The following is a 57,671-nucleotide window of genomic DNA, read 5'->3' as shown; positions in this document are numbered from 1 at the left end:
TGCGCTCAAGGGGAAGGAATCAGTTCCCGTAAACGAGCGTGCCGAAATCCGATTGCCGCGCCTGCCGCTCGCTTCGCGCGGCGCGGGCGTTGGCTCCCACCTTCCTGCTTGGAGAAGGTTGGGGAAGGAGCGTTCGGGTGCTGTTGGGAAACGGACCGTTTCGAGAGTGACCGCGCATCAGCCGCGGCTACACGGCCCGCACTCAGGTGAAGCCCGTGTCTTCGACCGCGAAGACCGGCACCGCGACGAGTGCGAACTCGTCGCGTTGGGTGCCGGCGTTGGGGCGTTGGAACGGCATCGTGACGAGAATTCCGGCGACGAGGCTTCGGCGCTCTGTTCGGAATAGGATACGCCTCGGGCGCCGGGGCCGCAACGGTTCGCGCGGCCTTGTTACCGTCGAGCCGTCCGCAAGGAGAACCCGTCATGAGTCGCATGTGCTTCGCCGTCGCGCTGCTCGCACTTGCGGGGCCGACCGCCAGCGCTCAGAAGCCCGAGTGGGACGCCAAATACATCAAGATGGAGGTTCCGAAAGAGGTCACCGCGGATCAGGTGTTCGTCGCGAAGGTGACGATGCGCAACACCGGCACCCAGACGTGGAAAGAGGCGCGCGACGTCGTCCCGAGTTCGTTGCACTCGGCCGAGCCCGCGGACAACCTCACCTGGGGGACCAACTTCTTCATCCAGGGACAGGGCGTGGTCGTGGCGCCGGGGCAGGACATCACGTACGCGTCGTACCTGCGCGCGCCGAGCGAGCCCGGTAAGCACAACTTTCAGTGGCGCGTGCACGGCCCGCAGGGGGCGGTCGGCGAGACCACGCCCAAGCTCGAAATCACGGTGCTGAAGCGCCCGGACGCGAAGGACGAGGCGCTGGCCGCGCGGGGGCCGGACGCGGGCGGCAAGCGCCCGCTCACGTTCGACGACTTCGAATACCTCGGGTCGTTCAAGCTGCCGGAGACGGTCGGGAAGGGCGGGGCCGCATTCTCCGAGAGCGGGCTCGCGCTCCGCACCCTGAAGGACGGCTCCCGGCGGCTGTTCATGAACTACACCCACCCCGAAACCGTGATGTTCGAGACGGACATCCCGGACCCGGTCAAGTTCGAGAAGGGCGACGCCGCGCCGCTCAAGACCGCGGCCGTGAAAAAAGAGTGGGGCCATCTCACGAGCAAAGACAAGAAGCAAGGGGCGAACGGCGGGTTCGTCTGGGACGACGAGCGGCAGGTGATGTACTGGACGTACTACCACGGGTACTGGACCGGGGGCGATCTGCCCGTTCTGAACGCGTCGAAGCTGAGCGAAGACGGCACGGTAGCGCCGGCCGGTTCGTGGACGCTGCCGCGGCAGAAGTGGTTCTGGGGCGGGGCGACGCGGCTGCCGAAGTCGTTCGCCGACACGTACACGGGCGGGGCCACCCTCGGCGTCGGGTTCGGGGGGTATTACAGCATCGCCGAGCCGTGCAGCCGCGGGCCGGCGCTCGGTGCCGTTGCGAAGCCCGACCCCGCCAAGGGGCAGGCCGACGTGGTGCCGCTGCTCGGGTACGCACCAACTGTGCCCGCCCCGCGCCCGGGCGACTACTTCAACGCGAACTGTGCGTTCTGGAGCGACCAGCCGACGAGCCGCGCGGCGGGCGCCTGGACCTACTGCGACCACTGCCGGGCGGGGGTGCTGATCGACCTTGCCGACAAACAGGGCTACATCGCGTTCGCGAAGCTGGGCACCGGCCGGCTCGGGTACGACTACGGGCACATCGGCAACGCGGGCGAGGCCCAGTACTGGTACTTCTACGATTCCCGCTCATTAGGCGAGACCGCGAAGGGCACGCGGCCGGTCGGTGTGACCGGCCCGTATCTGGTGCGAGCCGACGTCGGGATGGTCGGGACGGCGTTCGGCGCGTGCTTCGAAGAGGAGACACGCACGCTGTACGTGATGCGCGGGGGCGCGTACCAAGTGGGGCGCGAGATGCACCCGCTGGTTCACGCGTACCGGGTGAAGAAGTGACCGGCGCCGGACCGGCCCCCCGCACGGGCGGGCCGGTCAAGAAGATGGTGATGCGATGCGGAGCAGAACCGGGGCCGCTACCCGGGTTCACAACAGGAGACGGTCGGATGAATCGGTTCCTTTTGCTCGGTGCGGTTCTGGCGGGGGCGTGCGCGTCCGCCTCGGGAGCCGATCCCTCCCCGGAGTTCGCCGTCATCGGGATGGACGCCCAGGTCCGCACCGACCCGCCCAAACTCGCGCCGAGCGGTAAACGCGCTCCGTATGGCGGTCGTGTTACGGTGCTCGAAGAGAAAACGGTTGACGGGAAGGTTTACGCGAAGGTGCAGCAGAGCGGCGGTGCGAAAACGGTGTACGGCTGGACCGCGAAAACGAACCTCGGCAGCCCGAAGGAGTTCGACCCCGCGATGGCGCCGGGTGACGAGGTCGATACCGAACCGCTCAAGGGCCTTGAAGCGGTGATGGGGTCGATTTACAACGCGCGCGGCAAATACCTGTTCGACCGGGCCAAGGAACTGGGGGCGTCGCCCGCGGCGCTGGCGGCGGTGCTGAAGGTCGAGTCCGGCGGGCGCGGGTTCGGGCCGGACGGGCGAACCATCGTCCGGTTCGAGAACCATACGTTCTGGGGCCAGTGGGGGAAGGCGCACAAGGACACGTTCGACGCGCACTTCAAGTTCAACCCCGACAAGGGCTGGCTCGGGCACCAGTGGCGCAAAACCGCCGCCGGCCCGTGGGTCGACGAGCACAAAAACCAGGCCGGCGAGTGGGAGGTGCTGGAGTTCGCGCAGACGCTGGACAAACCCGCGGCGCTGAAATCCGCGAGTTACGGCGCCGGGCAGATCATGGGCTTTAACCACAAAACGGTCGGCTACGCGACTGTCGAAGAGATGGTGAAGGCGTTCGACCGCGGCATCGAGCCCCAGTTGGACGGCATTATTGCGTTCATCAAGACGCACCCGAACTGTCTGAAGGGGCTAAAAGAGAACGACTTTACGCTGTTTGCGGGGTGCTACAACGGGCGCGGAAAGGAGGCGGAGTACGGGCGACTCATCAAGGACGCGGCGGAGGCGTACACGAAGGTGACGCGGGGGAAAAAGCTCGGCGGGTGAAGTAACCGGGGCGTGTAGGGAAAAAAAGAAGTGTTCCGTCATCTGTCCCTTGCCCTCAGAGCGGTCGGGAGTTAAAGTCGTCTATAACTCGCTCTGGTCCACTGTCTGACTCGCGTTCGCTACAACCCATTTTTTTACGCCTCGCAGGGAGAGCTCCCGTGCCCGTACGCCCTACGTCCCACTTCACGTGGCAAGTGCTCCGCACCGCCAAGCGCAGCAAGAAGCCCCTCACCGGTCGCGCGCTCCGGCTGGCCCCGACCCGCAACACCAAGGACGGCTCGTTCCTGACGGCGCTGGTGACCGAAGGGCTGTTGGAGCGCGTGGCCGGGTCTGAGGACGAACCGTTCGACGCCACCTACTCTCTGACGGAGAAGGGCAAGCACGCGGCCGAGTACGGCGAGTACGAGTACGACCTGAAGCGGGCCGAGCCGGAGGCGGCGGGGCGGAGCCGGTGAGCCCGCGGCGTGTCACTTCGCACGCGACCGCATCTGAAACGGACGGCGCATTGGGCGCTCCTTGCCCCCACCCAGAGTGGTGGCGTCAGACTTGCTCGTGAGTTGATCGGATTCTTGTAGACCGCGCCGGAACGGCGCGGTCTACCGACAGAGATACCTCAAAGCCGAATCACAACGCTCGCCGGAACAGGTCGGTGGCGAGCCCGAGTGCGGAACGCGCCGCGCTCGGGTCGTACCGCTCCCCCTCGTCACGCAGGAACGCGTGCGCGGCGTTGAACTCGTGCCAGGTGAACCACACGCCGGCGTCGGTGAGTGTATCGTAGATCAGCCGCCGGCCCTCGCGCGGAACGTGCGGGTCTTGCCGGCCGAACACCATCAGCAACTCGCCCCGCACGTCCTTCGCTCGCGCGAGCGAATCGCTTCCGCCTTTGCCAAGAGTTCCGGAGTGAATGTCCGTCGGATAGAAGCACGCCGCGGCCTTCACATCGGGTAGCAGCGCGGCGCGAAAGGCGAGGTGCCCGCCGAGACAGATGCCCACCGCCCCGACGCTTCCTGTGCAACCCGGGTGCGCCTTGAGGGCGTCCACCGCGGCGCGGGCGTCCGCGTCGAAGTCGCTCATCGGGATGATTTGCTTGAGGGCGTTGCCGCGGTTCTTGCCGGGGTCGTCGTACCCGAGCACGCACCCGGCCGGTTCGTGGGCGTGGTACACCTCCGGCACCGCGACCAGATAACCCGCGCTGGCGAAGTTGAACGCCAACCGGCGGACCGGCGGGGTCTGCTGGAAGATCTCGGAGTACAGCACCAGCCCCGGGCGCGGCGCGGGCGGGCGGCCCGGTTCCGACGGGGCGTAGAAGTACGTCCGCATCGGCCCGGTGGGGGTGTCGATGTCGAGTGCGGAGTCGGTCACGATCATGAGTGCGTCTTCCGGGGCGGTTTGTGCCAGATCTTGTGTCCGAACACGCGGCTGAACTCGTTCACGATCGCCCGGAGCCGGCCGTCGAGCCGCTCCAGCGCCGGCGCGGCGATGTGCTCCGGGACCCCGCCGTAGAACGCTTCCGCGACGGCCCCGGCGATGGCGGCCATCGTGTCGGCGTCGCCGCCGAGCGAGATCGCGTTGCGGACCGCGTCCTCGTAGCTCTCCGATTCGAGGAACGCGACGAGCGATTGCGGCACCGACCCCTGACACGATACGTCGAACGCGTACCCCGGGCGGATGTCGTCGAGCCGGGCGCTCAGGTCGTAACCGAACTCCGATTCGATGTGCGAGCGGATCTCGTCTTTCGATTTTCCGGTGCGTGCCAGGAACACGGCGACCGCAGTCGCCTGTGCGCCCCGCACCCCTTCCGGGTGGTTGTGAGTCACGTCGGCGCTTTGTCGGGCGTGGCTCATCACGTCTTCGAGTGTGTCGAACGCGATCCCGACGGGCGACACCCGCATGGCCGAGCCGTTGCCCCAACTGTTGTACGGCTCGCGCTCGAACGTCCCGGCCCAGCGGATGAACGTGCCGCCGAACCCCGCCAGCGGGTACAGGTGGAAATACCGGTGGAACCGGTTGACGTATTCGCCACCGTGGAGCAGCTTTTCCGCCACCGCGACCGTCAGCACGGTGTCGTCGGTGAACCGGCTGTCCTCGACGAACAGGGGGAACTCCTTGGTCTTCGTGCCGGAGCCTTCGTGGACCGAACCGATCACGTCACCGACGATCGCACCGATCATCGAAAACTCCCCGTTCGGGAGACCAAAGGGCAACACAAGAAAGAGTAGCCGCGGGCCGACGCAGATCAAACGCGGATCGGAACTGAAAGAGCCGAACTCGCCTTGCGGTGGTCCGTTCTTCGTTTCGATTCGCGCCGATCTGTATCGGCCCGCGGCCACTTTCGTTGCTACTCCAGCACCTCGCTCACGACCCCGCTGCCGACGGTCTTGCCGCCCTCGCGGATCGCGAACCGGCTGCCCGCCTCCAGGGCGATCGGCCGGTCGAGGTTCACTTCGACGCGGGCGTTGTCGCCCGGCATCACCATCTCAACGCCGGCGGGCATCGTGACCACGCCGGTCACGTCCGTGGTCAGCAGGAAGAACTGCGGCTTGTACCCGCGGAAGAACGGGGTGTGCCGGCCCCCCCTCGTCCTTCCGCAGCGCGTACACCTCGGCGCGGAACCTCGCCCGCGGGCGGATCGACTTCGGCGCGACCAGCACGTGTCCGCGCTGCACCTGGTCCGCCTTCACGCCCCGCAACCGTACCCCGACGTTCAGCCCCGCCTCCGCCACGGCCAGCGGGCGGTGGAACGCTTCCACCCCGGTGACCACCGTTTCCACGGCGTCGCCCGAGCCGAGAAGTTCGACCTTGTCGCCCGGCGCCACCTTGCCCTGCTCGATGAGGCCCGTCACGACCGTACCCAGCCCCTCGATCGAGTAGACCCCTTCCACCGCGAGGAGGAGGGGCTTATCGACCAGACGGACCGGGGCCGGGACGTGCGCGTCGAGCGCGTCCATCAGCTCCGTAATGCACGCCGAGAACGCCGGGTCGCCGGGGTGGTCGAGCGCGCCCTTCGCGTTGCCGCGGACGAACGGCACCGCGTCGCCGGCGAACCCGTACCGCGTGAGCAGGTCGCGGGTCTCGAGTTCGATCAGGTCGAGCAGTTCGGTGTCGCTCACCAGATCGACCTTGTTGACGAACACGACGAGGTGCTCGATGCCCACCTGCCGGGCCAGCAGGACGTGCTCGCGGGTCTGCGGCATCGGGCCGTCCACGGCCGAGATGAGCAGCACCGCGCCGTCCATCTGCGAGGCCCCGGTGATCATGTTCTTCATGTAGTCCGCGTGGCCCGGGCAGTCGGTGTGCGCGTAGGCGCGCGTGTCGGTCTCGTAGCGCACGTGCGCCGCGGCGATGGTGACGGTTTTGGTCTCGTCGCGCCGGGTGCCGCCCTTGGCGATGTCGGCGTACTTCTTGGGCTCCGCGAGGCCCTTGTGGGCCTGCACCGCGAGGATCGCGGCGGTCAGGGTGGTCTTGCCGTGGTCGATGTGGCCGATGGTGCCGAGGGTGCCCCTCTGGATTTTGGCCCGTTATTGGTTTTCCCAAAACCCCTTCCACTCCGGCCCCGCTGCTAATGCCCCCAGTTCGACAAACGGTGCCACATGCCCCAGATTCCATCTCGCCCCAGTTTGTTTCATTCTGATGTTGAGCAATTGCTTAACCGTTCCCTCCACCAACCCGCTTCCAATCGACTGCCCCCGCCGCAAACGCACCGCATAATTCAACCGCCCCTGTCGGCCACAAAAGTAATTCAATACGCCGCCCAAGGCGGCTCCGTCGCCTCCGGCGGGCATCTGCCCGGTCAGTTCTCCGATCCAGTCCACCAACCCGGGATATCCCAGTGCTGTGCACAACTGAGTTCAGGGATCCTCGTTGGGCTTGTGGGCTTGTCGACGCCGTTGGACGGAGGTGTGTGCCCCCTTCTGTTTCGCGGCGTGCGGGTGGGCACGGGGCGCCTTGTTGCGTGTCTTGTCCCAGCCCGGCTTCCACATCGTGCCCAATAACTGATCCAACAACGTTCCCACACTCTCTGCCGTCTGATCCGTCGGGATCAGGGACACGATCATCGACACCTCGACCAACTCCTTGAGCGCGGCCAACTGACGATGCCAGTCCGTGCAGAACTGCGCCGTCGAGAGGTCGTCGATGGTCACCTTCCGCTTCGCAACCACATAGCCCTGGAGGACCTGCACCACGTTCGCGAGGACGAAACACATCGACGCCTGAAACACGGTCGCCTCCGGTGTCGAACCGATGAACCGACCCAGGGCGAAGATCGCCGTCACCTTTTGGAACGTGCCTTCGATGGTCCACCGGATGCGGTACAGGTCCAACAGATCGGTCGCCGGGTATGGGGCCGAATCGAGCAGGTCCGTGAGGATTGTAATCGCTTCGCCCACCGGGCGCGCGACGGTGATCCGCCGGACGTACCGGCGGAGCTTGTCCTTGGGCTTCCCGGCCCACCCCCATTCTTCGACCACGGCTCGTTGGGATGGGTCCGCGGTCGTGACCGCGGGGCGCTTCGGGTCGGGTTCGAACGACAGGGTCCGCGCGTACCGCACCACGAAATGACCATTGTCCTTGGTGAACTCGGCGAAGTGCTTCGACGCACAGAACAACCGATCCCCGACCACCAGTTTCGCCGGACCGCCTCGGGCGTGCACTCGGGGCATCAAATCGGGGATCAGTTTGGCCTCGTTGGTTTCGCCATCGAGATCGGCCGCCATGTCGAGCACCAACCCGTCACGGGGCCGGTACGCCACGAGCAGTTTTCCGCCCAAGAGCTTGCCCGGTGTGCCCCGCGTGTCGACGAGTCGCTTGGCCACCTTCTTGAGACTCTTGCCGTCGAGGATCAGAACCTCCAGGCGGTCGAAGGAGGTCGGAAGGCGGTGCGCGACGACCTCGGGGAACAGGGCGGTGAACCGGTCGGTGACGTCCCGCAGGAACGCTTCGCTCAGGCCCCGGGGGATGCGCCGGAGCTTGCCGTAGAACGCTTCGTGGCACCCGTCGTCGGGTTGCCGGTGGCGTCGCAGGTGGGCCTGCCGCCCCGAGCCCTGGTGTTCGATGAGCGCATCGAAGATCCAGGTGACCAGTTGGGCGAAGGTCACGACGTCCTCATAGCCGCGTCCCCGATGTCGCTCGTAGAGGTCCGCGAGGACCGGGTCGGGAACGCCATAGGCGAAGAGTGCGAGCGACGCGTGGGCCAGTGGCAGGCCCTCCAGGACCTGGCGCGCGAAGTCCGTGGGCGCGTGCGGTTGGGAGCGTGGGACGCGCTGATGAGGTGGCAGAATCACGGTGACCTCCATGTCCCGGGTCGCGGACCCCGCACCACCCCGCGTCCCACGACCACTCGGTTAACCCCAATTTCGTCGCAGTGAAAACCCTAAATCAGCAATCCGCAATCAGTTATACAAATCCAAGATGTGCATAGCACTGGGGATATCCGTCTTCCAGCAGCTTCGACTTGCCCCGGACAAACGCCGTCGCGGCTTGGCCCCCGGGACCGAACACCGCCTTCGCCCCGCTGGCGAGGTACTCCGCCCCATGCCAGAAGTCGAGGACCTGGGTCGCGTCACGGAAGTGCTGCTCGGACACGTTCCACAACCACTCGGCCCCATCCCCCAGTACCGTCATTTGGCTCGAATCGGTCCACTCCAGTCGCGTGGCCTCGTCGTGACACCGCTTCCCGAACAGGCTCGCCTCCTCCACGGCCGCGATCACCGACCGCGCCAACGGGGTTGGCAGGTCGCGTCCCTCCCAGTCCATCGCCGTGGTCGGCGCACTTCGCTCGCGCCGGGCAAAAACGGCCATCTTGAGATCCCGCCAACCGTCCTCCACAGTGTTGACCTTGCCCGCGTCGATGTGCAACTCGCTGTCCACCGGCCGCTCGGTCCTGGCCGCGGCTTGGGCTCGGGTGAAGACTTCAGCGGTCGAGCGGTGTTGCCGGGTGGCGGTGGCCTGGGCCGCCGTGGCGTGGCAGAGTTGCCGGATGGTGTTGTCGTCCAATTCCCAGCCGACCACCTCGGCCAGAGTCACTTCGGCTTTGGCGAAGGACTGTTGGACGCCCAGCAAGACGGCCATCCGACAGGCGCCCGGGGTGACGTAGCCGCTGAGGCCCAGCCCGCGATCGGCTCCGAACTCGCCTTGCCCGCAAGTGGGGCAGTGGAAATACCTCCGCTCCAGCTCAATCGGACCAACGGCGGTCACAACCGTTCGGGTGTGCGGTCCTTTGGAGCGCCCGGGGTGCGTCTTCGCGCAGGTGCGGGCGCGCCCCCTTTTTGCTCGTCCTTCTCGATCCGTGAACCCAAGGCGGCACCGAGTGTGGTCCGCAACAGTTTGCGCCCTTGATCGAGTGCATGCTTCTCGCAGGCGGCCAGGACCGTGCCGTCGGGAGCTTCTTGGGCCAGACGATTCAGGTCCGTGAAATAGCCCAGCAGTTGTTCCAAGGCCAACCGTTCGGATTCGGTACTGTATTCTATAGTCAGCGTCGGCATCAGCATCCCTCCCAGATTGCCACGGCTTCCCCAGCCGGCTCCCATACCGTTCACAAATGCCAAAATCCAGAGGGGCACCCAGGTGCCGACGTTGACGTGAACCTTGCGTGGCTGCATGGTACTGAAGCTCCTCAGCCGCAACGAGCGACTGCGGTGAGCTGGCTTCCCACGCCCGGCCGCAGGTGCGGCCTTTTTTTCACAACGAGTGAATCCAGAGCGGGGCCGCCGGCGGTGCCGACTGGCACAAGACGGACACGATGCGAGGAAAGAGGTTCGCTCCCGGTGCGAGCGTGATACTGTTCGCTTGCGGGACCGGAACCAGTTAACGCAGCGCAACCGCACAAGGTAGGTGTCCAGGGTGTTTGTCGTCCGCAAGGGCGAGCGAATTAATTGAGCCTTGGCGAGCGGGTTCGGATCGGTCATGCTGAGTGCGAGTCCTTGTCGAAGCGGAGACGGACATGAACCCGAGCGACCTGACAAGATGGGGCGCGAGGCTGCTTTAAGTTCGGGGCCTGTGCGGTGGGGTGCTACTGAGCGCTGTCGTCGCCCCGTTGCCGAACCCGTGGCTGATGCTGGCCGCGTTGCTCGTGGTCGGTTTGAGTGGCGTGGTCACTCCGATTCTGCGCGCGCTGGGCTGGCGCAGGTTGGCGGAGCGCGTTCAAGACGTGCCGACCGGCCCGTTTCGTGATGAGGTCGAGATTGCCTTACGTACTGCGCTCAGTAACGGAATGGACCTTCAAGAAGCTGTGAAGTTCCTGCGGGGTGTCAAAGGCTGGGATGTCCTCCAACTTTACCCTGTTGTGGCTGAGGTCGCGGGCATTCCCGAGAAGGACGCCATCCGGCTAGTTGTCTCGACTGTGTGACCCGTCACCGCGGAACCCAGGCGCCACATTTCAGGACTCGGCAAGGCCGCACGGCGTTGGGAGCCGCGACAAGCTGGGAGCAAGGAAGGGAAGCGAAGGCGGTGATGAGTGGGGCAAACGGCTTCGCTGGGAGCGTGAGCGGGCGCGGATCGGTCATGCTGGCTGCGAGAGGAGGGCGGGGCGTGGGCGGGGCTACTCTGATGGCGCTGGTGTTTGTCGGTCTGGTCGTCGCCTGCACTGTGTACTCAGCCGGGTGGTGTGTGTGGTGTCTGGTTCGCCCTTTTGCCGTGCGCTACCGACTCTTGACGCCGACACGGGACGATGTGATCACCCGTGCGTGGGGTGCCGAGCGAGCCGGGCAGTGGGACGACGCACTCGTAGCCTACGAGGCCGTGTTACGCGATCGGCCGGGGGACGAGGACGCCGAGGCCCGACGTGCGGCACTCGTGCAGCGACGACCGGAATTGCTCCCGCAGGCGGAACAAGCCCAACGGGAGCGGCTGGCCGGCCTTGACCCACTGGACGTGCTCGACTGCGTTCAGCCCAATCATACTGACCGGAAACTGTTACTCTTCACCGTCGCTTGCTGCCGCTGTGCCTGTTGCACGCCGAGCGACGACTTGGACACGCTGCTCGCCGAGACCGAGGCCCGCGCTGAGCAACCGCACGCTTCACTGGGTCCGGTGGCCGAGTCAGCGATTGACGCGCACGACGTGCATCAGTTCGCCTCGTCCCAGGCGGAGGCTCGGGTTGCCTTGATAATGACGTCGGTGTTTCCCTGGGCGGGAGCCCACGCCGCGCTCCGGCTGGCACAGGCTGTATGGTCCCGCGAAGAATGCGCCCGGCTTGTCGAATGCGTTTTCGGCCTGCGGGGCCGCACGGCGGCTCTGGCCCCGCAGTGGCTTACCGGCACCGTCGTTGCGATCGCCGCAGACATGTACGAGTCCCGCGACTTCTCCGCGATGCCGATTCTGGCGGACGCGCTCCAGGACGCCGGGTGCGACCGCGCCGACATCCTGAACCACTGCCGCGGGCCGGGGCCGCACGTGCGCGGGTGCTGGGTCGTAGACTTGGTGCTGAACAAGGAGTAGGCACTGCGGACATCTGGGCGCGTCGAACTGGCTTTCTTAGGAGTTACGCAGTTGCCTCTCCGGGCAATCGGTAACGCGGGTCTGATAGATAGGTCCGGACGGCCTCACGGATGATGCTCCATTTAGCTTCGAATCAACTGATGCCGGTACGGAACCGGTGCCACTCGAGCCGCACGAACGCGCGCAACGCGAACCCGATGTGGTTCCGTTGTGAGCGGGTACGGCGGGCTGAGCACCGCTACACTTCGGTGTATTGCTTGAGCCCGCGGTGGTATTCCTCGATCGCCCAGGACCGCTCGGCGTACGTGACCCGAACGAGCTCATCCATGGTCAGGTCGTTGGTGATCCCGTGTTCCGTGTCGCCATTTGTGGCCACGAGCCGGAACGCCTTCACGAGCCCAAACCCTTCGACATGAACAATGGTGCCGGTGCTCGCGATCGGTTGCTCGCAGATCGGCTTGTTATCCGTACGGTCGATGTCGACCCGCCGATTGGACCGCACTTGGGTCAAGAAATGCCACCCGTGGTTGCGACTCCAGTAGTTTCAAGTTGGCGGCGATTTAGGAATAGCGGGCCGCATAGGTTTGCCGGTTAATGGTGGTTACCACGCCCCCATTGCCGGAGCCCCCATGCGGCCCAAGACCCAGTCTATCCGACCAACCCGGGGCCATGCCACCGTACACCTGCGGCCGGTGCTCACCGACTGGCTCGGTCGAGCGGTCCAACTGCCCAGGCGGCGCCGCCGGTGCACCCCGGAGGTGGTGTGGCAGGTGATCCTGTTCGCGGCCGCGTTCGCCCGGTCCGTGGCCACCGCGTGTGCCGCCATCGCCCAGGCCCCGTCCGGGCAGGCCATCTGGGATTGCTAGTACCTAGCGCTCCCCAAGCGGCGCCGCACCCTCGAGCGGTGGTTGCTCCCGGCCCTGCACGCACCACTGGGGAAGCGGAGGCGGGCCGCGCGGGTGGCCATCGACTACCACCGGATCGGGTACTTCGGGACACCGAACCGGGACACGACCCGGTCCAAGGAGGCCGGGGCACCCTCAACTTCCACACGTACGCCACCGCGTGTCTCGTCGGGGGACCGGACCGATACACGGTCGGGGTGACCGCGGTAGGCGAGAAGGAGCCCATGACCGACGTGCTCACCCGGTTGCTGGATCAGCTGACGGCCGCACGAGTTACGGTCCGGGTGGCGCTGCTGGATAAGGCGTTCTTCACGATCGCGGTGATGCGGTTGCTCCAGTCCCACAACGTGCCGTTCGTGATCCCCGCGGTGGTCCCGAAGGGACCGAGCGGTGGTCCCCGACGCGGTTGGTACGGACGTGCGTGGCGAGCCTGGAGACGAGCGCCTCGTTCGGCCTGATGATGGCCGCGGAGGCCCAGGAGCGGCGCTTCTATGCGGCCCCGCGGCGCGCGTTCGTGGCCGACGGTCAAGCGTACAACTGGACCATCTGGCGCGGGTACTTCGGGTACTTCGAGCCGATCGAGGATTTCCTGCACGCGGTCTGTTACGTGTTCTCCGCGGCCGCGGCGGTGAGCGCCGATGAGGGCGCCGGTTGGTCCCAATACCGGGTGTGGATGCGGGCGTGCTGGCAAGGCCGAGCCGGGGAGGTACTGGTGGAACTGGACCAGTGGCAGGCGCGTCTGTGCGAAACCCCACCGAGCGAGGCGGTGACGGCCGAGGAGCAAAGGGACCCGCGCCGGGTGGTGGCCCAGGCGCGGAGCTACCTGGGGAATAATCGTAATCGCATGGACTATCCGCGGTACCGACGCCACGGGCTCCCGACGACCAGCAGTTTGGTCGAGTCGTTGGTGGGCGAGGTCAACGCACGGGTGAAGAGCACGCAGAAGCACTGGAACCGTCCCGACGGTGCCGAATCGATCCTCCAACTGCGGGCCGCGGTGCTCAGCCAAGACGACCGGCTCCCACGGTTCTTCACCGAACGGCCGGGATGCCCGTTCCGCAAACGAGATACATGCTGCCATAAACCAGAGGATGTCACGGCGCAAACCGTGGCGTGACCTTTGGGAACCGTTGGCCCTCCCGCGCAAGCCGGGTATGCTGTCTCCGCTTACCCGCAACGGCGCCGAGGGGACTTCATGCGACCCGGGGACGTTATCCAGACCAAGCGCGACCGCGGCGTGCTGTCGCCCGAGCAAATCGGGGCGTTCGTTTCCGCGGCAGCGCGCCTCGACGGCAGCGGGTGGGAGAAGTACCACCTCACCGCCCTGCTCATGGCGATCTACCTCAATGGGATGGTCCCGGACGAGACCGCGGCCCTCACCGCCGCAATGGCGAACTCTGGGAAGCGCCTCGACCTCTCCGACCTCGACGGCCCCAAGGTCGATAAGCACAGCACCGGCGGCGTCGGCGACAAGACGTCGCTCATTTTGGGGCCGCTCGCGGCGGCGTGCGGGGTGGTCGTGCCGATGATGTCGGGCCGCGGGCTCGGCCACTCTGGCGGCACCCTCGACAAGCTCGAAGCGATACCGGGTTTCCGGGTGAACCTGTCGGAAGCGGAGCTCCGCGCCGCGCTCCGGAAAGTCGGACTCGGCATGATCGGCCAAACCGCCGACGTGGCGCCAGCGGACAAGATGCTCTACGCGCTGCGCGACGTCACCTCGACCGTGGAGAGCATCCCGCTCATCACGGCTTCGATCCTGAGCAAGAAGCTATCGGAGGACATCTCGGGCTTGGTAATGGATGTGAAGTGCGGGGCCGGGGCGTTCATGAAGACGCGCGAACAGGGCCGGGCGCTGGCAGACTCGATCGTGAATGTTGGCACCGCAAATGGGCTCCGGATGAGCGCGTTCATCACCACGATGGACGTCCCGCTGGGTCGGTACGTCGGGAACGGGCTCGAAGTGATCGAGAGCATCGAAACGCTGAAAGGCAACGGCCCGCCGGACCTGACCGACCTGTCAGTCACACTCGCCGCGCGAATGGTGCGACTCGCCGGCATCGCCCCGGACGACGCCAGTGCCGAAAAGCAGGTGCGCGGCGCACTGACCAGCGGGACCGGACTCGAGGTGCTGCGCAGATGCATCGAACAACAGGGTGGTGATCCCGGCGTCATCGACGACTACGCTCGCCTTCCGTCTACCGGCGCGATTACGGCCGTAACCGCCGACCGCGCCGGCTATGTCGTCTCCATGAACGCGGAGAAGGTGGGGGTTGCCGTGCGGTTGCTCGGCGGTGGGCGCGACCGCGCCGAGGACGCCATCGACCCCGCGGTCGGCGTGATCGTGCGCGCCAAACCTGGCGAACACGTCGGCACGAAACACGTGGTGTTCGAGGTGCATCATCGCGGCGGGCCGAGGGTGGGCGCCGCGCTAGACCTTCTCAAAGAATCGTTTGCCATCGGCGGCGCGCCGCCGGGGTCCGAACCGCTCGTCCTGGAACAAGTCACCTAACGCCGCACAGGGGAACCCATGCCCGCGCCCGTGAACGTGTCCCGACACCCGTTGATTCAGCACAAACTCGCCCGACTGCGATCGGTCGAGACGAAGCCGCCGGAGTTCCGCGATCAGGTCGCCGAGATCTCGCGCGTGCTGCTGTTCGAGGCGACCCACGACCTGCGCCTCGCACCGACACTCGTTCACACGCCTCTGACCGAAACCACCTGCCAAACCATCGCCGACCAGGTGGGGTTCGTTCCCGTGTTGCGCGCAGGGTTGGGTATGGCCGAGGCAATGCTCGAGGCTCTGACCGAAGCAACCGTGTGGCATCTGGGTCTGTACCGCGACCACGCGACGCTCAAGCCGGTAACGTATTACAACAAGCTGCCGCCGAAACCGACGATGGACGTGGGCATCGTCCTCGATCCGATGCTCGCAACCGGGGGGAGCGCCATCGCGGCCCTTGACATCCTTCAAAAAACCGGCACCCCGCGGCTGATTTTCATCGGCCTCATCGCTGCCCCCGAGGGCGTCGCGGCACTCCAGGCCGCTCACCCGAACGTGCCGATTCACCTCGCGGCGCTGGACTCGCACCTGAACGAGGTCGGTTACATTGTGCCCGGTCTGGGCGATGCCGGAGACCGGCAGTTCGGAACGGCTTGAACGACCATGCGGTTCACGCGCAGTCACATGGGAGCCACAGGAACAAGTGTAATCATGTGCTAATTATATCATATTGTTATATTGTATTTTCGACCTCTTGGGCCAGTTTCATGACGCGGGTGAGCATGAGGCCCGCGAATGCCACCCAGTGCCACCCGGCCAGAACCTCGGCGGTGCGCTCGTCGTCCCGTGCCAACCGCCGGAACCGAGCCAGCCACCCGAAGCGGCGCTCGACCACCCGGCGCCTCGGCAGCAGCACGAACCCCTTGTTGGCCTCGGGCCGCTTGACCACCTCCAGCCGGATGCCGTGGGCCGCCGCATCCGCCGCCGGCGGATCTCCGGTGTACCCCTGGTCCACGAACGCCGGGGTGACCGTCTGCCCGGTCGCCTCCTGAACGTCCGAGGCCAGATCGAACACCTGCGCCCGCTCCTGTTCGCTGGCGGCCGTCACCCGCACCGCCAGCAGCAATCCCAGCGTGTCCACGGCCACATGCACCTTGGACCCGCGGCGCCGCTTGTACCCGTCATACCCGGCCCGGGTCCCACTCCCGGGCGTGGACGGGATGGTGCGGCCGTCCATCACCGCGGCCGTCGGGCTCGGGTCCCGCCCGGCCGCCGCCCGGATCACCTCGCGCAGGTCATGTGCCATCGCCTCGAAGCACCCGGCCGCGAGCCACGGCCGGGCCGGCGGGTACACCGCCGCCCACGGCGGGAAGTCATTCGGGATGTACCGCCAGTGGGCACCCGTCTTGACCACCCCGCGCAACGCATCGAACACCGATCGCAGGTCGTGCGTCCGCTGCTCGGCATCCTCTCGGAGCAGGGTCAGATACGGGGCCGCGAACGACCACTCGTCGTCCGTCACGTCGCTCGGGTATCCTCGTCGCGCCTCACTCATACCACGTAACCGTTCACGGCCCGTTGGGTGTTCGGGTTGACCGGCGATCACGGTTCGGGTTCTTCTTGGCCACATGACCCGACCTGCTTCCATCCCTGCGGACCTGTGGGACGCGATCCCATCCGACCTGCGGCCCGCCATCGTGGCGGTGGTCACGGTTTGGAAGCCCGGATCGCGGACCTGGAAGCCCGGCTCAACCAGAGCTCGTCCAACTCGTCCAAGCCCCCGTCGTCTGACGGCCCGCAGGTCAAGGCCGCCCCGACCCAGAAGGCGACCGGCAAGCGGCGCGGCGGGCAACCCGGGCACCCCAAGCAGGCCCGCCCGGACCTGCCCCCGGACACGGTCCTCGAGTTGCGGCCCGAGGTGTGCGCCGGGTGCTCCGGTGCGCTCGCCGGGACCGATCCCGAGCCCATTCGCCACCAGGTGCTCGAGTTACCCGCGGTGCGGCCCCAGGTGACCGAGTACCGGCGACACCGGCTCACCTGCCCCCGTTGCGCGCGGGTCACATGCCCACCATTGCCACCCGGGGTGCGGGGCGGATACGGCCCCCGGACCCAGGCCGCCTGCGCGGTCCTGACCGGGGCGTACCGACTCGGCAAGCGGGGCGTCGCGCGGGTGCTGAGGGACCTGTTCGGGGTGCCGATCAGCCCGGGTGCCGTGTGCCACCTCCAGGACCGCACCGCGGGCGCCCGGGAGCCGGTCACCACGGCGGTCCACGCCCACCTCACGGGGAGGCCCGCGAACGTGGACGAGACCGGATGGCGCGAGGGCCGGAGCCGGGCCTGGCTGTGGGTCGCGGTGGCCGACCGGTTGACCGGGTTCGTGATCCGCCGGTCCCGAGCCCGCAAGGTGTTGGGCGAACTGATCCCGGGAACCCCGGGTGTGCTCACCACCGACCGGTACTCGGTGTACGACCACCTGTCACCGGACCGGCGCCAGGTGTGTTGGGCGCACCTGCGGCGGGACTTCCAGGCGATGATCGACCGGGGCAACGACGGGTCCCCGATCGGGACCGCCCTGTTGGCCTCGGCCGATGCGCTCCTGGGCGCGTGGCCCCGGGTGCGAGACGGGACGTTGAGCCGGGCCCGGTTCGTGTCCCATCACCTGGGCGGGGTTCGGGCGGCCGTCTACGCCCAACTGGGGCGCGGGCGCACGTGCGGGTGCGCGATCACCGCGGGCGTGTGCCGCGAGTTGCTTCGGTTCGGTGGAGCCCTGTACACGTTCGCCCGGGTGGACGGCGTCGAGCCCACCAACAACGCGGCCGAGCGGGCCCTGCGCCACGCCGTGTGCTGGCGCAAGACCAGTTACGGCACCGACTCCGCACGCGGCTCCCGATTCGTCGAGCGGGTGCTCACCGTCGTCGCCTCGTGCCAGCAGCAAGGCCGCAACGTGCTCACCTTCCTAACCGACGCCATTCAGGCCGCACGAAACGGCACACCCGTGCCCTCACTCCTCCCGGCACCCATCGCCACCCCGTGAACGGATACTAGATGGATGGTGTCGCACCGGCCTCACAGAGGCCGGCTACAGAAGAAGGTTATTCTTCAACCGGATTCCAGTAGTTTCAAGTTGGCGGCTTGGTTTTGTTGGCCGATCGTGCAGTAGTAATGGACTTATTTTCGCCATCTGTAGGTGCCAGCCCATCGGCCAACAGTATCAGGCATACCGCCGCCAGTGTCCACCCGAGGCCGCGGGCTGAGCGGGACCACAACCAGGCGTTACGCAGGATCAGCCCGACGGCCACCCACAGGAGTCGCACGACCCCATCGGTGGTCGAGGTCCGGGGCCGAACCTGCCCCAACTGGCGGTAGCTGCTCTCGATCCCGAATCGGGTCCGGTACAGGTCCCGAATCGCCACCGGGCTCCCGCTCACCCGCCACGCCGCGTACAGTAACTTCTTGCTCCGCCGGCCCCCGGTCCGCCGGTACCGGTAGCTCTTGTGAGCGATCACCACGTGCACCCGCACCGAGGTGCCCCGATCCGCGTGGGTGTACGCATATCGACCCGCGCCCCGCCGCCGCACGGCCCGCAACCCGACCCCCTTCACCCCGGGCCGGGGCTTGCGGCCCCGGACCACGGCCGGGATCACGAACGGCACACCCCGCGCCTGGAGCAACCGCATCACCGCGATCGAGAAGAACGCCTTGTCCAGCAGCGCGACCCGGACCGTAACCCGTGCCGCCGTCACCTGATCCAACAGCCGGGTGAGCACCGCGGTCATCGGCTCCTTCTCGCCCACGGCCGTCAACCCGAGCGTGTACCGGTCCGGTCCCCCGACGAGGCACGCGGTGGCGTACGTGTGGAACGTGTGGGTGCCGCCGGCCCCCTTGGACCGGGTGGTGTCCCGGTTCGGCGTCCCGAAGTACCCGATCCGGTGGTAGTCGATCGCGACCCGAGCCGCCCGCTTCCGCTTGCCGAGCGGGGCGTGGAGGGCCGGCCGCAACCGCCGCTCGAGGGTGCGGCGCCGCTTGGGCAGCGTGAGGTACAAGCAATCCCAGATGGCCTGCCCGGACGGGGCGTCGGCGATCGCGGCACAGGCCGCGGCCACCGAGCGGGCGAACGCCGCGGCGAACAGCACCACCCGCCACACCACCTCGGGTGTACAGGTGCGGCGACGCTTGGGCAGTTGGACCGCACGGCCGAGCCAGTCGGTCAGGACCGGACGGAGGTGCCGGGTGGCGTGGGCCGGGGTGGCTCGGATAGACTGACGTTTGGGTCGCATGGGGGCTCCGACAGTGGAGGCGTGGTAACCACCATTGACCGGTAAACCCATGCGGCCCGCTACTCATAAATCGCCCAACTTGAAACTACTGGATTCGGTATCACTCCCCCGACAAGAAGACGCCCCGAGGAAAGAACGGGCGATTAATAGTGCCGAACGTGCGCTTCGTGCCGAGTCGCTGTTGCGTCCCGCGCTGGGCGCTTCGAGTGCCGGGTTGGTGTTGGGTGAGTTGCGGCGCGTGATGGTTCACGCCGCCCGCCGCGCCCGTGGTTACGGGCGCGGCGGAAGCAGAGGCCTCAGCCCTTCGCCTTCAAATCAAGGAACGTAACGCACGACGGGTTACCGACCGGGGCGTAGTGCCCGGTGAACGCCAGCGCTCCGGTTTTCCGATCCGTCCGGAACACGGTCACGTGGTCCGCCCGCTGGTTGCAGCAGTACAGAAACGACCCGGTCGGGTCGAAGCTGAAGCTCCGCGGGTAGTTGCCCCGCGTCCATTCATCGCCCACGTGGGTCAAATCGCCAGCCTCGCCAATTGCGAAAATGCCGATGCTGTCGTGTAACCGGTTGCCGACGTACACGAACTTCCCGTCTGCCGACACCAGAATCTCCGAACAGAAGTTACTCCCTGCATATCCTTTCGGCAGTGCGGAGATCGTTTGTCGGGCGGTCAGCTTGCCGGAGTCGGCGTCGTACTCGAACCGCACCACGGTGGAGCCCTCCTCCTGGACCGAGTACAGCCATTTGCCGTTGGGGTGGAAGGAGAAGTGCCGCGGGCCGTCGCCCGGCGGCAGCGATACCGACGCGGGGTCGTTGGCCGTCAGCGTGCCGTTCTTCGCGTCGAACTTCCACACGAAGATCGCGTCCAACCCAAGATCAACGTGCAGCACGTATCGGCCCGACGGGTCCGTCTGGATCTGGTGCGCGTGGGTGCGATCGTGGCCGCTGAAAGCGAAGCTCCCCTTGGGGGCGTTGGCGGCCTTCGTCGGGCCGATCTTACCGGCGTCGCGCTTCACATCCGTTGCGTCCCCGAGTTTCCCGTCGTCGAGTACGGGAAGCACCGCGACCGAGCCCCCGAAGTAGTTCGCCACGAACAGGAACTTGCCCGACGGGTGCAGGCTCACGTAAGTCGGTCCGGCGCCGCCGGATTTTACAGTATTGAGCGGCTTCAGGTTGCCACTGCTCCGGTCGATCGCGAACGCCGTGACGGTGCCTTCCTTCTGTTCCCCCTGGCGATCCGTTTCGTTCGCGGAGTACAGGTGCGTTCCGGTCCCGTTCACCGCCACATGGCTCGGGCTCGTCCCCATCTCGTGAACGCCCGTCGGCGTCAGCGCGCCCGTGGTGCGGTCCACACGGAAGGTGTGAATGCCGCGGCCGTTGCCGGGCGGCAGATCGACCTGCGTTGGGAGCACGTCCTTGAGCGGAGAGCTGAACGTACCGACGTAAGCGATCAGCGGGGCGTCGGCGTCTTGCGGTTGCGCCGATGCGAACCCGCCCGCGAGGGGGGCGGCTGCCGTTGTGGCGGAAAGCGCGAGGAACTCGCGGCGCGAGCGATCAAAAGGCGTCACGCGGGGTCTCCGGGAAATGGATCACGAGGCGGGAGGGATCAGGGGGTCATTACGACCGAGCCGACGGTGCGGCGGCCTTCGAGGTCGCGGTGGACCTGTTGCGCGTCGGCCAGCGGGTACACGTGGCGCACCTCGACCTTCACGGCCCCGCTGCGCAGAACGTCGAACACGTCGTTGGCGGTCGCTTCGAGGTCCGCGCGGGTGGCCGTGTAAGTGGCCAGCGTCGGCCGGGTGAGGAAGAGCGAACCCTTCTGCGACAGGATGGTGAGGTCGAACGGCGTCACCTTGCCGGACGAGTTCCCGAAGCTCACCATCAACCCGAGCGGGCGCAGGCAGTCGAGCGAGTTGAGGAACGTGTCCTTCCCGACCGAGTCGTACACCACCGGCACCCCCGCCCCGCCGGTGAGTTCCTTCACCCGGGCGGCGGTGTCCTCGCGCGTGGAAACGATGACGTGGTCGCACCCGTGCGCGCGGGCGATCGCGGCCTTTTCGTCCGACCCGACGGTGCCGATGACGGTCGCGCCGAGCGCCTTCAGCCACTGGCACGCGATCAACCCGACCCCGCCCGCGGCGGCGTGGAACAGCACCGTTTCGCCCGCCTTCACCGGGTACGTGCGCCGGATGAGGTACTGCGCGGTCATGCCCTTGAGCATCACCGCGGCGGCGGTCCGGTCGTCGATGCCCGCAGGGATCGGCAGCAGAACCTCGGCGGGCACCAGCCGGCTCTCGGCGTAAGCGCCGCGCGGGCCGCCGGCGTACACCACGCGGTCGCCGGGCCGCACAACTGTCACCCCCGGCCCGACCGCCTCAACCACGCCCGCGGCCTCGCTGCCGATCCCGCTCGGGAGCGGGACCGGGTACAACCCGGACCGGTGGTAGGTGTCGATGAAGTTCACACCGACGGCGGCGTGCCGCACGAGCGCCTGCCCCGCGCCGGGAGCGCCAACCTCCACCTCGTCCCAGCGGAGCACCTCGGGGCCGCCCGTTTCGGTGATGCGAACTGCTTTCGGCATGGGTGCCCCCGTGGTAGTTGTGGAATCAAGATACGTCGGCGCCGGCCGGCGGGACACCTCGACCCGGCGCCGGCCACACGTGCGGCGCCGAAGCAACCGCGCGGGCGTAAGCTACCGCCAGGGTCATTCCCTTCTGGACCGCACATAATTGAGCCCCGGAACAACGCCGATGAAAGTCGAAGTCATCTCCATCGGGACCGAACTGACCAGCGGGCAGAACCTCGACACCAACGCGCAGTGGTTGAGCCGGCGGCTCGCCGAGATCGGCATCCCGGTTGCGTTTCACACGACGGTGCGCGACGACCTCGCCGAGAACGTCGAGTGCTTCAAGATCGCGACCGGGCGCGCGGACCTCGTCATTACGACGGGCGGTCTGGGACCGACGCAAGACGACCTGACCCGCGAGGTGATCGCTACGGCCGCCGGCGTGGAACTCGTGGAACACGCGGCGTCGCTGGCGCACATCGCAGAGATGTTCGCCAAGCGCGGGCGGGTGATGCCGGACCGCAACCACGTTCAGGCGCTGATCCCCGCCGGTGCGGAACCCATTTTCAATGTTGCAGGCACTGCGCCGGGGGTGTGGGCGCAGGTCGGACGCGCCCAGGTGATCGCGATGCCCGGGGTGCCGTCCGAGATGCACCGGATGTACCTGGAACAGGTTCAGCCGAAGCTCTTGGCGATGGGACTCGGCGGCGGCGTGTTCATCCAGCGCAAGATCAACACGTTCGGCACGGGTGAGTCTGCGGTCGAAGCGAAGCTCCTCGACCTCACCCGCCGCGGGCACGTTCCCGAGGTCGGCATCACCGTCAGCGACGCGGTGGTCTCGCTCCGCATCCTCGCCCGCGCACCGACCCTGGCCGAAGCCGAGGCGCAGATCGCTCCGGTGGAAGCGACGATCCGCGAGCGCCTCGGCGAACTGGTGTTCGGCACCGAGGACGACGATTTGCAAGGGGCGGTCGTGCGGCTCCTGCACGAGAAGCGCAAGACCCTTGCGACCGCGGAGAGCATCACCGGCGGACTGGTGGCCCATCGGGTGTGCCTGGTGCCCGGCGCGAGCGACTTCTTCATGGGCGGCGTGGTGAGCTACACCGACGAGGTGAAGCACCGCGAGTTGGGGGTTCCGAAAGAACTGCTGGACCGTTTCGGCGCGGTGAGCGAACCGGTGGCGCGGGCGATGGCCGAAGGGGTCCGCGCGAAGTTCGGAACCGACTACGGCGTGTCAACAACCGGCTTCGCGGGACCGGCCGGCGGCACCGAGGAGAACCCGGTGGGCACGGCCTACGTGGGGCTGGCGCACGCCGACGGGTGCGAAGTGGTTCGCTGGGGCTGGCTCGGCACGCGGTACGAGATCATGAGCCGCACCGCGAAACTCGCGCTCAACGCCGTGCGGTTGCGGCTCATGAAAGAGTGATGCCAATAACAACGCCGTTCATGCACGATCCGGTTACTGGTGTTGGCTTCGTTTTTTTGTGGCGCAGGCATTCGTTAGTGGTTGCAACTGTGCTTGGGCGGCGCATGAGTTTCTGTGACAATCAACGACCGAACTACCGAATACGCCGTAGCCGTGGCAACTACTGAGGAATGCCTGTGCCGCGAGAAACAGACACAACCACCCGGATCGTTAATCAGGAGGGACCGGCTGCGCGGCGCTCCCGACGTGTCTTCTCTCCCGGCCAGAAGGGGAGTGGGCCAGGGGTACAAGCTCCGGGAGCTACTTTGCGCCGCGTATCACCTGGGCGCGGCGGAGGGCTGCCGATGGAAGCGGCGGTGGTCCGGGAGCTGGCACCGAGCTACCACACAGCGGGGGTGATGTGGGGGTTCCGCTTCCGTTCGCTACCTTCGAACACCTCCGCTGCTACCCCAACGGCAGCGGACCGGAGCGGGCCGGGCGGCACTCGGCTGCGTGAGGTGTAACGGGGGTTACAGCAGAACCTGCTGGGGCACCGAATGGACATTCGCGGGCGGAACGGTGGCGATTCGCTCCCCAGGAGCTACCCGTTTGCTACCCACGAATCCCGCCCAAGCGGACGGGAGCGACCGGCCCGATGCGGTCCGGGAGGTGGCCGAAGGTTAGTTGCAAGATCATGATTCGTAATGCTTTGCGAATTCGAATTGGCGGTGGCGTAGGTGCGAAGCGACTCGTTCGAACGATCGCGGTTGGCCCAACCGGCCGCAACAGAGGAATACCCGTGCGGACCGACACGAGTTCCATTGCATTGAACGCCCGCCACGCGCGAACCTGGCCGGCTGGCGCGGCGGCCCGGCGGGCGGGCGAACCGCCGGCGCCTGTCGGTCATCACTTTTCTGGACGCGGGTTTCGGGCCGGCGTAAGCCAAGCCCTACGATTTACACGCACACAAGGCCGCGCGATGCCGAGTTATAATCACGCCGACGTGGAACGCCGCTGGCAGCAGTTCTGGGAAACGAACAAGACGTTTCGCACCGCCGACCCGGGCGAGCCGGGCACCGAAGGGAAGCCCAAGTACTACATCCTGGACATGTTCCCGTACCCGAGCGGCGCCGGGCTGCACGTCGGCCACCCCGAAGGGTACACCGCGACCGACATCCTGGCGCGGTTCAAGCGGATGAACAACTTCCACGTCCTGCACCCGATGGGCTGGGACGCCTACGGCCTGCCCGCCGAGCAGTACGCCGTCGAGAAGAACGTTCACCCGCGCATCACCACGCAGCAGAACATCAACACGTTCCGCCGCCAGATCAAGGCGCTGGGCTTCTCCTACGACTGGGACCGCGAGGTCGATACCACCGACCCGAACTACTTCAAGTGGACCCAGTGGATCTTCCTGACCATCTACGACACGTGGTACGACCCCGTCGCCAGGAAGGGCCGGCCCATCGCCGAGCTGCCGATCCCCGCCGAGGTGACGGGGCAGGGGCCGGACGCGGTGCGCAAGTACCAGGACGATCACCGGCTCGCTTATCAAGCGGAAGTGCCGGTGAACTGGTGCCCGGCGCTGGGGACCGTGCTCGCGAACGAAGAGGTCATTGACGGCAAGTCCGAGCGCGGCGGGCACCCGGTCGAGCGCCGCCCGCTGCGCCAGTGGCTGATGCGGATCACCGCCTACGCCGAGCGGCTGCTGGAAGACCTGGAGCCGCTGGACTGGTCGCACTCCATCAAGGAGATGCAGCGGAACTGGATCGGCAAGAGCGAGGGGGCCGAGGTCGAGTTCAAGCTGGCGGACCACGACGCGACCGTGCGCGTCTTCACCACCCGGCCCGATACGCTGTACGGCGCCACGTACATGGTGCTGTCCCCGGAGCACCCGCTGGTGCCGGCGATCACCACGCCGTCGCACGCCGCTGCCGTGAAGGAGTACCAGCAGGCGGCGGCGCGGAAGAGCGACTTCGAGCGCACCGAGACCGCCAAGAAGAAGACCGGCGTGTTCACCGGCGCCTACGCCATTAACCCGCTGGGCAACGAGAAGATCCCGATCTGGATCGCGGACTACGTGCTGGCGACCTACGGAACCGGCGCGATCATGGCCGTGCCGGGGCACGACGAACGCGACTTCGAGTTCGCGAAGGAGTTCGGGCTGCCGATCGTCACCGTCGTGCGGCCGACCGACGAGTGGCTGGCGAAAACCGGCAGCACCGTTTCGGATCTGAAGGAGCCGTACTGCGAGGAAGGGATCGCGATCAACAGCGGGCGGCTGAACGGGCTGCCCACCGCGGAAGCGAAGCGCGACGTGATCGTCACCCTGGAAGGGCGCGGCGTGGGGCACCGGCGGGTGAACTACAAGCTGCGCGACTGGCTGTTCAGCCGGCAGCGGTACTGGGGCGAGCCGTTCCCGGTGCTGCACGGGGCGGGCGGCGAACTGGTCGCGCTTTCGCCGGGCGACCTGCCGCTGGTGCCGCCGGACCTGGAGGACTTCAAGCCGACCGGCACCCCCGAAGGCCCGCTGTCGAAGGCGACCGACTGGGTGAACGTGACGGCGGGCGGGAAGGGCTTCAAGCGCGAGACGAACACGATGCCGCAGTGGGCCGGCTCGTGCTGGTACTTCCTGCGCTACATCGACCCGCAGAACACGGGCGCGTTCGCCGACCCTGCGAAGCTGAAGCACTGGCTGCCCATCGACCTGTACGTCGGCGGGGCCGAGCACGCGGTGCTGCACCTGCTGTACGCGCGGTTCTGGCACAAGGTGCTGTTCGACCGCGGCTACCTGCCGTGCCCGGAGCCGTTCCAGCGGCTCGTGAACCAGGGCATGATTCTGGGAGAAGTTGAGCTGACTGCTTACCAGAAGGGCGGGAAATGGGTGTCGGCAAATGCCGTTACCGATGAAGAGAAGGAACTGGCCGAAATTAAGCAAGGCCCGGTCCAGACCGTGAGCGTCACCGAGGAGCAGGTTGAGAAAAAGGGACCGTCGTTCGTGCTGAAGGAGGACAACAGCATTCGCGTCGATTCACGCGCGCACAAGATGTCGAAGTCCCGCGGGAACGTGGTGAACCCGGACGACATCGTGAAGGAGTACGGGGCCGACAGCCTGCGGCTGTACGAGATGTTCATGGGGCCGCTGGAGGCGGTGAAGCCCTGGAACACCAAGAGCGTCGAGGGCGTTTACCGTTTCCTTTCGCGCGCATGGCGGTTGATCGTCGACGACATGGCCGAGTCGCTGACGCTGAACCCGGCTGTGAAGGACGTGGAACCGGACCGCGACACGCTCCGCGTGCTGCACCGCACCATCCAGAAGGTGGGCGAGGACACCGAAGGGTTGCGCTTCAACACCGCGATCTCCGCGATGATGGAGTTCGTAAACCACGCCACCAAGCTGGAGGCGCGACCCCGCGCGGTGCTGGAACCGTTCGTGCTGCTGCTGGCGCCGTACGCGCCGCACGTCGCGGAGGAACTGTGGCGCGCCCTGGGGCACACGGACACGCTCGCCTACGCGCCGTGGCCGAAGTTCGATCCCGCGCTGGCGAAGGCCGACGAGATCGAGGTGCCGGTTCAGATCAACGGCAAGAAGAAGGCCGTGCTGAAGGTGCCCGCGGAGATCGACGACGCCGCACTGGAAGCCGCGGCCCGCGCCGACGAGGCCGTGAAGGCCGCGATCGATGGGAAGACCGTGAAGATGGTGAAAGTGGTGCCGCGGAAGCTGGTAAACATCGTGGTTGTTTGAGCGACAGGCGGGCCGGACGCTCGTGTGTCCGGCCCGCGAAACGCCTACATTTCCGCGAGGGTGTGCCGCGTGCTTTTCGGCCCGGCGAGCGTGTGGCCGGCGTCACGGCGGACCGTCGTTTTGCGGACCTCGACCGGTTGCCCGCGGTCGGTCGCGTAGCGCCCCAGCGCCAGCAGCGGAGCGCACACCGCGTCGATTCCGCTCCGCAACTCAACCCCGGAGGCGAAGGCGGTGCAGGGGAAGCCGTTCTCGGGCCAGGTGCCGTCGGCGCGCTGCGTGCCGGCGATGAACTCGGCGCCCGCTCGGGTCTCCTCGCTTTCCCCTTCACCCGCGGCCAGGAGGGCCAGAACCGCCCACGCGGTTTCGGTCGCGCTGCCCCAACTGGCGTCGGCGTTCTGAGATTCTTTGAGCCAGCGCACCGCCCGGCGGATCGGGAGGTCGTACACGTCGAACCCGACCGCGTGGAGCCCGGCGAACACCCGCCACGTCGTCTGGATCGCTCCGGCCCCGCACCGGGTGTGCCACTGCCCGGCGACCTCCTGGCGGTCGAGGATGAACTGCACCGCGGCGTCGACCGGCCGCTGCCCGACGCGGAACCCGAAGTGCCCGATCGCTTCGAGCACGCACGCCGTCACCGCCGGGCAACTCGGGTCGCCGCTCACCCCGCGGTCGAACGCCGCCCACCCGCCGTCACGGTTCTGGAGCGCCAGCAGTTCGTTGAGCGAACGGTACACCACGGCGCTCGCCGTAGCGTTCCGCACGTGCCCCCCGCGGGCGAGGGCGGTCAGGACCAGTGCGGCGGTCTCGGTGTCGCGACGGGGCGCGGGGCGGGAGCCGCGCTCCAGAAGCCACTCGGCAATCGAATCGCGCGCCGCGGACGGGCGGCTCGGTTCGGTGCCTGCCAGCGCGAGGAGTGCGAGGGCGGTGTCACGGACGGGCGCCCGGAACGGCCGCACCGTGAGTGCGCCGCCCTCGATTGTGCACAGCGATTCGAGCTGTGTCAGCACCCAGTGCATTTCGGCGTCGTCGGCCGGCACGCCGATTGATTTGAGTGCGACGGCCGTGAAGGCGAGTACGCGGAAGTTCGAGTCGGGGCCGTCCTCACTGTACCGCGCTCGCAGCCAGTTCGTGGCGGCGCGGACCGCGCGACCGCGAAACGGACGTGGCCTGTTCGGCTTGTGTGCGGGAGCGGGGCGCACGAACAGCTCCGAGATACCAACCGCTTCCGCAAGTGGAACGACCGGTTCGTGAACCTGAGCGATTCCCAACGCGACCCGCTGAGCCCGCTCCCATTCGGGGTACGAATCGATACCGCCGAGCCACTTCGGCAGGAGCACCGTCTGAACCGGTGTTCGGGCGCATGCGGAGTGCGGTAGTTGGCCGAGCAGCGCCAGCCACACGCGCGTGAGTGGGTCGGCGGCGGCCGCGCCGCCCCGCGCGCGAATTGCTTCGGCCGCGCGGGTCATGTGCGGTGTGGCGGCGGCGTGTCCGGCGAGTTTCAGCGCGAAATACGCCCGCACGGACGCGCCCAGATCGCCCCACGTGCCATCAGCCTGTTGAGTACTCAGAATCGAACGCGCGGCCGGGGCGGCACGATGGTTGTGGAGTTTGCCAAGAAACGCGAGCAGAAGAACCAATTCCGCTTCCAGGCGTTCGTTGGTCTCCACGGTGCCGGCCCAGTGCCCGTCTTCGTGTTGAAGGCCGAGCAGGGCCGAGCGACCGCGTGCGAGCGTGACGGTCAGTTCCTCGAACCACGCCGCGTCGCGTTCGGAGAGCGTTTCGGGGGTCGTATAGGTGCTTTTCACGGTGCGGGTTTCCTTTCCTGCACGCGGATCGAAAGGGCTGATAAAATTTACCGGACCACCAGAACTGGTCGCAAGGGCAACCGCCCTGATCCTTCGCAGAGGGGGCCACGACACGGTTTGCAAGTTGGGGTATCATGATAGACCGCGGCTCGAAGAAATAACGGCCGTGCGAGCCACACAAGTCGTTGGTGGAGATCAGGTATGGCACGCCCCAATAACGCTCGTCCCGAAGTCGCAGCGAATAAGGCGTACCTGGACGGGGTGGCCAAAACGTTGGTCGAGAGGCTGTTCGGACCCGATGGGCCGCCGTGGGGCACGACGTTCGAGGAACTCGAAGAACTGGTCGTCCAGTTGGGCCAAACGGTGTCACGCGAACTGCTCCGCCAAGCTCTCCAGAAACAAGCGGCCGGCACCATACCCGCCGAGAGACAACAATGCCCGGGGTGCCGACAGACGCCATCACCCGGTGATCCCGAACCACGCATCCTCACCACGCGGGTCGGGGAAGCGGAGTGGAGCGAACCGTCGGCCTACTGCACCGCCTGCCGGCGGGCTTTTTTTCCCTCAGTCGGCGAGTCTGGCGATTGACCGCGGCGGGCAATCCCCGGCCCTGTTGAAGAAAGTCGTGTTCGCGGGCACCCGGTGCGGATCGTTTGCGCTGGCCGCTGAGGCCCTGCGGGAACTGGCCGAGGTTCCGGTTCCGGTCAAGCAGGTCGAGCGACGAACGCAACAGATCGGTACCGAGCGGTGTGCCGAACGCGATGCCGCCGTCGCGGCTTACGAGTCCTTGCCTCTGGTTGAACGCAAGAAGGCGCCTCCGGATGTCGTGCCCCCGCCGATTGCGGTGGTCCAGATGGACGGCGGAAGGCTTCAGATCCGGAACCCGACGTCACCGGAACAGCCGAAGGGCTCCGCGGTCGCGACGCCGGTACCCCCGAAGAAGAAGAAGAAGGGGGAGCATTGGCGTGAGGTTAAGGTGGGTTTGCTGGCCTCAATGGCGAGTGTGTCCGACACGGACGACCCGTGCCCGCAAATTCCCACGCACTATATCGACCCCGAGCGGATCCCGCGTCTGGCCCAGGAAATCAAGTCGGAATCGAAGGCCGCCGGGCGTGAGCCGGCCGGTGACGCGGTCGCCCCGGTCGATCCCCAACCGGTGCCCGAGGCGACCGGCCGGTACGAACCGCCCGAGTTGGTCGTGCGGAGCGTGGTGAGCACCAAGCAGGGGGTCGAGGTGTTCGGTGGGTTGCTGGCGGCCGCGGCTTGGGCCCGTGGGTTCTACGGGTCGAAACGCCGGGTGTTTCTGGGCGACGGGTCGAATGCCAACTGGGGCGTGTGGGAACGGCACTTCTCGAGCTTCACGCCGGTGGTCGATTTCATCCACGCGTTGGCGTATGTGTACGGTGCCGCGATGGCGGGTGGTCCGTTTGGGGAGGGTTGGTCCCGATATGTGCAGTGGATCGAGGCGCTGTGGCGTGGGGATGTTGCGACGGTCGTGTCGGGTCTGGAGTCGCGGCAACAGGTTCTCGGGATGCCCGAGGCGACCGACGGCGAGACGCACCCGCGGGTGTGCGTAGCCGAGGCCCGGTGCGACTTCGAGAACCAACGGGGACGTATGAAATACGCGGAGTATCGCCGGGCCGGTCTGCCGATCACCACCAGCCACGTGGAGTCGACGATCAAGCAGATGAATCATCGGGTCAAGGGGTCCGAGAAGTTCTGGTCCGAGCCGGGCGCCGAAGCGATCCTCCAACTCCGGGCCGACCTGCTCAGCGAAACCGCACCGCTCAATGACTTCTGGAATCGACGACAAGCCAACATCACCGGCGAACGCCGACACAGACTCGCTGGGTAGGCGCAAAGCATGTCGTACACCCTTCGCAGAGGAGCAGGGCGGTTCCGTTATTCATGCTGGGGAACGCCGGTAAACTGGTGTGCATATTCGTGGCGCATCTGAAGCTATTTAAAGGCTTTGGGGCACGTTTTGGCGGGAACGGTGGCGAGCGGGCCGATGGTGGGGTTGAGCGGGGGCGCGAGCACGGACGCGCCCCCGCTCAACCGTCACGCGCCCTCGCGCAGGGGCGCATCGCCCAAGTAATGGATCTAGTCCTCAATGAGCCAGTGGTATCTCACCATGTCCAGAGGTGCACGAGCGTCGGCCCGCTCGCGTGGAAAGCTCGTGATCTCATGCACCACTTCCACAGTGGTCACCTTGTTCACCGCTCGGGTGCGGGCCACCTTCAACCCCTGCTTGAGGCCGCGCCGCCGGTAGCGAGTGGATCAGGCACTGTAACCCGCGTGGCTCGGAATTTTCGATGGTTTCTTGTGCAGCGAACGCGGGGGCATCGTGTACCTCGGGCCGGAAGCACCCCACCCGCCCAACAAACCCGCACGCGCCGAGATGAGACACGGAATGCCCCTGATTTCGCGGACTCATCAGACAGTTCGCCTTGCCCCGCCCTTTCCGTTCGGCATATCTTCGCGGTCAAAGCACACTCCTCGGTCACGGAGGACCGTTCAATGTCCGGCCCCTCGCACCCCGCGCCAACCTCGGTCAGCACGCCCGCGAAATCCGGCGGGTGGCTCAAGGGCATGATCCTCGGCTTCCTCGGGCTCGGCGGCGGTGCGGCCGGCACCTACGCCACCGCAATCGTGGACCAAGTGGTAAAGCCAACTAAACCGGTCGCAAATTTTGCGGTGAGCACCGACGGCTTCACACTCACCTGCCAGAACCAGGCGACCGGTGAGAGCGGTTGGTGGGACTTCGGTGACGGCACCCCTCTTGAACCGTTCTCCAAAGAGCAGCCGATTACTCACACTTACACCAAACCGGGCAGCTACACGGTCAAACTCACTGTCCGCAACTACCTCGGCGACGAAAACGAGCGCACCGTTCCTGTGGACGTTGCCGCGGCGGCGCAGTCCGAACCGCCTCCGAGCATCGGGGCATTTACGGTTCAACCGGTCTCGGCGGCCGTCGCCCCCGCAACCTTCAAGCTTACCGCGGATGTGGTCAACGCAGCGTCTTGCGTGTGGGACCTGGGCGACGGCCGCGTCGAGGTGACCGGCGGCGGCAAGGTCGAGCGACTCGTGACCTTCGAGAAGCCCGGCACGTTCCCGATCTCGCTCGTGGCGCACAACGGGAAGCAAGGCGCCAAACAGTCGGCGGCCGCGAAGGTCGAGGCGCCGCGGGACGGTAGCACGATGGCCGTGTTGAAGGTGACCGACACCGGCAACAAGGTCGAACGCCTTACAACGAACGAGTCTGTCGCGGTGCCCGTTCCGAGCGATAAGACACAACCCACCTTCGCTAAGGTCGTCCACGCCCGGCCGGGGTTCACCATCGCAGAGGCAACTATCGGAGATGCCCCGCCGAGCGCGAAGAACCTCAAAATTGAAGTGGCACCGGACAAGCGGTTTGCGAAACTCTCGGGCACCTGGGTCGGCGATCTGAAAACTACCAACAAAGCCGCCGGTGGCTCGGACGCTATCGTTCGCGTCAAGTTCATTCAGGAGCGTGCAACCGCTCAACCGCCGAGCGTCATGGTGGTGACGGGCATGTTCGTCAACGCAAACGGAGCGATCCGCGCGGACCTGCCGCTCCCGACCGCTCCCGCTGGACTGAACAGCGGAAAGCGCGAGTACGCACTTGAAATCCGCACCACCGGGAGCGGCAAATCCACAACCGTGCTGCAGGTGCCGCAACCGGGCAAGACGCTCAACTTTCCTTGGTCCGGAAAGCAGAACGGGCCGAACTGGAGTATCACCTACAACGCCAAAATCGAAGGCGACATGCTCGTTGTGACGTGGGTGCAGGGACAATAGCCCCACCACAGCGGAACCGTCGCGCGCCGCCCCAACCGCTCAAGCTGAGCGGTTGGGGCGGCGTGCGGCGGTTGCTACAATCAACACCGCTCAGTGAGACTGCTTCGGAGTTGTGCGCATGGCCGAAGACCTCCGCCCCGTGTCCCTCAATCGCGAGGGCAATGGGCTGAAGATCGAGTGGAGCGATGGGGTTGCCACATTCACGGCGTTCACCGCGCTCCGTGCGAAGTGCCCGTGCGCGACCTGCAACGAGGAGCGCGGTAAGCCGGTCGACCCCTTCCGCATCCTGACACCGCAGGAGGTGGCCGCCGGCGCCCCCGCGCCGGTCGCCATGACTCCGGTTGGTCACTACGCGTACCAGATCAAGTGGAACGACGGGCACGACACCGGCATCTACCCGCTCGCGCTTTTGCGCGCGCTGGGTGAACAAAATAAGGAACACCGATGAACCCGCAAATGCCCCCGAAGCTGGTGCTGCCCGGGGTAAAGCAACTCATTGCGGTCGCCAGCGGAAAGGGCGGCGTGGGCAAATCCACAGTCGCCGCGAACCTCGCAATGGCGCTGCACATGACCGGCCGTTCCGTGGGCCTCATGGACGCGGACATCTACGGGCCGTCCGTGCCGCTCATGTTCGGGCTGGGATCGGTGAACCCACAGACCACCCCCTTTCCCATCGAGAAGTACGGCATCCGGCTGATGAGCATGGGGTTCCTCGTGAGCCCCGAGCAGGCCGTGATTTGGCGCGGGCCGAAGGTGGCACAAGCCGTTCAATCGTTTCTCGCCCAAATCGACTGGGGCCAACTCGACTACCTCATCATTGACCTGCCGCCCGGGACCGGAGACGCGCAGCTCACACTGAGCCAGAGCGCGCCTTTGACCGGGGCGGTCATCGTAACCACCCCGGGTGAAGTAAGCCTCATCGACGCCCGTAAGGGCGTGAAGATGTTCGGCGAGGTCCGCGTGCCGATCCTCGGCATCGTGGAGAACATGAGCTACTTCGAAGACGCGGGCGGCAATAAAACACCGATTTTCGGAGTCGGCGGCGGGCAAAAGCTCGCGAACGAGAGCAAGGTCCCATTCCTGGGGGAGTTGCCCATCGACCCACGGGTGGCGTGGTGTGGCGACAACGGCGAGCCGATCGTGCGCAAGTACCCTGATTCGGCCGTCTCGAAGGCGTATCTTGCGCTTGCGAAAACGGTTGCGGATGCTGCAAGTAAACCTGGTACCGCGCCTCTCCCGCCCGTCTTGCTTTGATTTTATACGCGGGACATGTAAAACTCTGGTGGTATTTGACACGCGTTGCACGGCGGGGGAATGGCCACCATTCGGCGACTGGCCACACGTGATCGGTAAGCCCGGCGGCCATCGCGAAGCTTGTGCCCGATAGCAGCCGTCCTCGCCCTTGAAGCGTAGGGAGCGCACTAGCCAGACTGCGGGGGGCTTGCAAGCCTTGGTGCTCTGCAACGAAGGTTTGTGGCAAGAATTCCGGAACAGTTGCAGACCACATGCCTCTGAGTAGGGTTCACACATTCTTCGGACTTGACCCAGTCAGATGTAATCGCTGCTACTGGGGTTCGTAAAAAGACCGTATGCATGAATCGACTTCCGGCTCGCGCATATTGACAGTCGAGGCGGTGCTGCTTGCGTTGGCGTTTGCAATATCGCACACACAGTCTCCGCTGTACTACTCGAACCAGAACCAGTACCTGTTGCACGCTGCCGCGAGCGCACACTATGGGCACCTCGCGGGCGACTGGCTCGCGAACACGGCCGACCCCACGCCGCTTTTTTCGCTGCTCACGTCGGGCGCATTCGCGACACAGCCGTGGCTTATCCAGCCGGTGTATTTCGCGCTACTCGCGAGCTATTTTCTCGCCGTGCGGTGGCTCGTGGTCACGCTCCCGTGGTTTCCCAATAGCTGGCTCGCACGTCTGGGTTTTGCGGCCCTTTTCACCGCCGCGCATGCGGGCATCCTGAGGTGGCTCTCGATACAGGCTGTGGGAGTCGATTATCCCTGGTACCTCCAGTCTGGTCTCGCCGCCCAGTACCTCTTGGGGCCGGGGTTTCAGCCGTCTGCATTTGGGGTGCTGTTAGTCTGGGCGTTGGCGCTATTCGCACACGGGAAGCCACGACTTGCGTGTGCCGTGGCCGCGGCCGCATGCTGGTTCCACTCGACGTATCTCTTCCCCTCCGGATTGCTGGTCGCGGGGTTCGTGTGTACGCTTGCGCCCACAAGGGCGCGGGCCGCGGTACAGGCTGGCGGCGGAGCACTGGTGGTGGTGGCACCGGTGTTTCTGTTCACTTTCAGTCAGTTCGACCCACTTAATGCGGGGGCCGAGAACGCGTTGAGCACCCTCGCGAATGTTCGCATTCCGCACCACTGCGTGCCGGCGCGATGGCTCGACCGAGTTGCAGGGTGCCAACTTGCGTGGGTCGTGTTCGGTTTGGTACTTGCACGCCGAGTACCGTTCGGCCGAGCGTTGACAACCGCCGCGGCCGGCGGCGTGCTCTTCACTGGAGTGCAACTCGCGACCCGGAGTGACGCACTCGCACTCACGTTCCCGTGGCGCATCTCGGTGCTACTCGTACCGATCGCGACGGCCATCATCTGTTCGGCGGTTGCTTCACGGTTTTCCAACAATCGGCAAGCGGAGCGGGTTGCGTTCGCGCTTCTAGTGACACTGGTTGCAGGTGGTGTAGCCGTGACCGCGCTCGGATTGGGCTACCGCACTGTCGACGAAAGTGGTGTCTACAATTTCGTTCGTGGGACCGCCAAGCCCGAAGATGTGTACCTTATCCCGACCAGCTTTCCGAAGGTCGGGAGCGGGCGCGGAGCGGTGTCCAACACGTTCGCCCCTCCGCCGCGCGCGAAGGAAGGTACGAACCAAATCCCGGTCGATCTGCAGCGGTTCCGACTCGCGACTGGGGCATGCGTGTACGTCGATTTCAAGTCGGTGCCATATGCGGCTTCTGAGGTGCAAGAGTGGCATAGTCGCATGACGTTCGCGGCCGATTTCTACTCGAATCAGAGTCGTAACTTCTTGTCCGATCACACCGCGCTACGGATGCGTGGTATCACGCACGTCGTTGCATCGCGGTCACAGCCGTTTGAGGCGCACTACCTCGAGGAGGTGTACGCCGACGACGCGTATATCGTGTACCGTGTCGAGTGATTCCCCGCCGGCTACGTCACCTCCCTTCTCATGCGGCGATTTCGGCTCGCGACATTCGGCCCGAGTCGCGGGCCGAATGTCGCGGTGGGTACAGTGGACCCCATTGTCTAGACCAAAAAGTTGCTATCCTTCGCTACTGTTTCGTCGGGGCCTTCGTGGCTCCGACGCCATACACCTGAGCCGGGGTGCGGTAGTCCAGGGACTGGTGTAACCGCTCGGTGTTGTAGAACCCGAAGTACGCCCGGAGCCCACTCTCCAGGGCCGGCACCGACTCGTAACCCTTGAGGTACACGTCCTCGTACTTGACGCTCCGCCACAGGCGCTCCACGAACACGTTGTCCAGGCACCGGCCCCGCCCGTCCATGCTCACCGCGACCCCGGCCCGCTCCAATCGCCCGACCCACGCGGCGGCCGTGAACTGGACTCCCTGGTCCGTGTTGAACACCTCCGGCTTGCCCCGGCCCAAGGCCTCCTCCAGCATGTCCTGGCAGAATGACCCGTCCAACGTGTTGGACAGTCGCCAGGCCACCACGTACCGGCTGAACCAGTCCATCGTTGCGGCCAGGTACATGAACCCGGTGGGCATCGGGATGTACGTGATGTCCGTGCTCCACACCTGATGGACCCGGTCGATGGCCACGCCCCGCAACAGGTACGGGTACACCTTGTGCCCGGACCCGACCGACAGCTTGGGCTTGGGGTACAGGGCCTCCAACCCCATGATCCGCAACAGCCGCTGCACCCGCTTGCGGTTCACCTCGTGACCCTGGGTGCCCAGCCACGCGGCCAGGCGCCGGCTCCCGTAGAATGGGCACGTCGTGTACTGCTCGTCGATCAACCGCATCAGCGTCAGGTTCTCCGCGCTCTCCGGGGTCGGCTCGTAGTACACCGTCGAGCGGTTCAATCCGATCAGCTCGCACTGGCGCCGGACGCTCAGCTCCGGGTGCTCGGCCTCGATCCGGGCACGCTTGGCCTCAGCCGAGGGCGGCCGATTTTTTTTTCACCCAGTCGAGTTCCACCTTGAGGCGGCCGATCTGCTCGTACAACTCGGTCGTCTTGTCTTCCGGGGGGCCGGTGCCCTTCGCCCCCGAGGCGAACACGGCCTCGGCCCCGGTGAGCAACTGCTTCTTCCACCCATGAATCAGGGTCGGGTGGACGCCGTGCTGACTCGCCAGTTCGTTGATGGTCTTGTCGCCCTTGAGGGCCGCCAGCGCGACCTGGGCCTTGAACGCCGCCGAGTGACTCTTCCGCTTGCCCGCCATGGGTTCCCCTTTCCTGGGCCTCCGGTATAGCTTAACCGGCGGTCCAGTTTTCGGGGTCCACTATAGGGAGCGTTACGGCGACTCGCGCCGCTCGTGCTACGCGAGTTGCGGGGTGAGCGATTCAGCTCCGGCCCTTCAACATGTCGCCGTGGGTGAAGTTCGCACTGTGGCGAATACTACGACCCGCTCCGTTGCCACACGGTAATGATGAAAAACGTTGCCGGGCTCCACAATCGCATGCGTGGATAGCGGTTTAATCGGATCGCTTAGAGCCTGTTATGAACCTAATGGGTTGCGTTGCCACTCTTTAGTGGTATGAGTCAGGCCATTCACGGTAGGGCTACTGTCGTTTTTGTTGCCGTTTTTGCGACTGACGATTCTTCTTGTCATCTGCCAGCAACCGAGCGGTTGAGACATGTAGGATTTTGTCTTCGACACGTTCGGTCTTGGTTTTCGTGGGCTTGCGTGGCGGTGACTTTTTGACCTTTTTCAGGTTAATCTTCTCGGCCCAGGCCCGTAGGTGCCGGGCCAGCTCGACGCCCGACATGGCCCCGAACACGGCCCACTGGGCCGGTGGGACGGCGATCATCATGCCCGGGTACACGGTGGCCAGCTCGAGGGCCACGTAGTAACCGGACACTTCGTTCTGCACCACGTCCACCCCGTGTGCCGCTCGCATCGCGGCCTTGAGAACCGCCAGCACGTTGTACGCGGCTACCGCCACCGCGAACCCGAGCACCGCCGCCTTCGGGTACCCGAGTGTGTTCACCTCGCACCGCAGCGCGACCGTCAATTCGTGGAACGCGCCTTCCACCGCCCATCGGCCCCGGTATACGGCCGCGACGGTTGCCGCATCCGCCTGGTCGCCCGGCACGTTGGTCAGGATCTCGAGCTCCCGGTCCCCGTCCCCGGTCGGCTGGTCCAACCGCACCCGCACGCACCGCACCTGCAGCACCGGCTCCCCACCCACGCACACCCACATCGGCCGCTCGCTCGCCCGACCGGTGTCGGTACGCACCTCCGCGGTCCACTCCCCGTCCCCCTCGAGGGTCGTGTTCCCGTGCCGGCGGATCACGAACGACGTGCCCCGCTGATCGATCCGGGACAGGAACTCGGCGGTGCAGAAGTTGCGGTCACCGACCCACACCTGGGCCGGTTGCACCAGCGGCATCACCGGGTCCAGAAGGGCTCGCTCCTGGGTGTGCCCGTCCTCACACGGGATGATGTCGGTGATCAACATGCGGTCCGGGTCCAGAACCGCCAGGACCAGCCCGGGGAGCGGGCCGGCGGTGCGCCCGCGGGTCACCCGGAGCCGCTTCTGGGTGGCCCCCAGATGATTCCCGTCCAGGATCCGAACGGCTCGACCGGGCCGTACCGGGTCCCGCTCGCCGCCCAACCGGCCGATCCGCTCGTGGCATCGGTCCGCGATGCGCCGCACCAACCCCGCCGACACCCCGAGCTCGATGTTCTGGAGCTTCTCGTACACCGACTTTAGGGTCACCGGGATCCGATCCACCATGTGCTGGTCGGCCGATTGCACGTGATGTGCCTTCCCGCACACCACCCGGCTCATCAACTCCACCACCGTCGAGAACAGCAACTCCTGCGTGTACCCCGTCTCCGCCGTGTGCTCGAATAACGCATCCAGGGCCGAGGCCGACAGCGCGTGTTCAATGGTGGCCCGAGACATGACGCTCAGTGGGCTCTCCTCAACGAACCGATCGAACACCGCACCCAGGAGCATGGCCGACCGTCCGGAAATGGCTCTATTCGTTCACTGAACAAACCTTACGACCGAAACCCGGCACCATGAATGGCCTGCCCCGCCAGGTTCGTGCAGCGCAAGTAGGTCACCACCGAGGTGTCGGCGGCGTCGGTGATCGAACAGTTGCTGGAGGTGGGCGTTCACCACCTGTTCGTGATCGACCCGAGCGGGATTGTGGTGGGAATCATCAGCCCCGTCGACGTGCTGAGAAAGCCCATGTAAGCGTTCACGGGTGATGCGGCAGTGTATCAACAGTTGGCGAGGAGTGAATTCCGCATCGGAGTCTGTTGGGCTTCGGCTGGGATTAGGGTCGGCGGTGTCGCGCCGGTGCGGTGCGGTGCGCGGTCACGGCGTCGGTGAGGAACTCCAGGACATGGCGGTTCTGCCGGCGACACGAGGCGATGACCGTGAGGACCCGCTCTACGAACCGGCTCCGGCGTTCGCTGTCGGTGCCGTGTGCTGGTCTTCCGCCAGCACACGGCGTGACGCACCTCGCGCTCGGCCGCGTTGTTGGTCGGTTCCACGCCGGCCACCCGCGCGAACGTCCACCGTGACGCCTCGACCGCCAACAACTCCGCGCAGGTGGCGGCCGTCTCGGCGCAGCCGCACGCGGCCCCGCTCCGCAGGTGCTCCCCAACCTGACGACGCAACGCGGGGATGTAGGTCGAGCGACATGTGGACCGCGCGAGGGTTCCGTCCCGCACCCGATACCAGTTCTCGAACAGGGCGTCCGAACACGCCAGCAGAGCCGCGCCGATCGCCTGTCCGGAACCGCCCCGGTCGATCATCGCCTGGAAATCGCGTCGCAGGTGCGCCCAACACACTTGCCGCTTGTGCGGGCGCAAGTGGGTGTACACCGGATACCGGTCGGTCGTGTGCACCTGGGTCGAACCGGCCCGGAGGTCGTCCAAGGCGGCTCGGCCACAAGTCCGGCGGATCAGGAACGCCACCACCAGCGTGGTCACGGCGGCCCACAGCCAGGCCCGCTGACGCCCTTGCGTCCAGCCCGCTTCGTCCACGTTGGCCGGTTGGCCACGGGTGTAGACGAGGGCCGCGTCGGCCACCGGGGCCAGCGCCTGGGCGGATCGGTGCTGGAGCTTGCACACCATGGCCGGGCTCAGCGGTAGCCCGAACAGGTCGCCGAACAGTTGGCTCACGCCCCGCTTGCCTAGGCGGCACGAGCCGGTGAGAAGCGCGGCCACGGCCTGGGCCCGAGGGCCGTATCCGGTGGTCGCCCCGGCGGGCACCAGGGACACCGTGGTCGTGCCGCCGTGTGGGCACCGGAGCCGGTGGCACCGGTACTCGGTCACGTGGGGCTTGACGACGGGGATCTCGTGGACCTGATGAACGGCCGGTTCCGGGTCGTCCCCGGTCAGCGGGCGCGCCCCCCCGGCACGTGGACGGCTGGAGGGCCCGGATCTCATCGGGCGGCAGAACGGTGCGTTCCGCTTTGGGGTGTCCCGGTTGGCCCCCGCGACGCGTGCCCGAGGCCCCCTTGGGCGGGGCCGGGTTCACGTGCGGGGCGTCGGACGACGGGTGCTTCGACGAGTTGGTCGAGTTCTGGTTGAGACGGGCGGTCAGTTCGGCGACCTGGGCCGTGAGCTGGGCAATCGTGGCTTCGAGTGCCCGGATATACGCCACCACGTGAGGCGGCAGGTCGACTGGGAGGTCCGGCGGTTGAGGAACAGGTGTCATGGCGTTAGATCGGTCACAGGACACACTCGCCAGTGGCAACCGCCCACGGAAAGGGCTCAAAAGGCACGGGAAAACGCGGGGCAAATCGCCCGTGAACGCTTACTACTTCGGAATGTATGACAACAGGTAAAACGCCAGGGCCGCGCAGATCACGCCAAGGAACATGACCAGCCACGCCTGAAACACCCAGGCGTAGACCTTGCGGTACGGCAGAGACTCCGCCGCAACCGACACGGCGGTAGCGGAAACGACCGGGTTGGGTTTCACGGGCTGTGACATCAGCATCTCTCCTCAGCACCTGGGTTGTGTCATCATCGGGAATTTTAACGGTTCGCTTCATGCGGTGTTGGTTCGCTTTCGAACTTCGTCGCCGTATCGGTCGGATTTGCCGCTTCTATTGGGCCAACGATGCGCTACAATCTGAAGAACCGAATGGGCCGCCCTCGCCGGCCTTCGTTCGGGGCGTCGCCTGAAGCGGATCGGACGCGCCCGGTATGCCACTTGAAACCGCCGACGACTTGGTACGTACCCTCCAGGGGAGCGGGCTGTTCACCCCCGAGCAGATCGGGGCGATCGTCCGCGACCTGAACGCCTTCGGAACCGACCTCCAGGGCGGGATGAGGCACATACTCAAGCACGAGCGCGTCACCCACTACCAACTCGGCAAGATCATTCGTGGGAAGTCCGCGGACCTCATCGTTGGCTCTTACGTCGTGCTCGACAAGCTCGGTGAGGGCGGAATGGGCAAAGTGTTCCGCGCGCGGCACGGTCGCACCGATCGGACGGTGGCCCTCAAGGTGATCCGGCCGTCACTCATCGTGAACCCGACCGTGCGCGGCCGGTACGCGCGCGAGGTGCAGGCGACTGGCAAGTTGCACCACCCGAACATCGTGAGCGTCGATGACGCGGGCGAGGCGGACGGCAAGTTCTTCCTGGCGATGGAGTTTGTCGACGGCATCGACCTGGCCCGGATGATGCGTGACTTCCAGAAGCTTGAGGTCGTGGAAGCGTGCGAATACGTTCGGCAGGCGGCACTCGGGTTGCAACACGCGCACGACCATGGCCTAGTCCACCGCGACATCAAGCCGTCCAACATTGTGGTTGCGGGTGAGCGGCATTTGCCTCAGGCGACCGAACCTGCGGTCGTCAAAATTCTGGACCTGGGACTCGCCCGGGCGGTCGATCCCGAGGACATGGTCGCCCCGGACCTGACGCGGGACCATACCGTCGTGGGGACGCCGGACTACATGGCCCCCGAGCAAGCGAAAAACTCGAAGCTGGTGGACGCACGCGCGGACCTTTACAGCCTGGGTTGCACGCTCTACTTCCTCCTCACCGGCCGTCCCCCATTTCCCACCGGGAACGCGATCGAGAAGTTGTTGCAGCACCAACTCGAACGGCCGGCCCCGCTTCAGGCGCTGCGGCCCGGGGTGCCCGCTCCGGTGGCCGAGATCGTCGCCCGGCTGATGGCAAAGCGCCCCGACGACCGGTTTCAGACGGCAGCGGAAGTCGCCGCGATTCTGGAATCGTACGCGCGGTATCCCGACGGGTCGGCCGCGGTGCCGGTGGTGACGGTGCGTCCCGCCCCGCAGAATCCGGCGGCGTCCGGCGACACCCTGCCGTCGCGGAGCACTGCTCTCCCGTCCTCAATGGGTTTGGCGCCGAGTTCCGCGACGAAGCACGTGTTGCTCGACCTTCCGGAAAACCCGCCTGCTGGAGTGCCGGCGGCGACTTCATCCGATATCACCCCTCGGCCGGTCGATCTGGCCGAACTGACTACCAAGCCGCGCCGGGGAAAGCGGCGCCAAGCACCCGCGTCACGTTCGAACCGCGCTCGCGCCCGCCCCTCGCGCAATGGGCTCGCGCCCGTGTGGGTGGGGGCCGGAGTTATGACCCTGTTGCTGCTCGTCGTGTTGGTGTGGGCGGTGCGGTCGGTGAATTCTCGCTTGGCGCCGACGCCACAGCCGACTCCGCAAATGTCCCCGCGGTGAACCGATCTCGCCGCAGGCCCGCGCGCCAAGCGGTGGGAGTGGCGTCAAGCGGCCTTCTTGGTTTGGCGCACCTCGCCGAACACGTTGAGCAGTGCTTGATAGTGGTGCTCGAAGGTCCATTTCGTGCCGGTCTGCCGTGCGGCGGTCGATGACTCCGCGCGGTACTTCGGGTCCGTGAACCGGTACATCGCTCCGGCCAGCGCCGCGGCGTCGTGCGGGTCGTCGATTACGGCGCCGTCGTTCGGCGGGGTGAGTAACTCGCTCGCCCCGTTGTACCGCGACGTGACCACCGGCAGCCCGCACGCCAGTGCCTCGAGCGCGACCAGCGAGCACGGGTCGTAGAACGTCGGGTGAACAAGAAAGTCGGCCGCGAAGTAGCAGTCGCGCGGGTCGTCGCGGTGCCCGAGGAACACGACCCGGTCGGCGACTCCCAACTTCTCCGCCTGGCGCCGGTACCGGTCGACCTTGGGGTGACCCACCACGGCGAGCTTGAACGGGCGATCGCGGGGCACCCGCGCCAGTGCGTTCAGCAGGGGCGCCAGCCCCTTTAGCCGGTAGTTCATCGCCACGAACAGGCCGATCGTGTCTTCCGGGAACGCCATCCACCGGCTGCGCTCCTCGTGCCGGCGCTTGAGCCGGTCCTCGGCTGCAAACCGAAGGGGGTCGATCGCGCTGCGGACCACCCGCACTGCGTCCGGGGGTATGCCGTAGAACTGCTCGAAGTGCTTCTGCACCATGAAACTGTTGACGACGATCAGCGGGCGGTTCGGCCCGAGGTACTGCTTCCGCTCCAGCCGCGCGAACGACCACGCCGCGGGGTCGAGCCACTTCCCGACCGCCGCAAGCCCACGGGAGAGCGCATCGGGGTACTTCAGCAGGTTGTGCGCGGCGCTGGCGGCGTGCAGCCCGCCTTGCGGGTACAGAACGTCCTGACCCCAGGTCTTGTCGAACCCCATGCTCACGTCGTGCCGGTGGCGTCGCAGCTCGGCTTCGCACGCCTCGGCGAACCGCCACGGGCGCAGGAACCGTGGGCCGCTCGGCACGTCGATCCGGTGGAAGTGCGTGGAGGCGGGCAGCGCGCCGGCGTCCCACCGGGCGGCATAAAGGTGGACCGCGTGCCCGTCGCGGGCGAGCCGGCGCGCGAGGTCGCCGATGTACGTCTCCGCGCCGCCGCGCGCCGGCAGCACGCTCTCGTAGCACAGTGCGATGTCCATCTACGCGGCACTCCGTTGCTGGTCGTAAGGCACGGCGGACGGCTTCCGCTGGTTGTGGCGGCGGTACCGCTGCCACTTCCACTTCACGAGCGGGCGAATCCATTCGCCCGGGGCACGCCCGGCGGGCCAGTGCCGCCGGTACAGTTTCCAGAACCGCACGCGGTCGCGCGCGGTCACCCCTTCGACTTCCGACGAGAACAGCAGTTGCGCCAGGTCCTTGATCTGCCACCACGGGCCGGTGAGCGGGTGCCGCGCGAGCCGGTGCAGGTCGATCATCACGACGCGGTTCGTCCAACCGGACGGGGGCGTGCGGGCCAGCGCTTCGGGGATGTAGAAGTGGCAGAAGTACAGGTCTTTGTGGAACACGTGCCGGCGGTGCAGTTCGCGCGACAGGCGGGCGAGTTCGGCCACCAGGCCCCGCTTCCAGCGCGCGAACGTCCGGGGATCGAGTGTTCGGGCCGCGCGAGGAACGGCCTCGTGGAGCGGCAGCATCCCGTGCAACTCTTCGACCGCCAGGAACCCCTGGAGCCGGCCCCACGGCCCGACGAACTGTCCGGCCGCGACCGGGCGCGGCACGGGAAACCCGTGCTCCTTCGCCCAGCACAGGTGCGCCCACTCTTGCAGCCCCGGCGACCACGCGCGGCCCGGGAACAGCGTCGCCAGCAGCCCGTGCAGCCGCGGCAGGCGGTAGTGCCGCTTCAGGTACACGCTCAGCTTGTCGCGGCCGTCAGCGAACACCTTGCGCCCGATGGATCGCCCCTGCTTAGAGTGCTCGCGGTCCGTGAGCGGCACCGTCATGATGCTCTCCGTCCACGACTCGCCGGCGAAGCGCTCCCAGTCCGCTTGGCGGCGCAGCAGGCGCACCCCCTGGCGCACCCGGCGCCAGAAGCTCGAGACCGGGTCGCCCACCTCGGGCCGGAAGAGGGACGGGTTCGGGTTCGCGCTCATTCCGCTCCCAGTCGTGTCAAGTTCCAAGATCCAAGTTCCAGGTTTCAAGTCGAATTCCCGCACGCGCGGAGTTCGATGACGATTCGTTCACTAACGGTCCACTTGGAACTTGGAACATGGATTTTGGAACTGTGGGCTTCCCAGAAGCCGGGCCGCGGCGCGGGCGTCGCGCCGCCTGGTTGCCGCACCCACCCGTCGCGCGACTCGCACGGCGCGCGGGTCCGCGACGCTCACCCGCCCGTTGTCGAACGCGAACGCGTTCTTCGGGTCGGTCAGGACGCACCCCGCGGCGTGGAGCGCGTCCAGGCACGCGAGTACGCTCGCAAGAGCCGCGCGGCGGGCGGAAGATGATGCCGTCCGCCGCCATTTTCGCAAGGGCACTCCGGGCGGCGCGTCGTACAGCGCGAACCACTCCGCGGACGTGGTCCCGGTGAGCCGCTGGCCGAACGCCATCAGACGCGGGGCGGGTACCCCGTACCGCTCCAGGTGGAACAGCACCCGCCCGATCGTGACCCCTTCCGACCGCCACGGGGTGGCGCGGACCCAGGCCCGTAGCCGGCCGAGCGGCGCGGACTCGCGACCGCGTGCGAGGACCGCGTCCCGGCCCGCCATCCGTACCTTCAGCGCGCCGGTCGGTCCCGAGCCGTAAAACGGTGACCTGATCGCGGGCGTCGGCCACACCGCCGCGATCTCCGGCACCGCGCACACGGCCTCGCCGGCGAGCCACACCAGCCGCTGGGGCCGCGCGCCGGGCTGAAGCTGGTCACGAACCGACCGCCGGGTCGCGTGGCGCGCTGCGGCGCCGAGCGCGCGTGCCAGTAGGTTGTCCGGGGCGCGGCCCTGGGCGCGGTACGCGGCGAGGAAGCGGAGCCGGTCGGCGGGGCTCGCCAGCTCTGGGGAGACCGATGCGTGCAGCGCCCCGAGCGCGTCCGCACGGGCCGCGTCCGTCACGCCACGGCCCGCGGACGGCCAGTCCAGGAACGTCAGGTCAAAGGTGCGCGGGTTCACGAGCACGTGCTTTGCGGTGAGATCGGGCGTCTCGAACCCGGCTGCGTGGACCGCCGCGACCGCGCCGCCGATCCGCCTTGCGAGTGCGGACCGCTGAGCCGGCGACAGCGTGTTCGTGCCGAGCAGCCGGCGCAGGTCGACAGCATCTGCCACCTCCTCGACCAGCAGGAAGGCTTGTCGCCCGTGGGTGCCGAATGCCGCCCACGGCGGGGCCGGAAGACCGGCGGCGGTCAGCTCCTCCAGCAGGGCGGCTTCGCGCTCGCACCGCGACGCCCACCCGAACCCCGCCCGCCAGTTGCGAAGCTTCTCGCGCCACCCGACGACGTGCTGACGCTTGAGGTAGAACGCCCGCGGCGCCCCGGGCACCGTCACCCGCACGACGTGCCGGTCGGCGTGGCCGCTCACCACCTCACCGGGTAGGTCCAGAAACGAGGCGGGGTGCTGCAACCCGACACGCGCGAACAACTCGGCGAACGCCGTGTGGACCGTGAGCGTGCCGCCTCGGTCGGCGGGCGGCGCGAACAGGACCTGCGGCTCGCGCACGGTGGCGGCGGCTTCAAGCTGCACGGGGCACCCCTTCCCACACGGGGAGCGTGAGCCGCGTTAAAAGCCGCTCGGCGGCCTCGAACACGGCGGCGGGGGCGAGTTCGCGCATGCAGCGGTGGTGCCCGAGCGGACACACCCGCTGCTGGCACGGGCCGCACGCGAGCTTCTTCTGAAGGCAAATCTCCTTCGCGAAGTGCGTCTCGGTCCACTCGATGTGTGTCGGGCCGAACAGCGCCACCACCGGCCGGTTGAAGGCTGCCGCGAAGTGCCGCGGGCCGCTGTCGGTGGTGACGAGCAGGTCGGCGCGCTTGACCACGGCTTTCGTCAGCCCGAGCGACAGCTTCGCGTCGGCGAGCGAGTGGACGTGCGGGGACCGGCTCTGCTCGGCGATTTGCCGGGCCATCTCGCGCTCGCCCGGGCCGCACAGCACGAGCACCCCGCAGCCGAGGCGCGCGGTCAGGGACCGTGCGAGTTCCGCGAAGTGGTCGCAGCCCCAGTGCTTCGCGGCGCCGAACGCCGCGCCCGGGTTGAGTGCCACCACTCGCGGGTACCGCCCGAGCCCGAACCGCTCCCAGACCTCCGCGGCGCTGGAGTCGTCGGCGGGCGTGGTGAACAGCTCCATCCGGTGCCCGGGATCGGCCGCACCGAGCGCGACCGCGAGCCGGTTGTAGTCGTCGAGTGCCGGGGACGGCACGAACCGGCCGCGGGCGTCGGTTTTGGCGTGCAACTTGTCGGTGAGCAGGAAGCCGCGGGCGTAGCGCGCGAACCCGACGATTCGTTTGGCGCCGCCGAGCCGCGCCAGGAGGGCCGTGCGGAACGAGTTCGGGAACAGCACCGCCGCGTCGGTGCCGAGTTCGCGCAGCCGGCGCGCCGCGGCGAACAGCCGTTGCGCCTTCGGCCCGCGCTTGTCGGCCAAGACGGTGTGCGCGAACCACGGCGCGCCGGCCAGCACGTCGGCGACGTAGGGCTTGCACACCGCGACCAGTTCGGCCGCCGGGAAGGCGGTGCGAACGGCCCGGACCGCGGGCGTGGCCATCACCACGTCCCCGATCCAGTTCGGCAGGAACAGCGCTATGCGGTTCATCAGGCGGCCTTCATCCGTTCGATCAGGTTCGTGGTCGAGAACCCGGCGCGGAGGTCGGCGAGGTGGACCCGGCCGCCGTAGCTCTCCACGAACGCCGCGCCGACCACGTCGGCCTTCTGGTAGTCCGCGCCCTTCACGAGTACGTCGGGCCGCACGGCCTCAATGACGCTCGCGGGGGTCTGCTCGTTGAAGATGGTGACGTAGTCCACGTCCTGGAGCCCGGCGAGCACGAGCGCCCGGGCCTCGACCGGGTTGAGCGGGCGCGTCGGGCCTTTCAGTTGCCGCACGCTGGCGTCGCTGTTGACGGCGACCACGAGGCAGTCGGCCTGGCGCCGGGCTTCGGCGAGGTACTGGACGTGGCCGGCGTGCAGCACGTCGAAGCACCCGTTGGTGAACGCGACCGTTTGGCCGTTGCGGCGTCGCCCGTCGAGTTCCGCGAGCAGGTGGGACAGGGCGGTCACCTTCGCCCCGCCGGGCACGCGCTCCGCCGTCCGGAACGGGGAGTGCAACAGGTCGGCCAGGATCTCTTCGCGGGTGACGGTCGCGACGCCGATCTTCTCAACTTCGAGCCCGCCGGCGACGTTCGCCAGCCGGATCGCGTCGCCGTAATCGGCCCCGGCGGCGAGCGCCAGGCCGAGCGTCGCCATCACCATGTCGCCGGCGCCGGTGATGTCGTACACCTGGCGCGGGCGGGTCGGGAACACGGCCCCGCGCCCGTCGGCGTGCGCGAGCGCCATTCCGTCCTTGTCGAGCGTGACGATGCCCGCTTCGAGTTCCAGCGTGTCGCGGAGGTGAGCGGCGGCGCGGACCGCGTCGTCCCTGGTGTTGATCGCGAACCCCACCGCGAGGCTCGCTTCGAGCCGGTTGGGGGTCATGCTCGAGCACCCGCGGTACTTGCGGTAGTCGCCCCCGCGGGTCGGGTCGGCGACGACCCGGACCCCGCGCGCCTTCGCCATTTCGATCACGGTCCGGAGCAGCCCGGGCGTGCAGACGCCCTTGTCGTAATCGCTGATGAGAACCACGTCCGCCTCGCGCACCTTAGCGACGAGCGCGTCGGCGAGCTGTCGTTCCACCCGGTCCGAGGCCGGCTCGCGGCTCTCGTAGTCCACCCGGATCATCTGCTGCGGGTGCTTCGCCTGCGCCCGGCCGATGTACCGCTCCTTGACCGTCGTCGGGCGGTCCGGGTCGGTGACCACGGCGTCCGCGTCGATGCCGAGGCCGGTGAGGATGCGGCGGGCGTGGAACCCGTCGCCGTCGTTGCCCACGACCCCGAGCACGCTGGTGCGGGCGCCGAGTGCGTGGAGCATGGTGGCGACGCTGCTGGCGCCGCCGAGCCGCTCCTCCCGCTTGTCGGCGCGCAACAGGACGACCGGCGCCTCCTGGCTGATGCGCTCGGCGTTGCCCCACACGTAGCGGTCGAGCATCACGTCGCCGACCACCAGCACGCGCGGGGCGCCCAGGTTCTGAACAAGCTCGGTCAGGTCGGTCATGGTGACGGTCCGTTGCCATCCGTTGGCGCGTGCGCCGGACGTTGTGTGTTGTGCCGCCTCATTCGCACTTCGGTTACTGGTACCTGTTTTGGCCGTTGTCTTTGTGGCACAGACATTCCTGTCTGTGCGGCCTTCTCGCGCCGCACAGACAGGAATGTCTGTGCCACAAGAAACAGACATAACCAGCCGAATCGCGTATCGGCCACGGGTCAGGCCGTGTCGCTCGTCAGTACCCGTTCCAGCACGTCCGAAACGGCGCCCTCGCCGTCGCGGAAGTGTAACCCGATCCGCACCGCCCGCAGCCGCTGCCCGCCCAGCTCCGGCACGCGCAGCTTCACCCAGTCTTTCTGGGTCGTGGCGATGATCGCGCCATCGGGGAGTGTGGTGGCCCAATGAGTCAGGGCGCGCACGTCTTCGGCCGTGTAGGCGTGGTGGTCCGGGAACGTGCGGAACTCCGCGACCGTCGCTCCGAGCGATTCGAGCGTGTGCCGGAACGCGCCGGGGTTCCCGATTCCGCAGAACGCGCCCACCGTCTGCCCGCGGAGCAGCTCCAGCGGTTCGGTGTCTCCGTCACCGCCGACCAGATCGATCGGCCGGTGTTCGGTACTCGCGACCGGCACGTTCGGCACCCGGCGCCCGAGCCAGTCGCGCAGTCGGTCGAGTTCCGCGGCGGGCACCTGATCGCACCGCGTCAGCAGCACGGCCCCGGCGCGCCGGACCCCGCTTGCGGGTTCGCGGAGGGTGCCGCGCGGGAACACGAAATCGCACTCCGGCGGCCGGGTCGCGTCGATCAGTACGAGGTCGAGGTCGCGGTGCAGCCGGCGGTGCTGAAACCCGTCGTCCAGCACGAGCAGTTCGGCCTCAAGTTCCTCGACGGCGGTGGCCGCGAGCGCCACCCGGTCGGCGCCTTGCAGGTGCGGCACGTCCGGCAGGTTCTCTTCCAGCACGAGGGCTTCGTCGTTCCGGCCCGTGCTGCTCCCGTAGCCGCGACTGAGAATCGTGACCTGTACGCCGCGCTCCCTGAAGAACCGCGCGACCCACTCGACGCACGGCGTCTTTCCGGTCCCGCCGAGCGTCAGGTTGCCGACGCTCACCACGGGCACGGCGGCCCGGTGAACCGTCCTCCACCCACGGGTGAACAACGCGTTCCGCGCCCGCACCCCGAGGGCGTAGGGACAGCTCGCCAGGCGCAAACCGAGGCGCAGCGCCGCCGCCAACGGCCCGCGCCGCTCCCCGCTCACCAGGGCGTACCACGACTGAGGGTTAATCCCGAAAACTCCTGTGTGCTCACAAGCGGACGGACTGTAACAGTCGCGGCGCAAGTGTGTCAACGCGAAGCGCCGCAGCGCGCGACGACACCCCTCTACGGTCGGCACATCGGGCATTTCGAGCACCCATTTCCCCTGTGTGGAGCTACCGGAAGTTCCAACCCCCTTCGCTCGCACCGGGCCGGACGGTTGGCGTCGGATTTGCGTGCGGCTGGCGCCACAACGGGTTAGCGATGGCGGCGTCGTAAATAACTTGCTGGCAATATGTTGCAGATCTCCGTTGGGACGGTTTCGAGGGCGCGGGCGGTTGCTCTCGTGGCCACATCCGGAAACAAAAGCGCGCGATTCGCGGGTAGCAATGACCCAGCGAGTTGCCAGCGAATCGCCACTCATCCGGTAGCGATTGTCCCGTCGGTGCCCCAGCGGTTGCTGCCGCCGCCCTGTAACCCCCGTTACAGCGCGAACGGGGACGTGCCCGTGTTTCGAGCGGTGGCATAACCCGCAAAGCCCGAAGCCACAGTAAGCCGACAGAGGCTTGTTCCGTTGTCCGTGGTGGCGCATTTGGTGGTTTGACTCTCCCCCGCCTGTTGGGGCGGAGTGGTTCGCGTCTAAAATGAGGACACCCGGAGGGCGCGGCGATGGCGGTACGGCACATGCGGCTCGCGATCGGGCTATTCTTCCTGATGGCAGGCGCGACGCTCCTGACCGTTCGGTTCGTGGCACCCGACCGCGTGGCGCAGGTGTTCGACCCGCTTCGGCTCGCGCTCGGCGCGATTTTGGCGTTGGTTCTTGCGGGTGTTAACTTGGCGAAGTGGTACGCCGGCCGCCTGGCGCACGACGAACTGAGCACGCCGGTCCGACAGCCGTTCCAACCAGACCCGGTAAAGCGGGTCGGGGAAGTCGAACCGAATCCAGACTTCGATTTCAGCAAACCGGAATCGGAACCCGCGCGGAAGTCGAATAACTCTTGACCACCCACCTGCACGCCGCTCTTATACTGAAATCATGTTTACTGAGGCGAACGCCATCGAACTGTCTGCCACGCTTGACGCCAAACGCGAGGCGCTGCTCGCGACCCTTGGCGGCATGCCGGGCGTTGCGGTCGCGTTCAGCGGCGGCATTGATAGTACCGTCGTCGCGAAGGCCGCGCACCTGGCGCTCGGCACCCGGGCGGTCGCGGTGACCGCCGACAGCCCGAGCGTGGCCCGCAACGAGTTGCGCGACGCACGCGAGCTGGCGAAGCTGATCGGCATCCGGCACGTCGTCGTCCGCACCGACGAGTTCCGCAACCCCGACTACACCAAAAACGACGGCTCCCGCTGCTACCACTGCAAGACCGAGTTGTACACCACGGTCGAGTCGATCCTGCCGGAGCTGGAAGTGTCGATCATCGCGAGCGGGGCGAACCTCGACGACCGGGGGGACTACCGCCCCGGGCTGCTCGCCGCCGCCGAGCATTCGGTGCGGCACCCGCTGCAAGACGCCGGGTTCACGAAGGCCGACGTCCGCGCGCTGGCGCGGTTCTGGGGGCTTCCGACCTGGGACAAGCCGGCGGCGCCGTGCCTGTCCAGCCGGATGGCGCCCGGGGTTACGGTCACCCCGGAGCGGACGAAGAGGGTCGAGGACGCGGAAGCCGTACTGCGGTCGCTGGGGCTGCGCGAGTGCCGGGTGCGGTACCACGAGGGCGACCTGGCCCGCGTTGAGGTGCCCGTGAGCGAGCTGTCGAAGTTCGCCGCCGACCCGGTTCGCGGCGAACTCGCCCGGGCGCTTCATGGGCTCGGGTTCAAGTTCGTGACCCTCGACCTCGACGGGTTCCGCTCGGGCAACTTGAATGAACTCGTACCGATCGAGTTAAAGCTGCGCTACCGCCGCGACGAACCGACCCAGGCGCCCGCCGCCGACGAACTGTAAGGCCCCCATGAACCCACTCCCCGCCGCCGCCGCGCTCGACCAGTTCTTCCTCGACGCACGCAGCAAGTTGCTGGAAGCGGCCGCCATCTTCGACCGCATCGGCCGCGGCGCCGGCGCCGAAACCGCGGCCGCCGATCCGCGTATGGCGAAGCTGCGGAGCGCCGTTGAGGCGCTCCTCGGCGACGCGCCGAACAAGGCCGAGTTGCTTCAACAAATCTTCTCACTGGCCTACGATCCCGAGTGGCCGCGGCCCGCCCCGCGGTTCTGACGCCCCGTGCCGCCGGCACCACCGCGCCGCGCGGACCCCGGCCGCGGCTTTTCCGGCGCCCGGGGGGTTCCGCCCGGGCGCTGTTGCGCTTAGCATGTCGCAAATGGCACAAAGGGTTGGCCGGTCGTTTCCCTTTGGAAACAGTGGATGCCGATTTCGCTCACCTGCTCGCACTGCGACGAACCGCTTGAGGCACCGGAGCACCGGGCCGGACAATTGGTCCGGTGCCCCCACTGCAAGGCGCTCTCGACCGTGCCGGGCCCAGAGGTCGAACTGCTTCCGATTCCCGATGAGGGCGAGCCGCCGGTGACCCGCAAATCGCCGGTGCCGGGCCGCCGCACTCGCGGAACCGCGGGGCACGGCTCGGCGGGGCCGTGGCGGTCGTTCGCCCGCGGGTGTCGGTGGGTCGAGTGGGGCATCGTGACGGAGTTCCTTGCCGTCACGCTAATGTTTATGGTCGTGGCGGGTGTGGGGCTTGGGCGGCTCGGAGTGATCCCGGTTGCTCGGGTCAACAGCGACTATTCTGCGCCCGTGTTCTTTGGCCTCCTCCTCGTCGGCACCGGCTGCGTCTGCGCCGGGCGGTTGATGATGCTGCAGTTGCCGGCCGGGACCAGCGGCTTGGGCGTCCTGATGGGCGCGTTCTGCTTGAGCGGTTTGCGGTTCCTGGCGCTCCTCTGCGCGCTGCTCTTCGTGGCGTTCGCGCTGGTGAGCCGCGGCGACCGGGCGGTGGGGACCGAGTGGGTCGGACGGCTGTACGCGCTCGCTGCCGTTGCCGGCTTCGTGGCGGAAGTGAGTGTAGTCGCCGGGATGGGAGTTGTCGGCGGCGCGCTGCCGACCGACCGGCTCCGCCGGCGGGCGGGAGCGGTCGCGCTGGCGCTCCAGTTGATGGTGTCCGCCTGGGTCGTGCTCATGGCGCTGATCATCTATGCCGGTCTGTTTGCGGAGTTTCTGCCGCGCCCGGCGCCGGTCCCCGCGGCGCGGCCCGCACCGCCTGCCGCCCCGATACCGGTCGCACAGCGCGCGGGCCTCCTTTTGGGCGGCCTCTTGGTCGTCTACCTGTTTAATGCCGCGTACTCGTTCATTCACTACTCGCTCTTTGCGGCCGGGCGCGCGGCCGCGGAGAGTAACCGTTCCGGTTCCGAATCCGCACAATAGCGCCGGCCGCCCCACCGGTAGGTGGGATCTTTATTTGGCGACGCGGCGAGTTCCTTGGTGCTGGAGAAATTATGCCGATCACACTGGGGTGCCCGTCGTGCGGGAAGCGGTTCCGCGCCCGCGACGAGTCCGCGGGTAAGCGGGTGAAGTGCCCGTACTGCCAGACCGCGGTGCCGGTGCCGGTGCCCGAAGAGGGCGGGGCCGCGCCGACGGTCCCGGTCGAGCCGCCGCCGCCGCCCCCGGCCCCGTCGCGGCCCGCGTTCGAGTCGGACCTGCTGCCGCCGTCGCAGCCGCGCCCGGCCCCGTCGCGCCCGCCCGTCGCGCCGGTGCGGGCCAAACTGCCCGAGTCGCCGGCCGCCGCGGCCGATTGGGGTGCGCTGCCGAACCAACCCGCCGCCACCGGCCCGGTGCCGACCGCCGCGTCGCGGCCGTTCCCGTCGGCCCCGCCGCCCGAACTCGAACCGGACCCGGACGCACCGCCGCCCGCGCCCAAGCGAGGTGACCGCGGGAGCAAGCCGCGCCCCAAGCCGGCCGCGCCCGAGCCCAAGAAGAAGGCGGCGGAGAAGAACCCCGAACAGGTGCTCGCGAAGAAGTGGGCGTCCGTGCGCCGCGGGCTCTTCTGGGTCCGGTTCTCGCTGCTGTTCGTCGCGCTGCTCGGGTTCGTCGAGTTCGGCAAAGCGGTTTACACTCGCTCCGTCGGCGAACTGCCCAAGGGCGAGGGGTGGGTCCAGATCGAAGGCTACATCAACTCGGGCGGGCCGAACTCGATCCCGCTCTCGAAGTCCGACGAAATCAACCTCGCCACCTACGGGCTGCTCGGCGCGCTGGCCGGGTTCCTGATGGTGATCGGGCGGCTGTTCAGCGGCGGCGCCCCGCGGAACAGCGGCGCCGGCGGAATGTTCGCGCTGAGCGGTCTCCTGACCCTGGTCGCCTTCGTGTCCGTGCCGGTTTGGATCGTGTGCGAGAAGGTGCCGTTCCCGGAGGAGGTGAAGTACGCGCGGCTGGCGCTGCTCGTGTCCGCCCCGCTGGCGGAGTTCTGGTTCCTCACCGCGCTGACCGCCAGCGGGCTCGCGCTCAAGCGGCCGAAGGTGGCCCGGCAGGTCGGGTGGCTCGGGTTCCTTTTCGCCCTCATTCCGGTTCTCGTAATCGTCGGGTGGGAGCAGTACGTAATTCACGGGCGCCCGAAGAAGCCGGACGCCGATTGGCTGCTCTACGAGCAGGCGGCGATCCTGATGGGCTGGCTAATCGTGGTAGTGGGCTACTGGCGTGCCGTCGGGGGCGTGCGGCGTGGCGCGCTGGAGTTCATCCGGTCAGTGGAAGACAAGGACGATGAAAAGAGCTGATCCGGTGGACTGCTCGGTCTGAAACTGCGCCCGGCTGATCCTCCAGCCGGGCGTTTTAAGTGGGTACGGCCTTGGTGATCGGTTGGGAGCCCGGAAGACGCTGTGTTGCCCCGTCCGCTGGTGCCGCCGGGGTGGGTATGTCAAGGAATCATGTTCAGTGTGCGGGAGGTGGGATGGCTCCGCGAGCGGCGCAATGAGTGCGGCGCCGGCGGAACGAGATGGGCGAACGGGCGCGCAGACACTGGACCGAATCGGGATAAGGGTCTTGAGCGCGGGCGACGACGTGGGTACACTTCTGATCGTGTCGGCCCGATCGGCGCGAGAGAATGCGCCGGCCCGTGCAACTAGAAAGCAAAGATCACCGCGAGAAGCACCGAAGTAACGTTCACGTTCGCACGGACCGTTACCGTGTTATTGTGCGAGCCGTGAAGGTGTGAGTCGAAGTTTCGCACGGCCCATTACCGTGTTGTTGCGCATATTGTGAAGACGCCCTTCACACGGTAACGACAGTTCCGGCAAGTAGTTCGGTTCCCGGCGCGTGGTGCGCCGGGTGAAATCATCCCGTGTTATTGCGCGAAGCCTCGCACACTAAACACTGGTTCGGCACCCGGAGGGCTCTCGGATGGGCGAAGCCGAGGTTGCCCGGATCGAGTCGGCGCTCGGCCATCCGCTGCCCGGCGAGTACCGCGACTTCCTCCGCCGCCACGCTGACGAAGTTCGCCGGATCAAGGCGACCCTCCCGCAACGCGCTGTGCTGTGGACCGACGCGGATGCCATCATCCGAGAGAATTTGGCGGCGCGGCAGCGGGCGGCCTGGATGACCGTTGGTGAGGACGAGGAGCCGTGGCCAGCGAGCTACCTCGTCGTCGGCACCAACGGGGCTGGGGACTACTGGTTCGTGGACCGCGGTGGTGCCATGTGGGGTGTCGGGTTCTACCAACACGAGGCCCACGAGGTCGAGGAGCGGTACGGCAGCTTCGAGGTGTATCTGGCGGAGCTGCGGCAGGAGGCCCGCGACGCCCAATAAGGCACGCCGAACCCGGCGCTGCACCTGACACCGCCGGCTGATTCGGAACGCATCGCTGATCCGATGATGGCGGTGCAGGTGAGCTTTATGTTCGGCACCAGAAGGTCGAGGAGCCGTCATGCGAGTGCTAGTTTACAAGCGAACGCACAACGGCGACCCCGACGCGAGCGGTTGCTTCGGTGTGCATGACTGCATGGGCATCGTCCGCGACCGCGAGTACGATGCGGTCGTCGGCGTCGGCGGCATCGGCTCGGAGGCCGTGTCCAACGGCATCGACGGGCAAGTCAACTGGATCGGTATCGGCCCGCACAAGCGGGAAGTCGAGGACAAGCGTGGGTCGGAGGTGCTGTTCGAGCACTTCTTGAACTTTGGCACCGACGGGCCGGACTTTCGCGAGTTGGCTCCGCTGTTGGCCGCGAGGATGTACGGCGACAACGTGCGGAGCATCCTCGACGGCATGAGTGACGCCGAGCAGGAGGAGGCCGAGGGCATAGTAGCGTTGGCCGAGGGCGAGCCGCCTTCCCCCGGCCTCGTTGCCGACTCAGACGAGCCGCCCTTGGCTGGCTCGTGTCGCACCCGAGGCCGAACCCGGCGCTGCACCTGACACCGCCATCTGTTCCGGGACGCATCGCTCATCCGATGATGGCGGTGCAGGTGAGCTGTTCGTTCGGCCGCCGCCGTGAGGTGGTTGTACGCGCCGCGGATCGGCGGGCGGTCGTAAGGTTGTCGCCACCTCCCCCCTGGTGAAGGCGACCGGCGAGGGCCCGCCGATCCGAGCGGCCTGAGGTCGCATGGTGATCTCCCGCCGTGCGATGTCCCCGGTGGGCTGAGCGGATCCGGCGGCGGCCGAACCAGGAGCTGAGCTGCAACGCTCACTCACCCTCTGGCGGAAGGAGGCGGCCGTCGGCCGAACCCCCCGCTGGAGCTGACAAGCCGTCGCGGGAGCAAGGGGAGACCGCCCTGAGAGGGGCGGCTTGCAGCTCAGCTCCTGGTTCGGCAACCCCGAGGCGCTCGATCGCGCGTGCGGCGGTTGTGGGCGTGTGGTCCGCGTGGGTGACGCCCGCGGGTCGGGCTCCGCGTGGTGCCGATCGGGTCTGGCGCGGCTCGCCGCCGCGAGGTGTGGTTGGGCGTGGCCGGGTGCGCATGGGGACACGGCGGTTCGGGTCGGTGGCGCTCCGCGTGGCGCCCGCCGGTGGTCGGCGCGGCTCATCGCCGCGAGGTGCGGTGGTGGGTGGCCCTCGGTGGGCCGCGACACGGTGGTGGGTGTCGGTGGTGGCTCCGCGGATGCGCGGTACGAGCGCGGGCTTCGCGGAACCGCAACTGCCAGCGACGAAGCCGAACCCGGCGCTGCACCTGACACCGCCATCTGAGTTGTGACGCATCGCTCATCCGGTGATGGCGGTGCAGGTGAGCTATTTGTTCGGCCACCCGGGCGTTCTGGAGCGCGCGGGCGGCGGTGGGCGTGTGGTCCGCGGGGCATCAGACGGTGGTGGCTCCGCGTGGTGCCGGTCGGTGGTTGGCGCGGCTCGTCGCCGCGAAGTGCGGGTGGGCGTGGCCGGGGGCGCGTGGGGACACGGCGGTTCGAGTCGGTGGTGCTCCGCGTGGTGCCCGTGGGTGCCTGGCGCGGCTCATCGCCGCGAGGTGCGGTGGTGGGTGGCCTCCGGTGGGCCGCGACACGGTGCGTCGAGTCGGTGGTGCTCCGCACGCCCGCACCGGTGGCACGGGCTCCGCGGATGCGCGACGCTCGGCCCGTGGCCAGGAACCGCGGTGCGGAGCGAGCCGAACCCGGCGCTGCACCTGACACCGCCCGCGAGTTTGTGACGCATCGCTCCCTGGGAGGGGGCGGTGCAGGTGAGCTTTATGTTCGGCAACCCTCGCGTGCATGAGGGCGCGTGCGGCGGTAGGCGTGTGGTCCGCGTGGGCGAACTCCGGTGTCGGGCTCCGCGTGGTGCCGGTGGGTG

Annotated in this window: 45 protein-coding genes and 5 pseudogenes; 28 read left to right on the top strand and 22 right to left on the bottom strand. The window is 67.2% G+C overall.

The window, feature by feature from the left end; all coding sequences use genetic code 11:
* Positions 1-423 precede the first annotated feature (423 nt).
* The 3 genes from GobsT_RS22140 to GobsT_RS22130 all read left to right on the top strand — a co-directional run bounded on the left by GobsT_RS22140 (position 424) and on the right by GobsT_RS22130 (position 3,556).
* Complete coding sequence (locus tag GobsT_RS22140) at positions 424-1,995, top strand: NBR1-Ig-like domain-containing protein (protein WP_010042433.1); 1,572 nt, start codon at positions 424-426, stop codon at positions 1,993-1,995.
* 107 nt (positions 1,996-2,102) lie between these two features.
* Positions 2,103-3,101 (top strand): N-acetylmuramidase domain-containing protein, encoded by a 999-nt coding sequence (locus GobsT_RS22135; protein ID WP_010042431.1) that lies wholly within the window; start codon positions 2,103-2,105, stop codon positions 3,099-3,101.
* 158 nt (positions 3,102-3,259) lie between these two features.
* A complete protein-coding gene (locus GobsT_RS22130; RefSeq protein ID WP_010042430.1) occupies positions 3,260-3,556 on the top strand; it encodes a hypothetical protein in 297 nt (98 codons plus the stop codon).
* Positions 3,557-3,725: 169 nt separating this feature from the next.
* On the opposite strand, the gene GobsT_RS22125 is transcribed toward GobsT_RS22130, so the two are convergent.
* From GobsT_RS22125 to GobsT_RS22100, 6 genes and pseudogenes are all read right to left on the bottom strand, one after another.
* Positions 3,726-4,469, bottom strand: a complete 744-nt coding sequence (locus tag GobsT_RS22125) for a dienelactone hydrolase family protein (RefSeq protein WP_010042428.1) — start codon at positions 4,467-4,469, stop codon at positions 3,726-3,728.
* On the bottom strand, positions 4,466-5,272 hold the full coding sequence (locus GobsT_RS22120; protein WP_010042426.1) for an ADP-ribosylglycohydrolase family protein: 807 nt from the start codon (positions 5,270-5,272) through the stop codon (positions 4,466-4,468). The genes GobsT_RS22125 and GobsT_RS22120 overlap by 4 nt, the downstream gene beginning before the upstream one ends.
* A gap of 167 nt (positions 5,273-5,439) precedes the next feature.
* Positions 5,440-6,610: pseudogene (tuf, locus tag GobsT_RS22115) on the bottom strand (elongation factor Tu).
* Between the two features lie 9 nt (positions 6,611-6,619).
* A pseudogene (locus tag GobsT_RS22110) lies at positions 6,620-6,928 on the bottom strand (hypothetical protein); the annotation flags it as partial.
* Positions 6,929-6,949: 21 nt separating this feature from the next.
* Positions 6,950-8,383, bottom strand: coding sequence for a transposase (locus GobsT_RS22105; RefSeq protein WP_162097345.1), 1,434 nt, complete (start codon positions 8,381-8,383; stop codon positions 6,950-6,952).
* A gap of 142 nt (positions 8,384-8,525) precedes the next feature.
* A pseudogene (locus tag GobsT_RS22100) lies at positions 8,526-9,458 on the bottom strand (ISKra4-like element ISGob7 family transposase); the annotation flags it as partial.
* Positions 9,459-10,152: 694 nt separating this feature from the next.
* Between GobsT_RS22100 and GobsT_RS22090 the strand changes: the two are divergent.
* Together GobsT_RS22090 and GobsT_RS22085 are read left to right on the top strand one after the other, a co-directional pair.
* Positions 10,153-10,446 (top strand): hypothetical protein, encoded by a 294-nt coding sequence (locus tag GobsT_RS22090; protein WP_010042414.1) that lies wholly within the window; start codon positions 10,153-10,155, stop codon positions 10,444-10,446.
* A gap of 323 nt (positions 10,447-10,769) precedes the next feature.
* Positions 10,770-11,537 (top strand): hypothetical protein, encoded by a 768-nt coding sequence (locus GobsT_RS22085; protein WP_168217239.1) that lies wholly within the window; start codon positions 10,770-10,772, stop codon positions 11,535-11,537.
* A 238-nt stretch (positions 11,538-11,775) separates the two neighbouring features.
* Here the strand turns inward: GobsT_RS22085 and GobsT_RS22080 are convergent, their stop codons facing one another.
* Complete coding sequence (locus tag GobsT_RS22080; protein ID WP_010042408.1) at positions 11,776-12,048, bottom strand: hypothetical protein; 273 nt, start codon at positions 12,046-12,048, stop codon at positions 11,776-11,778.
* A gap of 118 nt (positions 12,049-12,166) precedes the next feature.
* On the opposite strand from GobsT_RS22080, the gene GobsT_RS39855 reads away from it, so the two are divergent.
* From GobsT_RS39855 to upp, 5 genes are all read left to right on the top strand, one after another.
* A complete protein-coding gene (locus GobsT_RS39855) occupies positions 12,167-12,403 on the top strand; it encodes a hypothetical protein (RefSeq protein ID WP_010042406.1) in 237 nt (78 codons plus the stop codon).
* A 263-nt stretch (positions 12,404-12,666) separates the two neighbouring features.
* Positions 12,667-12,900 carry a hypothetical protein gene (locus tag GobsT_RS39850; RefSeq protein ID WP_010042404.1) on the top strand — a complete coding sequence of 78 codons (234 nt, stop codon included), beginning with the start codon at positions 12,667-12,669 and terminating at the stop codon, positions 12,898-12,900.
* Positions 12,864-13,559: a hypothetical protein gene (locus tag GobsT_RS22070; protein ID WP_029601000.1), complete on the top strand. Its 696-nt coding sequence runs from the start codon at positions 12,864-12,866 to the stop codon at positions 13,557-13,559. The genes GobsT_RS39850 and GobsT_RS22070 overlap by 37 nt, the downstream gene beginning before the upstream one ends.
* Before the next feature lie 78 nt (positions 13,560-13,637).
* A complete protein-coding gene (locus GobsT_RS22065; protein WP_010042399.1) occupies positions 13,638-14,951 on the top strand; it encodes a thymidine phosphorylase in 1,314 nt (437 codons plus the stop codon).
* A gap of 18 nt (positions 14,952-14,969) precedes the next feature.
* Complete coding sequence (gene upp / locus GobsT_RS22060; protein WP_010042397.1) at positions 14,970-15,599, top strand: uracil phosphoribosyltransferase; 630 nt, start codon at positions 14,970-14,972, stop codon at positions 15,597-15,599.
* 76 nt (positions 15,600-15,675) lie between these two features.
* Here the strand turns inward: upp and GobsT_RS22055 are convergent, their stop codons facing one another.
* On the bottom strand, positions 15,676-16,497 hold the full coding sequence (locus tag GobsT_RS22055; protein WP_033198625.1) for an IS5 family transposase: 822 nt from the start codon (positions 16,495-16,497) through the stop codon (positions 15,676-15,678).
* A 73-nt stretch (positions 16,498-16,570) separates the two neighbouring features.
* Between GobsT_RS22055 and tnpC (GobsT_RS22050) the strand changes: the two are divergent.
* Positions 16,571-17,987 (top strand): annotated as a pseudogene (gene tnpC, locus GobsT_RS22050) (IS66 family transposase).
* 74 nt (positions 17,988-18,061) lie between these two features.
* Here the strand turns inward: tnpC (GobsT_RS22050) and GobsT_RS22045 are convergent.
* The 3 genes from GobsT_RS22045 to GobsT_RS22035 form a co-directional block, all read right to left on the bottom strand.
* Complete coding sequence (locus GobsT_RS22045; protein ID WP_010033207.1) at positions 18,062-19,219, bottom strand: transposase; 1,158 nt, start codon at positions 19,217-19,219, stop codon at positions 18,062-18,064.
* Positions 19,220-19,515: 296 nt separating this feature from the next.
* Entirely contained in the window at positions 19,516-20,784 is a 1,269-nt protein-coding gene (locus tag GobsT_RS22040) for a lactonase family protein (RefSeq protein ID WP_010048686.1), read from the bottom strand.
* A 38-nt stretch (positions 20,785-20,822) separates the two neighbouring features.
* Positions 20,823-21,797: a quinone oxidoreductase family protein gene (locus GobsT_RS22035; protein WP_010048684.1), complete on the bottom strand. Its 975-nt coding sequence runs from the start codon at positions 21,795-21,797 to the stop codon at positions 20,823-20,825.
* 169 nt (positions 21,798-21,966) lie between these two features.
* On the opposite strand from GobsT_RS22035, the gene GobsT_RS22030 reads away from it, so the two are divergent.
* Together GobsT_RS22030 and leuS are read left to right on the top strand one after the other, a co-directional pair.
* Positions 21,967-23,208, top strand: coding sequence for a competence/damage-inducible protein A (locus tag GobsT_RS22030; protein ID WP_010048682.1), 1,242 nt, complete (start codon positions 21,967-21,969; stop codon positions 23,206-23,208).
* 958 nt (positions 23,209-24,166) lie between these two features.
* Positions 24,167-26,932 (top strand): leucine--tRNA ligase, encoded by a 2,766-nt coding sequence (leuS, locus tag GobsT_RS22025; protein WP_010048679.1) that lies wholly within the window; start codon positions 24,167-24,169, stop codon positions 26,930-26,932.
* A 44-nt stretch (positions 26,933-26,976) separates the two neighbouring features.
* Here leuS and GobsT_RS22020 read toward each other — a convergent pair whose 3' ends face one another.
* Complete coding sequence (locus GobsT_RS22020) at positions 26,977-28,737, bottom strand: prenyltransferase/squalene oxidase repeat-containing protein (protein ID WP_162542141.1); 1,761 nt, start codon at positions 28,735-28,737, stop codon at positions 26,977-26,979.
* 201 nt (positions 28,738-28,938) lie between these two features.
* Between GobsT_RS22020 and GobsT_RS22015 the strand changes: the two genes are divergently transcribed.
* From GobsT_RS22015 to GobsT_RS21990, 6 genes are all read left to right on the top strand, one after another.
* Positions 28,939-29,325: a hypothetical protein gene (locus GobsT_RS22015; RefSeq protein ID WP_148087733.1), complete on the top strand. Its 387-nt coding sequence runs from the start codon at positions 28,939-28,941 to the stop codon at positions 29,323-29,325.
* A gap of 37 nt (positions 29,326-29,362) precedes the next feature.
* Complete coding sequence (locus GobsT_RS22010; protein WP_232068404.1) at positions 29,363-30,592, top strand: hypothetical protein; 1,230 nt, start codon at positions 29,363-29,365, stop codon at positions 30,590-30,592.
* A 665-nt stretch (positions 30,593-31,257) separates the two neighbouring features.
* A complete protein-coding gene (locus GobsT_RS22005; RefSeq protein WP_010044632.1) occupies positions 31,258-32,562 on the top strand; it encodes a PKD domain-containing protein in 1,305 nt (434 codons plus the stop codon).
* A 118-nt stretch (positions 32,563-32,680) separates the two neighbouring features.
* Entirely contained in the window at positions 32,681-33,010 is a 330-nt protein-coding gene (locus GobsT_RS22000) for a DUF971 domain-containing protein (RefSeq protein WP_010044635.1), read from the top strand.
* Complete coding sequence (locus tag GobsT_RS21995) at positions 33,007-33,816, top strand: Mrp/NBP35 family ATP-binding protein (RefSeq protein ID WP_010044637.1); 810 nt, start codon at positions 33,007-33,009, stop codon at positions 33,814-33,816. Before GobsT_RS22000 ends, GobsT_RS21995 begins: the two co-directional genes overlap by 4 nt.
* A 335-nt stretch (positions 33,817-34,151) precedes the next feature.
* The gene (locus GobsT_RS21990; RefSeq protein ID WP_010044639.1) at positions 34,152-35,735 is read left to right on the top strand and encodes a DUF6798 domain-containing protein; all 1,584 of its coding nucleotides are present in this window, start codon (positions 34,152-34,154) and stop codon (positions 35,733-35,735) included.
* A 133-nt stretch (positions 35,736-35,868) separates the two neighbouring features.
* Here GobsT_RS21990 and GobsT_RS21985 read toward each other — a convergent pair.
* Both GobsT_RS21985 and GobsT_RS21980 read right to left on the bottom strand, forming a co-directional pair.
* Positions 35,869-36,997, bottom strand: a protein-coding gene (locus tag GobsT_RS21985; RefSeq protein ID WP_417936319.1) for an IS3 family transposase whose coding sequence is annotated in 2 segments (ribosomal slippage) — positions 35,869-36,717 and positions 36,719-36,997 — 1,128 coding nt in all. Because the reading frame shifts where the segments join, the coding sequence is not laid out codon by codon here.
* A gap of 340 nt (positions 36,998-37,337) precedes the next feature.
* Positions 37,338-38,741: a transposase gene (locus GobsT_RS21980; protein WP_010044642.1), complete on the bottom strand. Its 1,404-nt coding sequence runs from the start codon at positions 38,739-38,741 to the stop codon at positions 37,338-37,340.
* A gap of 117 nt (positions 38,742-38,858) precedes the next feature.
* Here GobsT_RS21980 and GobsT_RS21975 point away from each other — a divergent pair, with 117 nt between their 5' ends.
* Positions 38,859-38,984 carry a CBS domain-containing protein gene (locus tag GobsT_RS21975; RefSeq protein WP_010044644.1) on the top strand — a complete coding sequence of 42 codons (126 nt, stop codon included), beginning with the start codon at positions 38,859-38,861 and terminating at the stop codon, positions 38,982-38,984.
* A gap of 26 nt (positions 38,985-39,010) precedes the next feature.
* Here the strand turns inward: GobsT_RS21975 and tnpC (GobsT_RS21970) are convergent.
* Together tnpC (GobsT_RS21970) and GobsT_RS38050 are read right to left on the bottom strand one after the other, a co-directional pair.
* Positions 39,011-40,457, bottom strand: a pseudogene (tnpC, locus tag GobsT_RS21970) (IS66 family transposase).
* A 102-nt stretch (positions 40,458-40,559) separates the two neighbouring features.
* Positions 40,560-40,736 (bottom strand): hypothetical protein, encoded by a 177-nt coding sequence (locus GobsT_RS38050; protein WP_157506867.1) that lies wholly within the window; start codon positions 40,734-40,736, stop codon positions 40,560-40,562.
* Positions 40,737-40,951: 215 nt separating this feature from the next.
* Here GobsT_RS38050 and GobsT_RS21965 point away from each other — a divergent pair, with 215 nt between their 5' ends.
* A complete protein-coding gene (locus GobsT_RS21965; RefSeq protein ID WP_010044649.1) occupies positions 40,952-42,448 on the top strand; it encodes a serine/threonine-protein kinase in 1,497 nt (498 codons plus the stop codon).
* A gap of 44 nt (positions 42,449-42,492) precedes the next feature.
* Here GobsT_RS21965 and GobsT_RS21960 read toward each other — a convergent pair whose 3' ends face one another.
* From GobsT_RS21960 to lpxK, 6 genes are all read right to left on the bottom strand, one after another.
* Positions 42,493-43,662, bottom strand: a complete 1,170-nt coding sequence (locus GobsT_RS21960; protein WP_010044650.1) for a glycosyltransferase family 4 protein — start codon at positions 43,660-43,662, stop codon at positions 42,493-42,495.
* The gene (locus GobsT_RS21955; RefSeq protein ID WP_010044651.1) at positions 43,663-44,610 is read right to left on the bottom strand and encodes a lipopolysaccharide kinase InaA family protein; all 948 of its coding nucleotides are present in this window, start codon (positions 44,608-44,610) and stop codon (positions 43,663-43,665) included.
* Between the two features lie 90 nt (positions 44,611-44,700).
* Positions 44,701-46,185: a lipopolysaccharide kinase InaA family protein gene (locus tag GobsT_RS21950; protein WP_010044652.1), complete on the bottom strand. Its 1,485-nt coding sequence runs from the start codon at positions 46,183-46,185 to the stop codon at positions 44,701-44,703.
* Positions 46,175-47,248, bottom strand: a complete 1,074-nt coding sequence (gene waaF, locus GobsT_RS21945) for a lipopolysaccharide heptosyltransferase II (protein WP_010044653.1) — start codon at positions 47,246-47,248, stop codon at positions 46,175-46,177. The genes GobsT_RS21950 and waaF overlap by 11 nt, the downstream gene beginning before the upstream one ends.
* On the bottom strand, positions 47,248-48,738 hold the full coding sequence (gene rfaE2, locus GobsT_RS21940; protein ID WP_010044655.1) for a D-glycero-beta-D-manno-heptose 1-phosphate adenylyltransferase: 1,491 nt from the start codon (positions 48,736-48,738) through the stop codon (positions 47,248-47,250). The genes waaF and rfaE2 overlap by 1 nt, the downstream gene beginning before the upstream one ends.
* Before the next feature lie 209 nt (positions 48,739-48,947).
* Positions 48,948-49,979 (bottom strand): tetraacyldisaccharide 4'-kinase, encoded by a 1,032-nt coding sequence (gene lpxK, locus GobsT_RS38045; protein ID WP_157506985.1) that lies wholly within the window; start codon positions 49,977-49,979, stop codon positions 48,948-48,950.
* A gap of 665 nt (positions 49,980-50,644) precedes the next feature.
* Between lpxK and GobsT_RS21930 the strand changes: the two genes are divergently transcribed.
* The 7 genes from GobsT_RS21930 to GobsT_RS21900 all read left to right on the top strand — a co-directional run bounded on the left by GobsT_RS21930 (position 50,645) and on the right by GobsT_RS21900 (position 56,314).
* Positions 50,645-50,977 carry a hypothetical protein gene (locus GobsT_RS21930; protein WP_010047769.1) on the top strand — a complete coding sequence of 111 codons (333 nt, stop codon included), beginning with the start codon at positions 50,645-50,647 and terminating at the stop codon, positions 50,975-50,977.
* A gap of 34 nt (positions 50,978-51,011) precedes the next feature.
* Positions 51,012-51,917 carry an ATP-dependent sacrificial sulfur transferase LarE gene (gene larE / locus GobsT_RS21925; protein WP_010047768.1) on the top strand — a complete coding sequence of 302 codons (906 nt, stop codon included), beginning with the start codon at positions 51,012-51,014 and terminating at the stop codon, positions 51,915-51,917.
* 7 nt (positions 51,918-51,924) lie between these two features.
* Positions 51,925-52,185, top strand: coding sequence for a hypothetical protein (locus GobsT_RS21920; RefSeq protein ID WP_010047767.1), 261 nt, complete (start codon positions 51,925-51,927; stop codon positions 52,183-52,185).
* Positions 52,186-52,332: 147 nt separating this feature from the next.
* Positions 52,333-53,340, top strand: coding sequence for a hypothetical protein (locus GobsT_RS21915; protein WP_010047766.1), 1,008 nt, complete (start codon positions 52,333-52,335; stop codon positions 53,338-53,340).
* Positions 53,341-53,411: 71 nt separating this feature from the next.
* Positions 53,412-54,683 carry a zinc ribbon domain-containing protein gene (locus tag GobsT_RS21910; RefSeq protein WP_010047764.1) on the top strand — a complete coding sequence of 424 codons (1,272 nt, stop codon included), beginning with the start codon at positions 53,412-53,414 and terminating at the stop codon, positions 54,681-54,683.
* A gap of 622 nt (positions 54,684-55,305) precedes the next feature.
* Positions 55,306-55,710: an SMI1/KNR4 family protein gene (locus GobsT_RS21905; RefSeq protein WP_010036145.1), complete on the top strand. Its 405-nt coding sequence runs from the start codon at positions 55,306-55,308 to the stop codon at positions 55,708-55,710.
* A 118-nt stretch (positions 55,711-55,828) separates the two neighbouring features.
* On the top strand, positions 55,829-56,314 hold the full coding sequence (locus tag GobsT_RS21900; RefSeq protein ID WP_010047763.1) for a hypothetical protein: 486 nt from the start codon (positions 55,829-55,831) through the stop codon (positions 56,312-56,314).
* The last annotated feature ends 1,357 nt before the right edge of the window (positions 56,315-57,671 follow it).

Source organism: Gemmata obscuriglobus, assembly GCF_008065095.1.
GTDB lineage: Bacteria > Planctomycetota > Planctomycetia > Gemmatales > Gemmataceae > Gemmata > Gemmata obscuriglobus.
The sequence above is the reverse complement of the archived record's forward strand: the minus strand, read 5'-3'. Positions and strand labels throughout refer to the sequence as shown.

What these genes read in the sequence shown, in the direction of transcription:
- GobsT_RS22140 (WP_010042433.1), top strand. Translation starts at nt 424, where the DNA reads ATGAGTCGCATGTGCTTCGCCGTCGCGCTGCTCGCACTTGCGGGGCCG.
- GobsT_RS22135 (WP_010042431.1), top strand. Translation starts at nt 2,103, where the DNA reads ATGAATCGGTTCCTTTTGCTCGGTGCGGTTCTGGCGGGGGCGTGCGCG.
- GobsT_RS22125 (WP_010042428.1), bottom strand. Translation starts at nt 4,469, where the DNA reads ATGATCGTGACCGACTCCGCACTCGACATCGACACCCCCACCGGGCCG.
- GobsT_RS22120 (WP_010042426.1), bottom strand. Translation starts at nt 5,272, where the DNA reads ATGATCGGTGCGATCGTCGGTGACGTGATCGGTTCGGTCCACGAAGGC.
- GobsT_RS22090 (WP_010042414.1), top strand. Translation starts at nt 10,153, where the DNA reads ATGCTGGCCGCGTTGCTCGTGGTCGGTTTGAGTGGCGTGGTCACTCCG.
- GobsT_RS39855 (WP_010042406.1), top strand. Translation starts at nt 12,167, where the DNA reads ATGCGGCCCAAGACCCAGTCTATCCGACCAACCCGGGGCCATGCCACC.
- GobsT_RS39850 (WP_010042404.1), top strand. Translation starts at nt 12,667, where the DNA reads ATGACCGACGTGCTCACCCGGTTGCTGGATCAGCTGACGGCCGCACGA.
- GobsT_RS22065 (WP_010042399.1), top strand. Translation starts at nt 13,638, where the DNA reads ATGCGACCCGGGGACGTTATCCAGACCAAGCGCGACCGCGGCGTGCTG.
- upp (WP_010042397.1), top strand. Translation starts at nt 14,970, where the DNA reads ATGCCCGCGCCCGTGAACGTGTCCCGACACCCGTTGATTCAGCACAAA.
- GobsT_RS22055 (WP_033198625.1), bottom strand. Translation starts at nt 16,497, where the DNA reads ATGAGTGAGGCGCGACGAGGATACCCGAGCGACGTGACGGACGACGAG.
- GobsT_RS22045 (WP_010033207.1), bottom strand. Translation starts at nt 19,219, where the DNA reads ATGCGACCCAAACGTCAGTCTATCCGAGCCACCCCGGCCCACGCCACC.
- GobsT_RS22035 (WP_010048684.1), bottom strand. Translation starts at nt 21,797, where the DNA reads ATGCCGAAAGCAGTTCGCATCACCGAAACGGGCGGCCCCGAGGTGCTC.
- GobsT_RS22030 (WP_010048682.1), top strand. Translation starts at nt 21,967, where the DNA reads ATGAAAGTCGAAGTCATCTCCATCGGGACCGAACTGACCAGCGGGCAG.
- leuS (WP_010048679.1), top strand. Translation starts at nt 24,167, where the DNA reads ATGCCGAGTTATAATCACGCCGACGTGGAACGCCGCTGGCAGCAGTTC.
- GobsT_RS22015 (WP_148087733.1), top strand. Translation starts at nt 28,939, where the DNA reads ATGGCACGCCCCAATAACGCTCGTCCCGAAGTCGCAGCGAATAAGGCG.
- GobsT_RS22005 (WP_010044632.1), top strand. Translation starts at nt 31,258, where the DNA reads ATGTCCGGCCCCTCGCACCCCGCGCCAACCTCGGTCAGCACGCCCGCG.
- GobsT_RS22000 (WP_010044635.1), top strand. Translation starts at nt 32,681, where the DNA reads ATGGCCGAAGACCTCCGCCCCGTGTCCCTCAATCGCGAGGGCAATGGG.
- GobsT_RS21995 (WP_010044637.1), top strand. Translation starts at nt 33,007, where the DNA reads ATGAACCCGCAAATGCCCCCGAAGCTGGTGCTGCCCGGGGTAAAGCAA.
- GobsT_RS21990 (WP_010044639.1), top strand. Translation starts at nt 34,152, where the DNA reads ATGCATGAATCGACTTCCGGCTCGCGCATATTGACAGTCGAGGCGGTG.
- GobsT_RS21980 (WP_010044642.1), bottom strand. Translation starts at nt 38,741, where the DNA reads ATGCTCCTGGGTGCGGTGTTCGATCGGTTCGTTGAGGAGAGCCCACTG.
- GobsT_RS38050 (WP_157506867.1), bottom strand. Translation starts at nt 40,736, where the DNA reads ATGTCACAGCCCGTGAAACCCAACCCGGTCGTTTCCGCTACCGCCGTG.
- GobsT_RS21965 (WP_010044649.1), top strand. Translation starts at nt 40,952, where the DNA reads ATGCCACTTGAAACCGCCGACGACTTGGTACGTACCCTCCAGGGGAGC.
- GobsT_RS21960 (WP_010044650.1), bottom strand. Translation starts at nt 43,662, where the DNA reads ATGGACATCGCACTGTGCTACGAGAGCGTGCTGCCGGCGCGCGGCGGC.
- GobsT_RS21955 (WP_010044651.1), bottom strand. Translation starts at nt 44,610, where the DNA reads ATGAGCGCGAACCCGAACCCGTCCCTCTTCCGGCCCGAGGTGGGCGAC.
- waaF (WP_010044653.1), bottom strand. Translation starts at nt 47,248, where the DNA reads ATGAACCGCATAGCGCTGTTCCTGCCGAACTGGATCGGGGACGTGGTG.
- rfaE2 (WP_010044655.1), bottom strand. Translation starts at nt 48,738, where the DNA reads ATGACCGACCTGACCGAGCTTGTTCAGAACCTGGGCGCCCCGCGCGTG.
- GobsT_RS21930 (WP_010047769.1), top strand. Translation starts at nt 50,645, where the DNA reads ATGGCGGTACGGCACATGCGGCTCGCGATCGGGCTATTCTTCCTGATG.
- larE (WP_010047768.1), top strand. Translation starts at nt 51,012, where the DNA reads ATGTTTACTGAGGCGAACGCCATCGAACTGTCTGCCACGCTTGACGCC.
- GobsT_RS21920 (WP_010047767.1), top strand. Translation starts at nt 51,925, where the DNA reads ATGAACCCACTCCCCGCCGCCGCCGCGCTCGACCAGTTCTTCCTCGAC.
- GobsT_RS21915 (WP_010047766.1), top strand. Translation starts at nt 52,333, where the DNA reads ATGCCGATTTCGCTCACCTGCTCGCACTGCGACGAACCGCTTGAGGCA.
- GobsT_RS21910 (WP_010047764.1), top strand. Translation starts at nt 53,412, where the DNA reads ATGCCGATCACACTGGGGTGCCCGTCGTGCGGGAAGCGGTTCCGCGCC.
- GobsT_RS21905 (WP_010036145.1), top strand. Translation starts at nt 55,306, where the DNA reads ATGGGCGAAGCCGAGGTTGCCCGGATCGAGTCGGCGCTCGGCCATCCG.
- GobsT_RS21900 (WP_010047763.1), top strand. Translation starts at nt 55,829, where the DNA reads ATGCGAGTGCTAGTTTACAAGCGAACGCACAACGGCGACCCCGACGCG.